This is a genomic window from Agromyces sp. Soil535, assembly GCF_001428255.1.
Classification (GTDB): domain Bacteria; phylum Actinomycetota; class Actinomycetes; order Actinomycetales; family Microbacteriaceae; genus Agromyces.
This window is the reverse complement of sequence record NZ_LMRW01000003.1, coordinates 56,859-113,373: the sequence shown is the minus strand read 5'-3', so window position 1 is coordinate 113,373 and position 56,515 is coordinate 56,859. Positions and strand designations below refer to the sequence as shown.

Annotated in this window: 56 protein-coding genes and 1 pseudogene (1 of these 57 running past the window's edge); 32 read left to right on the top strand and 25 right to left on the bottom strand. The window is 68.2% G+C overall.

The genetic code is table 11. The annotated features are described in order from the left end of the window. Positions 1-33: 33 nt before the first annotated feature. The 4 genes from ASG80_RS23385 to ASG80_RS23380 all read left to right on the top strand — a co-directional run bounded on the left by ASG80_RS23385 (position 34) and on the right by ASG80_RS23380 (position 4,132). A complete protein-coding gene (locus ASG80_RS23385) occupies positions 34-174 on the top strand; it encodes a hypothetical protein (RefSeq protein ID WP_235508170.1) in 141 nt (46 codons plus the stop codon). A 229-nt stretch (positions 175-403) separates the two neighbouring features. Continuing rightward, positions 404-754 carry a metallopeptidase family protein gene (locus ASG80_RS04755; RefSeq protein WP_056729029.1) on the top strand — a complete coding sequence of 117 codons (351 nt, stop codon included), beginning with the start codon at positions 404-406 and terminating at the stop codon, positions 752-754. 107 nt (positions 755-861) lie between these two features. Then, positions 862-3,759 carry a helix-turn-helix transcriptional regulator gene (locus tag ASG80_RS04750; protein WP_156401653.1) on the top strand — a complete coding sequence of 966 codons (2,898 nt, stop codon included), beginning with the start codon at positions 862-864 and terminating at the stop codon, positions 3,757-3,759. Positions 3,760-3,910: 151 nt separating this feature from the next. Continuing rightward, complete coding sequence (locus tag ASG80_RS23380; RefSeq protein ID WP_056729027.1) at positions 3,911-4,132, top strand: ATP-binding cassette domain-containing protein; 222 nt, start codon at positions 3,911-3,913, stop codon at positions 4,130-4,132. A gap of 93 nt (positions 4,133-4,225) precedes the next feature. Here the strand turns inward: ASG80_RS23380 and sigJ are convergent, their stop codons facing one another. Then, complete coding sequence (gene sigJ, locus ASG80_RS04740; RefSeq protein WP_056729026.1) at positions 4,226-5,101, bottom strand: RNA polymerase sigma factor SigJ; 876 nt, start codon at positions 5,099-5,101, stop codon at positions 4,226-4,228. Positions 5,102-5,319: 218 nt separating this feature from the next. Between sigJ and ASG80_RS04735 the strand changes: the two genes are divergently transcribed. The 3 genes from ASG80_RS04735 to ASG80_RS04725 all read left to right on the top strand — a co-directional run bounded on the left by ASG80_RS04735 (position 5,320) and on the right by ASG80_RS04725 (position 8,634). After that, positions 5,320-7,380, top strand: coding sequence for a S8 family serine peptidase (locus ASG80_RS04735; RefSeq protein WP_056729025.1), 2,061 nt, complete (start codon positions 5,320-5,322; stop codon positions 7,378-7,380). A 96-nt stretch (positions 7,381-7,476) separates the two neighbouring features. Beyond that, complete coding sequence (locus ASG80_RS04730) at positions 7,477-7,908, top strand: nitroreductase family deazaflavin-dependent oxidoreductase (protein WP_082589792.1); 432 nt, start codon at positions 7,477-7,479, stop codon at positions 7,906-7,908. A gap of 39 nt (positions 7,909-7,947) precedes the next feature. Continuing rightward, positions 7,948-8,634: an SGNH/GDSL hydrolase family protein gene (locus tag ASG80_RS04725; RefSeq protein ID WP_056729023.1), complete on the top strand. Its 687-nt coding sequence runs from the start codon at positions 7,948-7,950 to the stop codon at positions 8,632-8,634. A gap of 14 nt (positions 8,635-8,648) precedes the next feature. On the opposite strand, the gene ASG80_RS04720 is transcribed toward ASG80_RS04725, so the two are convergent. The 4 genes from ASG80_RS04720 to ASG80_RS04705 all read right to left on the bottom strand — a co-directional run bounded on the left by ASG80_RS04720 (position 8,649) and on the right by ASG80_RS04705 (position 13,231). Then, a complete protein-coding gene (locus tag ASG80_RS04720; protein WP_056729022.1) occupies positions 8,649-9,089 on the bottom strand; it encodes a VOC family protein in 441 nt (146 codons plus the stop codon). Between the two features lie 71 nt (positions 9,090-9,160). Next, positions 9,161-10,921 (bottom strand): AarF/ABC1/UbiB kinase family protein, encoded by a 1,761-nt coding sequence (locus ASG80_RS04715; RefSeq protein ID WP_056729021.1) that lies wholly within the window; start codon positions 10,919-10,921, stop codon positions 9,161-9,163. Between the two features lie 4 nt (positions 10,922-10,925). After that, positions 10,926-11,495: a PadR family transcriptional regulator gene (locus ASG80_RS04710; protein WP_369816214.1), complete on the bottom strand. Its 570-nt coding sequence runs from the start codon at positions 11,493-11,495 to the stop codon at positions 10,926-10,928. 410 nt (positions 11,496-11,905) lie between these two features. Continuing rightward, on the bottom strand, positions 11,906-13,231 hold the full coding sequence (locus ASG80_RS04705; RefSeq protein WP_056729020.1) for a hypothetical protein: 1,326 nt from the start codon (positions 13,229-13,231) through the stop codon (positions 11,906-11,908). An 85-nt stretch (positions 13,232-13,316) separates the two neighbouring features. On the opposite strand from ASG80_RS04705, the gene ASG80_RS04700 reads away from it, so the two are divergent. After that, positions 13,317-13,934 carry a hypothetical protein gene (locus ASG80_RS04700; protein WP_056729019.1) on the top strand — a complete coding sequence of 206 codons (618 nt, stop codon included), beginning with the start codon at positions 13,317-13,319 and terminating at the stop codon, positions 13,932-13,934. A 294-nt stretch (positions 13,935-14,228) separates the two neighbouring features. Here the strand turns inward: ASG80_RS04700 and ASG80_RS04695 are convergent, their stop codons facing one another. The 4 genes from ASG80_RS04695 to ASG80_RS04685 form a co-directional block, all read right to left on the bottom strand. Next, positions 14,229-15,206 (bottom strand): hypothetical protein, encoded by a 978-nt coding sequence (locus ASG80_RS04695; RefSeq protein ID WP_056729018.1) that lies wholly within the window; start codon positions 15,204-15,206, stop codon positions 14,229-14,231. Between the two features lie 690 nt (positions 15,207-15,896). Beyond that, complete coding sequence (locus ASG80_RS04690; RefSeq protein ID WP_156401652.1) at positions 15,897-16,370, bottom strand: hypothetical protein; 474 nt, start codon at positions 16,368-16,370, stop codon at positions 15,897-15,899. A 272-nt stretch (positions 16,371-16,642) separates the two neighbouring features. After that, positions 16,643-17,422 carry a hypothetical protein gene (locus ASG80_RS23375; protein WP_156401651.1) on the bottom strand — a complete coding sequence of 260 codons (780 nt, stop codon included), beginning with the start codon at positions 17,420-17,422 and terminating at the stop codon, positions 16,643-16,645. A gap of 10 nt (positions 17,423-17,432) precedes the next feature. Beyond that, on the bottom strand, positions 17,433-17,621 hold the full coding sequence (locus ASG80_RS04685) for a hypothetical protein (RefSeq protein WP_056729016.1): 189 nt from the start codon (positions 17,619-17,621) through the stop codon (positions 17,433-17,435). 224 nt (positions 17,622-17,845) lie between these two features. Between ASG80_RS04685 and ASG80_RS04680 the strand changes: the two genes are divergently transcribed. After that, positions 17,846-20,443: an ATP-dependent Clp protease ATP-binding subunit gene (locus ASG80_RS04680; RefSeq protein WP_056729015.1), complete on the top strand. Its 2,598-nt coding sequence runs from the start codon at positions 17,846-17,848 to the stop codon at positions 20,441-20,443. Positions 20,444-20,518: 75 nt separating this feature from the next. Here the strand turns inward: ASG80_RS04680 and ASG80_RS04675 are convergent, their stop codons facing one another. Beyond that, entirely contained in the window at positions 20,519-21,340 is an 822-nt protein-coding gene (locus ASG80_RS04675; RefSeq protein WP_156401650.1) for a hypothetical protein, read from the bottom strand. A 3-nt stretch (positions 21,341-21,343) separates the two neighbouring features. On the opposite strand from ASG80_RS04675, the gene ASG80_RS04670 reads away from it, so the two are divergent. Beyond that, the gene (locus ASG80_RS04670) at positions 21,344-21,769 is read left to right on the top strand and encodes a hypothetical protein (protein WP_369816213.1); all 426 of its coding nucleotides are present in this window, start codon (positions 21,344-21,346) and stop codon (positions 21,767-21,769) included. Positions 21,770-21,938: 169 nt separating this feature from the next. After that, positions 21,939-22,919 (top strand): hypothetical protein, encoded by a 981-nt coding sequence (locus ASG80_RS04665; RefSeq protein WP_235508169.1) that lies wholly within the window; start codon positions 21,939-21,941, stop codon positions 22,917-22,919. 36 nt (positions 22,920-22,955) lie between these two features. Here the strand turns inward: ASG80_RS04665 and ASG80_RS04660 are convergent, their stop codons facing one another. Further along, positions 22,956-23,609: a bifunctional 2-polyprenyl-6-hydroxyphenol methylase/3-demethylubiquinol 3-O-methyltransferase UbiG gene (locus tag ASG80_RS04660; RefSeq protein ID WP_056729011.1), complete on the bottom strand. Its 654-nt coding sequence runs from the start codon at positions 23,607-23,609 to the stop codon at positions 22,956-22,958. A gap of 176 nt (positions 23,610-23,785) precedes the next feature. On the opposite strand from ASG80_RS04660, the gene ASG80_RS04655 reads away from it, so the two are divergent. Together ASG80_RS04655 and ASG80_RS04650 are read left to right on the top strand one after the other, a co-directional pair. After that, positions 23,786-24,457, top strand: a complete 672-nt coding sequence (locus ASG80_RS04655) for a hypothetical protein (RefSeq protein ID WP_235508168.1) — start codon at positions 23,786-23,788, stop codon at positions 24,455-24,457. Positions 24,458-24,919: 462 nt separating this feature from the next. After that, positions 24,920-28,075 carry a glucan 1,4-alpha-glucosidase gene (locus ASG80_RS04650; RefSeq protein ID WP_200952495.1) on the top strand — a complete coding sequence of 1,052 codons (3,156 nt, stop codon included), beginning with the start codon at positions 24,920-24,922 and terminating at the stop codon, positions 28,073-28,075. Positions 28,076-28,122: 47 nt separating this feature from the next. Here ASG80_RS04650 and ASG80_RS04645 read toward each other — a convergent pair whose 3' ends face one another. Beyond that, positions 28,123-28,518, bottom strand: coding sequence for a nuclear transport factor 2 family protein (locus ASG80_RS04645; RefSeq protein ID WP_056729010.1), 396 nt, complete (start codon positions 28,516-28,518; stop codon positions 28,123-28,125). A 181-nt stretch (positions 28,519-28,699) separates the two neighbouring features. Here ASG80_RS04645 and ASG80_RS04640 point away from each other — a divergent pair, with 181 nt between their 5' ends. Together ASG80_RS04640 and ASG80_RS04635 are read left to right on the top strand one after the other, a co-directional pair. Next, complete coding sequence (locus ASG80_RS04640; RefSeq protein WP_056729009.1) at positions 28,700-29,242, top strand: DUF4240 domain-containing protein; 543 nt, start codon at positions 28,700-28,702, stop codon at positions 29,240-29,242. Between the two features lie 83 nt (positions 29,243-29,325). Beyond that, complete coding sequence (locus ASG80_RS04635) at positions 29,326-29,961, top strand: VOC family protein (RefSeq protein ID WP_056729008.1); 636 nt, start codon at positions 29,326-29,328, stop codon at positions 29,959-29,961. 172 nt (positions 29,962-30,133) lie between these two features. Here ASG80_RS04635 and ASG80_RS04630 read toward each other — a convergent pair whose 3' ends face one another. From ASG80_RS04630 to ASG80_RS04615, 4 genes are all read right to left on the bottom strand, one after another. Beyond that, the gene (locus ASG80_RS04630) at positions 30,134-30,736 is read right to left on the bottom strand and encodes a TetR/AcrR family transcriptional regulator (RefSeq protein ID WP_056729007.1); all 603 of its coding nucleotides are present in this window, start codon (positions 30,734-30,736) and stop codon (positions 30,134-30,136) included. A gap of 34 nt (positions 30,737-30,770) precedes the next feature. Next, complete coding sequence (locus ASG80_RS04625; protein ID WP_056729006.1) at positions 30,771-31,568, bottom strand: hypothetical protein; 798 nt, start codon at positions 31,566-31,568, stop codon at positions 30,771-30,773. 71 nt (positions 31,569-31,639) lie between these two features. Then, complete coding sequence (locus tag ASG80_RS04620; RefSeq protein ID WP_056729005.1) at positions 31,640-32,470, bottom strand: enoyl-CoA hydratase/isomerase family protein; 831 nt, start codon at positions 32,468-32,470, stop codon at positions 31,640-31,642. Positions 32,471-32,515: 45 nt separating this feature from the next. Then, positions 32,516-33,391 carry an alpha/beta fold hydrolase gene (locus ASG80_RS04615; protein WP_056729004.1) on the bottom strand — a complete coding sequence of 292 codons (876 nt, stop codon included), beginning with the start codon at positions 33,389-33,391 and terminating at the stop codon, positions 32,516-32,518. 224 nt (positions 33,392-33,615) lie between these two features. Between ASG80_RS04615 and ASG80_RS04610 the strand changes: the two genes are divergently transcribed. The 7 genes and pseudogenes from ASG80_RS04610 to ASG80_RS04590 all read left to right on the top strand — a co-directional run bounded on the left by ASG80_RS04610 (position 33,616) and on the right by ASG80_RS04590 (position 37,714). Further along, entirely contained in the window at positions 33,616-34,194 is a 579-nt protein-coding gene (locus ASG80_RS04610; protein WP_056729003.1) for a helix-turn-helix domain-containing protein, read from the top strand. Beyond that, positions 34,191-34,748 (top strand): DUF6036 family nucleotidyltransferase, encoded by a 558-nt coding sequence (locus tag ASG80_RS24085; protein WP_056729002.1) that lies wholly within the window; start codon positions 34,191-34,193, stop codon positions 34,746-34,748. The genes ASG80_RS04610 and ASG80_RS24085 overlap by 4 nt, the downstream gene beginning before the upstream one ends. Positions 34,749-34,836: 88 nt before the next feature. Beyond that, a complete protein-coding gene (locus ASG80_RS04600) occupies positions 34,837-35,358 on the top strand; it encodes a GNAT family N-acetyltransferase (protein ID WP_056729001.1) in 522 nt (173 codons plus the stop codon). Further along, positions 35,316-36,173: pseudogene (locus ASG80_RS24860) on the top strand (carboxylesterase family protein); the annotation flags it as partial. The gene ASG80_RS04600 and the pseudogene ASG80_RS24860, both read left to right, overlap by 43 nt. Positions 36,174-36,243: 70 nt before the next feature. Next, complete coding sequence (locus tag ASG80_RS24855) at positions 36,244-36,420, top strand: pentapeptide repeat-containing protein (RefSeq protein ID WP_369816222.1); 177 nt, start codon at positions 36,244-36,246, stop codon at positions 36,418-36,420. After that, entirely contained in the window at positions 36,414-37,169 is a 756-nt protein-coding gene (locus tag ASG80_RS24850) for a carboxylesterase family protein (RefSeq protein WP_369816221.1), read from the top strand. Before ASG80_RS24855 ends, ASG80_RS24850 begins: the two co-directional genes overlap by 7 nt. Positions 37,170-37,279: 110 nt before the next feature. Beyond that, positions 37,280-37,714, top strand: coding sequence for a hypothetical protein (locus tag ASG80_RS04590; RefSeq protein WP_235508167.1), 435 nt, complete (start codon positions 37,280-37,282; stop codon positions 37,712-37,714). Positions 37,715-38,024: 310 nt separating this feature from the next. Here the strand turns inward: ASG80_RS04590 and ASG80_RS04585 are convergent, their stop codons facing one another. From ASG80_RS04585 to ASG80_RS04565, 5 genes are all read right to left on the bottom strand, one after another. Next, positions 38,025-38,441 carry a hypothetical protein gene (locus ASG80_RS04585; RefSeq protein WP_156401648.1) on the bottom strand — a complete coding sequence of 139 codons (417 nt, stop codon included), beginning with the start codon at positions 38,439-38,441 and terminating at the stop codon, positions 38,025-38,027. 129 nt (positions 38,442-38,570) lie between these two features. Continuing rightward, positions 38,571-40,022, bottom strand: coding sequence for a S9 family peptidase (locus ASG80_RS04580; protein WP_056728994.1), 1,452 nt, complete (start codon positions 40,020-40,022; stop codon positions 38,571-38,573). 118 nt (positions 40,023-40,140) lie between these two features. Then, complete coding sequence (locus ASG80_RS04575) at positions 40,141-40,398, bottom strand: hypothetical protein (RefSeq protein ID WP_056728991.1); 258 nt, start codon at positions 40,396-40,398, stop codon at positions 40,141-40,143. Next, entirely contained in the window at positions 40,395-40,727 is a 333-nt protein-coding gene (locus ASG80_RS04570) for a metalloregulator ArsR/SmtB family transcription factor (protein ID WP_200952494.1), read from the bottom strand. The genes ASG80_RS04575 and ASG80_RS04570 overlap by 4 nt, the downstream gene beginning before the upstream one ends. Before the next feature lie 151 nt (positions 40,728-40,878). After that, positions 40,879-43,902 carry a hypothetical protein gene (locus ASG80_RS04565; RefSeq protein ID WP_200952493.1) on the bottom strand — a complete coding sequence of 1,008 codons (3,024 nt, stop codon included), beginning with the start codon at positions 43,900-43,902 and terminating at the stop codon, positions 40,879-40,881. A 373-nt stretch (positions 43,903-44,275) separates the two neighbouring features. Between ASG80_RS04565 and ASG80_RS04560 the strand changes: the two genes are divergently transcribed. From ASG80_RS04560 to ASG80_RS04535, 6 genes are all read left to right on the top strand, one after another. After that, entirely contained in the window at positions 44,276-46,411 is a 2,136-nt protein-coding gene (locus ASG80_RS04560; RefSeq protein WP_056728988.1) for an alpha-galactosidase, read from the top strand. Between the two features lie 74 nt (positions 46,412-46,485). Continuing rightward, on the top strand, positions 46,486-47,799 hold the full coding sequence (locus ASG80_RS04555) for an ABC transporter substrate-binding protein (protein WP_056728985.1): 1,314 nt from the start codon (positions 46,486-46,488) through the stop codon (positions 47,797-47,799). Between the two features lie 70 nt (positions 47,800-47,869). Then, positions 47,870-48,817: a carbohydrate ABC transporter permease gene (locus tag ASG80_RS04550; RefSeq protein ID WP_235508166.1), complete on the top strand. Its 948-nt coding sequence runs from the start codon at positions 47,870-47,872 to the stop codon at positions 48,815-48,817. Continuing rightward, complete coding sequence (locus ASG80_RS04545) at positions 48,814-49,665, top strand: carbohydrate ABC transporter permease (RefSeq protein WP_235508165.1); 852 nt, start codon at positions 48,814-48,816, stop codon at positions 49,663-49,665. The genes ASG80_RS04550 and ASG80_RS04545 overlap by 4 nt, the downstream gene beginning before the upstream one ends. Before the next feature lie 107 nt (positions 49,666-49,772). Beyond that, positions 49,773-50,792 (top strand): LacI family DNA-binding transcriptional regulator, encoded by a 1,020-nt coding sequence (locus tag ASG80_RS04540; RefSeq protein ID WP_056728981.1) that lies wholly within the window; start codon positions 49,773-49,775, stop codon positions 50,790-50,792. Between the two features lie 15 nt (positions 50,793-50,807). Continuing rightward, positions 50,808-51,308, top strand: coding sequence for a GNAT family N-acetyltransferase (locus ASG80_RS04535; RefSeq protein ID WP_235508164.1), 501 nt, complete (start codon positions 50,808-50,810; stop codon positions 51,306-51,308). A 145-nt stretch (positions 51,309-51,453) separates the two neighbouring features. Here ASG80_RS04535 and ASG80_RS04530 read toward each other — a convergent pair whose 3' ends face one another. After that, a complete protein-coding gene (locus ASG80_RS04530) occupies positions 51,454-51,765 on the bottom strand; it encodes a VOC family protein (protein ID WP_056728979.1) in 312 nt (103 codons plus the stop codon). 212 nt (positions 51,766-51,977) lie between these two features. On the opposite strand from ASG80_RS04530, the gene ASG80_RS04525 reads away from it, so the two are divergent. From ASG80_RS04525 to ASG80_RS04520, 4 genes are all read left to right on the top strand, one after another. Beyond that, complete coding sequence (locus ASG80_RS04525) at positions 51,978-52,883, top strand: hypothetical protein (protein ID WP_156401647.1); 906 nt, start codon at positions 51,978-51,980, stop codon at positions 52,881-52,883. Positions 52,884-52,959: 76 nt separating this feature from the next. Further along, on the top strand, positions 52,960-53,133 hold the full coding sequence (locus ASG80_RS23365; protein WP_156401646.1) for a hypothetical protein: 174 nt from the start codon (positions 52,960-52,962) through the stop codon (positions 53,131-53,133). A 135-nt stretch (positions 53,134-53,268) separates the two neighbouring features. Then, positions 53,269-53,436: a hypothetical protein gene (locus ASG80_RS23360; protein WP_156401645.1), complete on the top strand. Its 168-nt coding sequence runs from the start codon at positions 53,269-53,271 to the stop codon at positions 53,434-53,436. Continuing rightward, the gene (locus ASG80_RS04520) at positions 53,433-54,116 is read left to right on the top strand and encodes a CoA pyrophosphatase (RefSeq protein WP_056728974.1); all 684 of its coding nucleotides are present in this window, start codon (positions 53,433-53,435) and stop codon (positions 54,114-54,116) included. The genes ASG80_RS23360 and ASG80_RS04520 overlap by 4 nt, the downstream gene beginning before the upstream one ends. Positions 54,117-54,179: 63 nt before the next feature. On the opposite strand, the gene ASG80_RS04515 is transcribed toward ASG80_RS04520, so the two are convergent. The 3 genes from ASG80_RS04515 to ASG80_RS04505 all read right to left on the bottom strand — a co-directional run. Beyond that, entirely contained in the window at positions 54,180-55,100 is a 921-nt protein-coding gene (locus ASG80_RS04515; protein ID WP_056728972.1) for an NAD-dependent epimerase/dehydratase family protein, read from the bottom strand. After that, a complete protein-coding gene (locus tag ASG80_RS04510; RefSeq protein ID WP_056728970.1) occupies positions 55,097-55,747 on the bottom strand; it encodes a MerR family transcriptional regulator in 651 nt (216 codons plus the stop codon). The genes ASG80_RS04515 and ASG80_RS04510 overlap by 4 nt, the downstream gene beginning before the upstream one ends. Before the next feature lie 96 nt (positions 55,748-55,843). After that, positions 55,844-56,515 carry the 3' portion of an NAD(P)/FAD-dependent oxidoreductase gene (locus tag ASG80_RS04505; RefSeq protein ID WP_056728968.1) on the bottom strand. The gene runs 276 nt beyond the window's last position, so 672 of the gene's 948 nt are visible here — the last part of the coding sequence; the start codon falls outside the window, past its right edge; it ends in the stop codon at positions 55,844-55,846.

Sequence of the window (56,515 nt, the reverse complement as noted above, 5' to 3'; positions counted from 1 at the left end):
CCTAGTGACATACTCAACAACCACGTATTGACGGTGAACTGGGCGAGCGCGTACTGCGCCCACACCGGCCCGCGGCACCACGACCACGCGGCGGCCGACGACGGATGCCACGCGGCGCACGGCCTTCGACAGCAGCAGCTGCTCGGCGCCGACGAGCGCGATGGTGGTGCCTGAGCCTGTCGAAGGGCGCGGCATCCGACCGTCGACGGCCGCCTCGAGGATGTCGGTGAGGTCCTCGATCGGGATGGGCCGGTTGGGCTTCTCGTGGACCCGACGTCCGCGAACACCGGGATGGTCTGCACGGTGTGGCTGAGGTGGTCGATGAGGTGGTCGGCCTTCCGCTTCTTGCCGAGCAGTTCGAGCAGCCGGGTGCGCCCGCTCGGCGAGCGGGCACAATTGGGACATGGTCGAGATCTCCGATGACGACTTCGAGCGGATAGTTGCCGAGGAGTTCGACGCGCTCCCCGACGACATGGTCCGTGGGGTCGAGAATGTCGCCATCCTCGTCGAGAATCAGCCGCTGGGGGAGCGACCGCGGCTGTTCGGGCTGTACAGCGGGCGTCCGCTGACCACCCGCGGGGTCTACGGTTTCGGGGAGCTTCCCGATCGGATCACGCTGTACAAGAACAACCTGCAGGCGCACAGCGCAGACCTCGATGCGCTGCGTTCGCGGGTCCGCATCACGCTCGTGCACGAGATCGGTCACTACTTCGGGCTCGACGATGCTCGGCTCCGCGAACTCGGCTGGGCGTAGGGCGCCGTCTCGCACGGTCTCGACTTCGGCGGAGTGCTGTGCCGTGTCCGTGCGGAGCAGACCCCCTTAGGTGTCTCGAAAAAAGGCCTCGGTGGGAGAATGGGCCTGTGGCCGTCCGCACAGGCGTGATCGGGCCCGTCCTCGTTGGGCGAGGTCAGGAGCTGTCCGTGGTTCGAGATGCCCTCGATCGCGCAGAAGCCGGTGCGGCCGTGACGGTCTTGGTAACCGGTGATGCCGGAGTCGGAAAGACGGCACTCGTACAGCAGGCATGCGACGACCGCACGGCAGGAACCCTCGTGCTCATGGGCGGATGCCTGCCACTGACGAAGATGGCGGTGCCATTCCTCGCCCTGCGATCCGCGCTTCGCGACATCCGAGGCGGAGAGGTCGGCAGTGCACCGCGCTTCCTAGAGGCGGGGGAACCCGCGGAGAACGTCCCAGTGCTGCTTGACGGCTGGCTCGACGAGGTCTGCGCGATCAATCCCGTCGTCCTCGTCATCGACGATCTCCAGTGGGCCGACCAGAGCACGCTCGACGCTCTCATGTATCTCGTCGCCGGCCCGCGAGCACGTCGCCTCGCGCTGGTGGCGACGATACGGAGCAGCGATCTCGGCGAGGACCATCCGCTTCGGCGCTGGCTTGCGGACATCCATCGGATGCCCGGAACCGAGGAACTTCTCCTCGGGAACCTCGACCGCGTTGCAACCGGTCAGCAGATCTCGAGCATTCTCGGGCGACCCGCTCACGAATCGCTCGTCGATGACGTGTATGCTCGCACGCTCGGGAATGCATACCTGACACGCCTCTTCGTCAGTGGGTTGGCTGCGGATGCGCACCACGTCGAGTCCGACCTGAATCCCGACCTTGCGGGAGCTGTGCTGCGATCCTGGACGCGCCTCTCCGCGCCCGCCCGTCAGCTCACCCGGATCATGGCGATCGGCGGCGTTCCGGTCACAGCGGCCCTGTTGAGCGGAATCACCGGCGATTCAGAGGAGCAGATCCGAGGCCGCCTCCGCGAAGCGGCTGAGGCTGGTGCGGTCGATCCGACCGCCGACGGGCGCTACTGGTTCCATCACCCGCTGATCGCCGAGGCGCTCCATCAGTCCATGCCCGTGGATGAGCGCCGTGAACTGCATGCGGCATTCGCGGATGACCTGGAAGCCGAACTCGGCGTCGACTCCGATGTCCCGGTCGAGACGGTCGTCGCGATCGCGGATCATCGCTTCGAGGCGGCCCAGCTCGACGAGGCGCTGACGTGGGCGGTGCGCGCCGCCGACTCGGCCCGAACGGCAGGCGGGCAAAGGGAGATGCTTCGACTGCTCTCACGAGCGCTACGCCTCGAGGAACTGGCGGAGCGATCGTGGGTCACCCGGCGTGAGCTCCTCGAGCGATTGGTTTCGGCGGCTGACATCGCAGGCGAAAACGCGGAGGAGCTCGGGGCGATCAATCTGCTGCTCGATGAGGTCGAACCGACCCGCGAACCGCTTCGCGTCGCGGAGCTCCTGGTGCGACGTGCCCACCTGCGCTACTCGACTGGCGCCACCTTCTCTCCCGTGGCTGAGTTCCGCGAGGCGGTTGCTCTCGCTGCCCAGTCACCCGACAGCTGGCAGTATGCGTACGCGCTGGCGTGCCTGGCGTGGGCGGAGTATTGGAATGACGATCCTCATGTGGCCGAGTACGCGGAATTGGCCGTCGCGGCCGCGTCCCGCGCAAACGACGCGCGCGCCATGTCGTATGCGCTCTATTCGAAGGCCCTCGGGGAGTACGTCCGTGAGAACGGCGAAGCGTGCGTTGCGCTCGCTCAGCGGAGCGCAGAGGAAGCACGTGAGGCGAAGGATCCGTGGGCGTTCAGCCGTGCCAGCCTCATGGAAGCGAACGCGCTCGAGATGTGGACATCGCGTCGGTTCGCGGATCTGATACGGCGGCGGCGTGATCAAGCTTCAGAGTTCGGGGCACCACACTCGTACATCGCATTCCTCGCCGCCAGCGAAGCGCACGCCTGGGTGGCGATCGGCGAGTGGGAGGAAGGCTTGCGTAGCCTCCGCATCGCTCTCGGTGCGAGCCCAGGCGAGCTTGCCGACATACAGGCACGCCTCACGGCGGCGCGTTTGGCAGCCGCCCAAGGTCGCGTGCGAGAGGCACGGGGGCATCTGGACCGCGCTGACGAGATCGTTCAGGATGCGTCCGCATTCCGCGCCAACGAGTTCGACGCGGTTCGGGCCATCGTCTGCATGGCCGAGAACCGGCCAGCTGACGCTTTTGAATCCGCAATGACCGGCCTTCTGGCCGAGGGGGTGCCGCCGACGATGTGCGAGTGGCTTCTGCCACTGGCTGCGCGGTCATTGGCAGATCAAGCCGAGGCCGCGCGGGACAGAGCACTCGATCCAGGCGAGTTCCTCGAGGCTGCGGATTCGCTGGTACGACAGTTCCCCAACATCGTGAAGGATGTCGGCCCGCCGACTCAGGTCTGGAATCGTCAGATGGACGCCCTCGCCGAGTGGTACGCCGCTGAGATCGCGCGTGCCAGACGAGCTCCGAACGAAAGCGAATTGTGGCAACGCACCATCGCAGCGTGTCAGGGCTGCCAGCTTGCTTGGGAAGAGGCATACGCGTACTGGCGGTATGCCGAAGCCCTGTTGGTCGACGGATCAGGTGAGCGTGCCGCAGCCGCCGAAGCCCTCCGCAGGGGAATCCAACGAGCTGAACAGCTCGGGGCCGTTCCCGAGCTGGATGCCATGAGGGCCCTAGCGGCGACAGCGCGCATAACGCTGTTGGAAGTCACGGAACCGGTCCTGTCGGTATCGGACGGCGTGACTGGATTGCTGACTCCCCGGGAGCGGACAGTCCTCCAGTACATCGTGGCCGGCCGCACGTACAGGGAGATCGCTCGCGAACTGTTCATCGGCGAGAAGACCGTCAGCACTCATGTGTCGAGCCTGCTGCGGAAGACTGGGGCACGGAACAGAGTCGAGCTCGCGCTACTCGTATCGCGCTCCATCGACTGAACGGACGACGCGACGGGCCTGCCCCGGGCGCCGTCGCCAGGATCGCCGGATAGAGTGGCCAACGGCTGAGCGCGGCATCGCCCAGTGCCGTTCGGCCGCGGCATCCGCTCGCCTTCGCCGTCATCACGACGCCCCCAACGCAAGGACACCCGTGAGCCCGATCCGCCTGAACGACGTGAGCATTGAGTTCGACGGGCGTCCGGTGCTGCGCGAGGCGTACCTCAAGCTGCGGCGGGGCGACCGCATCGGACTCATCGGCAAGAACGGCACGGGCAAGACGACGTTCCTCGAGCTCGTGCTCGGGCGGCGCGAGCCGAACGCCAGCAAGACTGCGGCAACCGGGGCTTTTCAGTCGTTGCCCCGTGTGGGTTGACGGCGTAATCGACGACGGATGCCGCTGCGTAGTCCTCGCGCCCGAGCGCACGATTTCGGCTCTGCACGAGGGCCGACCGCCGGCCGGAAGCACTCACCGCACGTGCGCGAGCTTCTTCGGATTCCCGATGCCGTGGATGACCGAGATCCGTTCTTCGGCGAACTCGAGCGCGAGCACGGAGATCACCCGCCCCCGGCGGCGGATGACGACCCCGGGTTCGGCATTCACTTCCGCGACCTCGAAGTCGAGGCCCAGCCCGCCGACCCCTGCGAGGAACTGCCGGGCGATCGTCTCGGCCCCGGTGACAACGTCGGTCGGCGCGTCCGGGAAGACGCCGCCGGTGTCGAAGTGGCCCGTGGCATCCGTCGCGAGCACTGCGACCAGCCCCTCGAGGTCGCCCTCGGACGCGGCGGCGGCGAACCGCTCCGAGAGTCGGCGGGCGGCGGCGGGATCGACGGAGAACCGGGCTTCGCCCTGCGCGGCGATCCGCTTCCGCGCGCGTGACGCGGACTGCCGCGCGCTCGCCGGACTTACGCCGAGGACGTCGGCGACGCGGTCGAAGCCGAGGTCGAACACGTCGTGGAGGAGGAACGCCGTGCGTTCCGCGGGCGTGAGCTGTTCGAGCACGACGAGCAGCGCCATCCGCACCGAGTCATCGAGGGTGACGCGGTCTTCGGGAAGCGTCCGCTCGTCGGTGACGATCGGTTCCGGCAGCCAAGGCCCGACGTAGGCGCGACGGGAATGCTCGTGCGAGCGCAGCCGGTCGATCGCAAGGCGGGACGCGACCGTGACCAGCCACGCGCGCGGCTCGTCGAGCGGCTCCGCGTCGGGCTCGTCGCCGCGGGCGAGCAGCCGGAGGTACGTCTCCTGGGTGACATCCTCGGCCTCGGCGACGGATCCGAGCACCCGGTAGGCGACGTCGCGGACGACATGTCGGTGCGCGGTCCACAGGTCGGAGAAATCGGTCATGACAGAAAGACGATCCACCCACGGCGAATGTGACGCAAGCACGGATGTCGTGCCCGCCGTGGCCGTCGGGCGGCGCAGACCTGTCGCCCCGCATACGCGCAGTGTCCGTTGCCGCCCCCACCGTGCGGGGCTAGACTCGCGCCGCCGTTATTCAGGTGCCGTCGGGATCGTCGCCCTCGCTGGACCCGGTCCCATGACTGAAGGTGCGAGGGCGCGCTATGCCGAAGATCACGATCAACGGAATCACCGTCGACACGACCACGCAGGCGCGCGATCTTGAGGCCTTCGGGATGGATGCCGGGTCGGTGGCGACCTCCGACCACATCCTCATCCATACGACGGAGCCGATGACGGCCGACCAACGTGAGGCGGTAGCCGAGGCCGGCGCGGACGTGGAGGAGTACGTCTCCGACAACACCTACCTCGCGACCTACCGGCCGAAGGACATCGCACCGGTGTCCGACCTGCCATTCGTCGACTGGGCGGGCCCGTATGCGAAGGCGTTCAAGATCCCTCCGACACTGCTGGGCCCGAACGTCGACCCGGCCAGGCCGCGCGACCTCGCGTTCGAGACGCCGCACCCGTCCCGCGCCTTCCGCTCCGTCGACCTGCTGCTGCACCCGGACGTCGCGCCATCCGACGACCTCGTCTCGCGGGTCGCCCGGGCCGCCAGGGTGAACCCGGATCAGGTCGAGGTGACCTCCGGCAAGCTTCGCGTCACGACCGAACAGGGACAGCTGCCCACGCTCGCGACCATCGACGAGGTCCGCGAGATCCAGCCCGTCCCCGAGCGACGCCTATTCAACAACGTCGCGCGTGGCATCCTGAACGCCGACGTCGACGTCAACGGAACGACGTACCGGGGCGACGGCGAGCTCGTCGCCGTCGCCGATACCGGGTTCGACACCGGCGATCCGGTCAACCCGCATCCGGCCTTCACCGGACGAGTCGCGCAGCTGCTCGCCCTGGGGCGAACGTCTCCGGCTCAGGCCGACGATCCCCACGGGCACGGCACGCACGTCGCCGGGTCGGTGCTGGGTCGCGGCAACTCACCGAGCATGGGAGGCGCGATCGAGGGCACCGCGCCGGAGGCGCAGCTCATCCTGCAGAGCCTGCTCGACACCGCAGGCGGGCTCGGCGGAATCCCCGTCGACTTGGCAGACCTCTTCCAGCCCACGTACGACAGCGGCGCGCGCGTCCACACGAACTCGTGGGGCGCGACGACCCCGGGACTGCCGTACAGCCCTGCGTCGCGCGAGATCGACAACTTCGTCTGGAACCACCCCGACCAGGTTGTCTGCTTCGCCGCCGGGAACGACGGCATCGACGGCGACCGCGACGGCGCGATCGACCCCAGCCAGATCGGCTCCGAGGCCGCGGCCAAGAACTGCATCACCGTCGGCGCGTGCGAGAGCGTCCGGGACTTCGGTCCCACGTACCGCGACTACTGGCCGTCCGACTATCCCAGCGACCCGGTCGGGAGCGATCCGCAGGCGGACTCCTCCGACGGCATGGCAGCATTCTCGAGCCGTGGGCCGACGCGGGAAGGGCGAATCAAGCCCGACGTCATCGCTCCCGGCACGTGCATCCTGTCGACCCTCTCGCGCAATGCGCCAGGAGGCGATGACTTCGGTGTGTCGAGCGACCCGCTGTTCTTCTTCGACACGGGAACCTCGATGGCCACGCCGCTGGTCGCGGGCTGCGCCGCCGTAATCCGCGAGACGCTGGTGAAGAATGGGATGCCGACGCCGAGCGCGGCCCTGGTCAAGGCCCTGCTCGTCAACGGGGCCGATGAGCTGCCCGGGCAGTACAACCCGTCCGAGGCGGGTGCGTCCCCCAACTCGAATTCGGGGTGGGGCCGGGTCAACCTCGCAGGCTCCGTCATCCTGCCGGGGCCGGCCGTCGATGCCGGCTTCGGCGAGGGCGGGCCGCTGGAGCAGGGAGAGGAGGACTCCTTCACTGTCGAGGTCCCCGAGGAGCCACGCCACGACGAGGAACGCGGGATCCGTGCGGCCGGCGGCGCGACGTTCAAGGTGTCGCTCGTCTGGTCGGACCCGGCCGGTGCCCTGCTGCAGAACGACCTGGACCTGGTGGTGATCGCCGCCGACGGGTCCGAGCGGCGCGGCAACGTGGGCACGGCCGACGACTTCGACCGCGTCAACAACGTCGAGCAGGTGCTGTGGGTGGGGATGCCTCCCGGCACGTCCACGGTGGTCGTGCGCGCATTCCGCATCACCCAGTTCGCCCAGCCGTACGCGTACGCCTGGCGGATCTCATGAGGCGGTGACGATCGCTTCCGCCGACCGGGGCCCGACGCAAGCACGGATGTTGCCGTCGGGATGTCACATCTGCGTCGGCTCATCCGTTCTCTCTGCATGAACGACACCTCCTATCTGCCCCGACCCCACGAGCCACGCGTCGGCGGTGGGCCGCCGCGCCGGCTCGTGAACGCGACCGCGCCGGTCGCGCGCGCCCTGGCGGGTCGTCGCTGGGTACCGCTCTGGGCGCTCATCCGCCATCGCGGCCGCCGGAGCGGCACCGCCTACGAGACACCGATCGCGGTGGTGCCGACGACCGACTCGTCCATCGTGATGATTGGCCTGCCTTTTGGCGCGACGACCAACTGGGCGCGCAACGTCGTGGCGGCGGGTGGGGCGTCGCTTCGGTGGAAGGGGCGTGACGTCGAGCTCGGGCATCCGCGAATCGTCGACGGTGCGGAGGCGGAGCGGCTCGCGAGGGCACCGTTCAGGCCGGTGCTCAAGCGGTTCCCCGCGGCGATCGTGTTCGAGCGCAGGGTGATCGAGTAGACGCTGCGCGCCTCCTCGACCGATTCCTAGACTGGCCCCATGCTCGGGCAAGCGGCAGTGGGCGCGGTCGCGCGTCGCGTCTGTGCAGCGCTCGCCGTCGCGGCGTGCGCGAGCATGATCGTCGGATGCTCCGCACCGGGTCCTGCGGACGGTACCGGTTCGCCCGAGGCATCCGCTGTCGCCGCTCACGGCAGGTTCGCTGCGGTCGGCGACTCGATCACCGACGGCGACAGCCCCGACTTCGCCGCTGGCGACCTCGGCGCCGCGTCGTGGGCGACGTACGTCGTGGACGACGGCTTCGCGTTCGCCGGCGGCTGGGCGGAGTGGGGTGCGACGACGGCGATGATGGCTGACTCGGTCGGGCCGATCGAAGCGGACGTCCTGGTGGTGCTCGCCGGCACCAACGACGTCGCGTTCGGCATCCCGTTCGATGAGTCGGCGGCGAACCTCGACCGGATCGTCGCCGCCGTCGGCATCGAGGACGTCGTCATCGTGTCGATACCGCCGATGGCTGCGTTCCCCGATGGCGTGAAGTCGTACAACGAACGCCTCGATGACCTGGCGGGCGATCGGGGATGGCGGTTCGTCGACGCATCCGCGGGCCTGCGCACCGCCGACGGGCGTTATCGCGACGGGATGAGCTCCGATGGGCTGCACCCGTCGGCGGATGGCGCGCGGGTGCTCGGCGAAGCGGTCGCGGCGGAGTTGCGGCGAGAGCTTGCGTGACGGGTGAGCAGCCCTCAGCCGACCTTCTCGGCCAGCGCGACGATGATCCCCGCCGGCCCGCGGAGGTAGCAGAGCCGGTACACGTCCTCGTAGTTCGCGACCTGGCGCAGCAGCTCGGCACCATGCGGGCGCAAGCGGGCGATGGTGTCGTCGAGGTCGTCGACGGCGAACATCACCCGGTGCAGCCCCAGCGTGTTGGGCGGCGGCACTGCCGGTGATGGGGCGGATGCCTCGGGGTAGTGGTACTTCGTGAGTTCGAGCCTGCCGTGGCCGTCGGGCGTGCGCATCATCGCGATCTCGCTGCGGACGCCGTCGAGCCCGACGGTCTGGTCGGCGAAGGCCCCCTCGATGTGCGCGCGGCCCTCGAGGTCCAGGCCGAGCTCTGCGAAGAACGCGATGGCCGCATCCAAGTCGTCGACGACGATGGCGACGTTGTCCATGCGCTGGATGGTCATGGGTCGAGGGTAATGCGCTGCGGATCCGCTCGGTCGTGAACCTTCGCCGCGGTCGCAGTATGAAGCTCCGATCACCCCCGCCCGCGCCGGCGGAACACCCCGGCGAACAGGGCGTGCAGGAGCGGGATCACCGACACCGCGATCAGCGCGCCGCCCCACACCGGCTCGTCGACGCGAAGCAGGATTCCGCCGATGAACAGGCCCACGAACAGGACCGCCGAGGTGATCCGCCGGGCCGTGCGCTCGAGCCTCGCCACCCGCTGCTCGAGCCGGGGCGAGTTCGCGACGAGGCGCCCCTCCTCGATGCGGTCCGCGAGCGCATCGAGGCGCTGCGGCAGCCGCATGACCGTGCCTGCGACGGTCAGCGCCTCCTGCCCGAGCGCCTGCACGATGTTGCTGCTCTCGTCGCGCAGGAGTTGCGCGGCGTAGGGCTCGACGGCGTCCCACATGTTGAATTCAGGGTCGAGCGAGCTGCACATGCCCGAGGTCAGCGACATCGCCCGGATGATGAGCAGAAAGTTCTCGGGCAGTTGGAACGGCAGCGCCCGCATCACCTCGCCGAACTCGATCGCGAAGCTGCGCAGCTCGCGCTCGTCGACCTGCCGTACCTCGGCGAGGCCCATGCCTCCGAAGCGCGCGAACAGCTCGGACATCGCTCGCTCGAGCTCTGCCGTATCGGCCGACGGCAGCAGGATGCCGACACCACGGATGCTGTCGACCAGCCGCTTCCCGTCACGCGCGGCGACTGCGAGGATGACCTGCTGCAGGCCGCGGCGCAGTCCGTCAGGCACCTCGCCCATCATGCCGAAGTCGATGAAGGTGAGCCGCCAGGCCGGCGACGCAGCATCCGACACGCTCGAGGCCGGCGACGCGGCATCCGTCACTTGGTCGACCGGCGTGACGAAGATGTTGCCGGGGTGCGGGTCGGCGTGGAAGAAGCCGTCGCGGAAGAGCTGGTCGAACATGACGGTCGCGAATTGCTTCGCGACCGCCTTCGGGTCGATGCCCGCCGCCATCAGGGACTCGCGGTCGTTGATCTTGATCGCCGTCACGTCGGCGAGCGTCAGCACGCGGCGCGTCGTGCGCTCCCAGACGACTTCGGGTGCGGCGACCCGCGGGTCGCCGGCGAAGCTCGCGGCGAACCGCTCGGCGTTGCGCGCTTCCTGCAGGTAGTCGATCTCTTGGAGGCTCGTGACGGCGAACTCCTCGACGAGCGAGGGGAGGTCCACGCGGCTCGAGACGAACCTCACGCGGCTGAGCCATCCGGCGACGCGGCGCAGCGCCGCCAGGTCGACGTCGACGATCGTCTCGATGCCCGGTCGCTGCACCTTGACGACGGCCTCGTCGAGCCCCATGTCGGCGGCGTCGATCGGCGAGAGCCGCGCGCGGTGCGCTTGACCGAGGGATGCCGCGGCCAGCGGTGTCGGGTCGAACCACGCGTACGCGCGGTCGAGCGGAACGCCCAGCTCGGCCTCGCCGAGGCGTCGGATCGCGTCGAACCGCACGGGCGGCACTTCGTCTTGGAGCCCGGCGAGCTCGTGCGTGATCTCGGGCGGCAGCACGTCGAGTCGCGACGAAAGGTATTGGCCGACCTTGATCATGAGGCCGCCGAGGTCGACCGCGAGCACGTGGAAGCGCCGGGCGATGCGGGTCAGCCGCGCTGCGCGCCCGCGCGCCACGTACTTCGCGAGGCCGAAGCGAGGCAGGACGAGCTCGAACCACCAGGTCTGCACGATGTGTCGCACGGCGAACCGCAGGATCCGCCGGTAGCGGGCGCGCGTGTTGCCGACATCGGGCGTCGAGTCTCCTGGAGCCCGGCGTGCCGAGGGCACCGAGTCAGTCCTGAGCGAGGATCGAGTAGAGACGACGACGTGCGTCGTCGAGCACGTCGACCGCCTGCTTGACCTGCTCGGGAGTGCCCGTTCGCTGGACCTGCGCCGCCGCCTGTGCGAGCTCGATGCCGGCCTTCGGGAGCGCCCCGACGGTGCCGGAGTCGCGCGCGCTCGAGGTCTCCCAGGGCGCGGGGCGATCAGCGGATGCCTCGGCCTCTGCCCGCCCGGCTTCCGTCAGCGAGTAGGTCTTGCGGCCGTCCGCCTCCTCTGCGCTGATGAGCCCCTCGTCGGCGAGCAGCTGCAGCGTCGGATAGACCGAGCCCGCGCTCGGCTTCCATGTGCCGCCGCTGCGCTCGGCGATCTCGCTGATGATCTGGTAGCCATGCATCGGCCGCTCGGCGAGCAGCGCGAGCACCGCCGCGCGGACGTCGCCGCGGCCCATCCGCGGCGCGACCTTCTGCTCGAACATGCCCCGAAGTTGCTCCACGGCCTCCCACAGTCCCTGCGGGGGGCGGCCTTGCCCCCACCCGCCCGTGGGACCGGTGAAGCCGTCGCCCATGTACGAACCGTTCATGATGTCCTCCCTGAACCGGGCGCTCGCCCGGGTCTCGACGATATATAACGATATATCGTTCGCCTGCTCCGGGGTAGACCTGAATCCGCGTCGACCTGAGCGTGTCAGGCGTGTCTGCTGACGCGCACGTCGCGCCATCCGAACCCGCCGGGTTCGGGCAGGGTGCTGCGGATCTGCTCGGCCGTGAACATGCGGCGGGGGGAGCAGGTTGTCGGGCACGGATGCCGCGGGCGGCACGGCATCCGTCACGCCCCGGCAAGCATGGCGCCTGTCTGACAGCCGAACATGGGTCCGCGTACCGCGGGCACCCAGACAGCCGCACGTCGCCGCAATCGCCATATGTCCGCTCGGATGGCTCCACCGACGTCGCCACAAACAGCGGCTTTCCGGGCGGCTCAGCGGCTCACGCTCTATTTCACGGGCGAGTCGTCCTGCTCCCAATCGGCCGGCAGTTGCAGAGGGACTGCGGTATCGGCCCAATCGGGGGCGCCCGGCCAGGTCGTTGGAGGTTCCGCGCCGGAGTACAGGAACTCGCGGCGCGACCCGTCCCTTCCTCCGACGCCGAGAACCCAGCCGCTCGGGAGGCGGCGCCACGCGCGCCATTTCTGGTGATCGGCGGTCACCTCGACGAGGATGCCGTGGGAGTCCGGCAACCCATATCGGAAGGCGGGCTGGATTACCTTCTCGGTGAGGTCATCCCAGTAGCGGTTGCCGAGACGCTCGTATCTCATCTCCTGAGCCGTGTGGATCATGTACCGGAGAGCCCGCTTCGTGCCTTCGAACTCGCGTCGGTCGAGTTGTGCTCCGTCGCCGTCCGTGCCGGGCTCCCCGGCCATGACCGTCAATCGCGCCTGCCGCTCTTGTTCGCGAGCCTCGCGGTCAAGCACTTCCTGCCGGAACGCACGCATGGCAGCTAACGCCTCCCGAAAGGTAGGCGAGCGGCTCACCCTGTTCTGGAAGGGGCCGGTGAACGCGGCAGCCCATCGCACACGCAAGTGAAGGCCGAGCACAACGGCGACCATGACTCGCTTGCGTGCGGGCGGCTGAAAGATCCGTCGCATGCGCAAATTCGCCGTCTCGACATACGCGAAGAAGGCGACGCCGTAGAAGTAGCCGAACATCGACAGGGGCAGCCAGATCGAGAGCGCGAGCTCCATCCAAGTCGTGCTCCAGTCGCGCTCATTGGCGGTGACAACGAGGCGAACCGTGGTCCACACACCGATAGCACAAACAATGAAGATCAGCAGCAGGCCAAGACGTCCAGCAAGCTTCGTTCGGCCGGGATCGAGTCCGGCCCAAGCGATCATGACAATGAGCACGAAAAGCGCAAGTTGCAGTATCACTTCGACGAGGAGGCTGAACGGTTCGAGGTTGAGATAGAAGGCAAGCAGAGTCGACAACGCCACCGTCTCGCCAATGATCTTGCGCAGAATTGCTCCGCCGGACTTCGCTTTCACCACCGTAAGCAGGACAGGGAAACCAACCGTCAGCACGATGAGGACTGAGTCCTTCAGGAGATCGACATTCCAGAGACCGATGCGCCATGCGATGACGATCGATGCGGTGCACCACGCAAGGAACAGACCAAAGACAGCGAGAACCTTTGGTGAGGACGCAGTACGCATGACGTCGGCCCCGGCGCCCAGCACGGCCCGCCGGACTGTCGGAATCGCGAGTACCAGGACTATGCCTGCTCCGATGAGAATGAGAGTCGCGATCTCGCGATTGTTCAGCACAGGGACCTCCGCGTCGGACGGTAGCAGGCGTGAGCACGATGTCATCGCATTCAACTCACCGCGGGCGGATGGATAACGTACTCTCATGGCGGACAAGCAGGCGATTCGAGAACGGCTGTACGTGTGGTGCGAGGTCGCGCTACTCAGCGCGGATCGGCTGGGGCGCACATACGAGGAGTTCTTGACCTCGGCAGCCGACCACTCGTTGTATCTCGAGTGGATCAGGCTGGGTAGTCCACCGGAATGGGCCGAGACTGTGGAACATTCGCCCAAGCGTCTCACCTTCGGCAAGCAGTGGGCGATGAACGCGGACGTCGAATCGTTCGTGAACTCGGCGGCGCACGTGGAGAAGTGCGTGAAGATCCTCGGCGCCGACCAATACCCGAAGCAGCCGGATGGGCCTTCGATCAGGGAGGTGCGGAACTTCGAGGAGCACTGGGAGGACCCGTTCCCCGGTACCAAGCGGGCGGTTCAAGCCAATGGCGGCGAGGACTTCACACCCGGCGTGATCGCAGCGGTCTCGAAGAACCTGCACGTCGGGAACCTCTCGATGCCAGCCGTCGAGGACTGGGTGCGCGAGGTGAGGGATGTCGTCGCTCAGGAGTTGCGTGACGCTGGCAAGCGACCTCCTACTGCCGACGACTTCGTCATGTCTCCTCCAGCGGGCGCAGACCGAACTGATGGGGTTCCGCCGCAGGCGTAAGGCGCAGCCGGTCCGGAGTCCACCCTGCTTGGCCGCTCCGGGGTCGCCCTCTTGAGCTGCGCTACCGACCAGCCTGGACGGCTAGCACGAGCGCAAGATGCACGTTCTCAACGGCTTGCCGGCAAGGTGGCGTCCAACGAACGCGGTGCCGCCGGTGATCGCTGCGGGGGTGGCGGGTCACCTGGGGACCATACGACTGTATGCGAGCGCTCAGCATGCATTCGTACGAATTTGCATGGTGGTTCGGATTGCCGAGGCAGTGCCGGTCGCTCGACTATCGTGCGTCGTCGTTGGTCACCTCCAGTACATGTATCCGCCGCCATCGGCGTCCCACGACCGAGCAACACCAGTCATAACGAAGAATTGCTCAAGGATTGGCATCATCTCGCGGGTGACTTCCCGCAGGAGTTCGGCGTCGGCGGCGGCCAGTCCGATGGGCAACTCGCCTAAAGCCGCCTGCCAGCGTTCCCACAGTGGTGCAGCGTATTTCTGCCAACCGGCTGAAGTGAGGATTGGGCGGGGTATGTCCGTGCCCGCCGCGCGAAGTCGCGCTGCGACGAGCGATAGCGCCTTCCAGTAGTTGGTTGCCGCCGCGAGGTGGAGGCGCGCCGCGCGGGAGACGTCCGTGGTCGACAATGCACGAGCGTCGTCAATGGAGCCCGCCAGGCTCGCGAGGTCATCCTGGAACGACAGAATAGTGGATGCTGGGTTCGCGTGCATCTGCTCGGCCACGAGTTCAGCCCGATACTCTTCGATCACCGTTCCGGCCTCCGTGGCATAGTACGCGTCGCTGGGGGAGGTGATCATCATGGAGTTGAAGGTGGCTTCGGAGTCTTCTCCACGAGAGTGATGCAGAGCGTGAACCGCTTCATGAGCGGCGAGGTGCAGTAGCAGGATTACGTGATTATGGGCCTCGTCTTGATCGATGTCGGCGGGTAGGAACAGCATCTCGGCGTTTACCACAATGTCGACGCCCCCCGATGCAGATCGCATTGTCTTGGCCACAGCGAAGTTTGCGCCGCGCACTGCACCGTACTCGACGCTAAGGTCCCGTGCGTCGAACCGATCTTGAACTGATTGAACGAAATCTCCGGAGAAGCAGATCCTTGCCGATGGAGCGATGCCGGCGATCTGTGCCGAGATGCCAGACAACAACTGATGGGGCGAGAGAGCTTCATCCGCGAGCAATGCGACCGCCTCGGGCGGCATGTACTCAAGCTGAACGTTGAGTGCCAAGGTTTCGGCAGGTGATTCTTCGGGCTGTTCGCTCATCAGGGTTGCTCCAGAGTCGCTCTTAGCGCGTCATCATCGCGGATTCGCAGCACTTGGGCGGACAGCGCCCCGGGTCGAGTCTCAGCCTGTCATAGATGGCAACTGCTCGGCCCCGACGCCGCGGCGATGAGCGGCCGCGTCGCCCTCGCAAGTGTGACCTCTACCCGCCACAAGAAGGCCGTCTGGTTCCTCGCAGGAACTCATTACGCTCGGGTCAATTGGGTGCAACGCGGATTGATTACCCTGAATTGGAAGTGCCTCAAGCTCCTATGCGGGTGTAGCCGCGTTACCCGCAGACACCGCGACGAGTCCTGGTTCGCAGTGACGTGTTGCCGGTTATTCGATCACGCAGTCGACGGAGTCGACCCCTGGCTGCAGAGCGCGAGGAGGTTTCACTGAGAGTGTTCGAAAATGCCATAGTCCTGACTTCAACGCTCCACGTGGTCGCCGCCGCACCAGTGATAACCGGTCAGGAATGTAGTTCCCACTTCGATCTCGATCGATTGAGGCGCCCGCCGTTTCCGATTCCAAGGCGTGACCGTGCGCGCACTTCCATGCCGTTCGCTGTCACGCATAGCCGAGGAGAAGCACGAGCCAACTTGATCTCGGCCAGTTCTAATCGACGGTCAGCCTCCGAGTGGGTGCGGATGACCGGGGCGCGGAGGAAGGCGGTCGTTCTTCCCGCGTAGGTCATGCATTGCGGTTCAACCGTGCGACAAGCTTCTCAACACACAGGGCAACGTCCTCCCAGTGTTCCTCGGCCCAGTCTCTTGCCCCATTCGCCGCGCGGTGGCGTACCTCCTTGCGCAGGTCCTTCAGTGCGAGCACTAGATCTCGTTCAGAGTCCTGAAGGTGACCAGCGTCGGTCGCCGCACCCACAAGCTGGGCGAACGAGAGGCGTTTGGAGCGCCGGTTCACGAGCTCCTCGAGTACGAGTTCAACCGCGGTGTGAAGTTCCTCAAGAAGGGTCTCGGCGGCAACCTCCTCGAAGGCCCAGGCCACCAGAACTTCCTCAGTGATGAGAAGTCGCGCGTGGAGCTGGCTGAAGGACGGGCACTCATATTCATACGGCGGAAAGTAGAGGGTTGTATCCGTAATGCTGTGGAGCTTGCGAACCCGTGGCGGCGCGCTCATGTTGCGACCCCGAAGCATGAGGTCGGCCAACCCCCGTCCGACACCTTGCCGACGCACGCGACGCAGCCCTGGTGCGTCTGTACCCTCAGCTATGAATGGCAGGTCCCGCTCCAACCGATAGCCCAACAAATCGATCCGACGCGAGTTCCCATCCACCACGACCAGACAATGCCGGAGCGCGGTGTGTTTCCACTGCCAGCGGATGCCGAGTCGTTTGGCGCGGACTTGTGCTGTTGGCAGGCATGCCAAGACCACTGGCTGCTGCACGTTGGAGTATGTGAACTCGAAGTCAAATCCCGCCATCAAGAGCCGTTGTCTTCGTCCGCGGTGGCCGCCTGCCAATCCCGGAATTGGGCGAGCTTCTTGGCGTCCCATGCATCGCCGTCGCGGACTAGCACTGAAAGCGGCCCGCCTGTCGCTTCCGTCCATTTCTTCATCAGTGCCTTCATCTCACGGAGCGCGACGGCGGCATCATGTACGCCACGAACTTCCACCCAACGGCGTGATGCGTAGAGGGACCAATCCAGAACAACTTCTGACTGAAGGGACTCTCCTTCTATCCCCGTGAACGTCACCATTCCACTGTGGAGGTCTGGCAGGCCCGACTCCCTCCGCCAGACAGTCGAATCCCACATCGTCCGCCATTCCTGGCCCGGCGCGAGTGTTGGAATCTCAGCGGGCAGCATCAGGTTCTCGATCCCGCTAGATCCGTCGGGATTTGGGGAACGTTGCGGTAACGGCTCGAGGTGCAGGACTACATCTCGGGCAGCCGTCTGGCCGAAGTTCTTGACCACCAAATCGATAATGAACGGCGTTGCCGCACTCGCCTCGGTGTACAGCACAACATACGGCTGAGCGCGCTCAACTTCTAGACGGCGAGCCTGGTCTCTTGCTGCCTTCGCCTCTCGCACCTGGATCGATGCGTAGGTGAGGGCGGCGATCGCGACGACGGCTGTCACTACTCCGGTAATGGCACCGATAATGTCGGTGACCGAAGGGCTGCTAGGAAGCGTGTTTTGGATCTGATCCAATTGCTCGCCAAGGGCATCCAGCGGAATCGCCAGTCGCCGACTCGTCAACATTAGGTGGATTTCAGCTTGCCCGGTGGGAAGCTCGTGCGAGCTGAGCTATGGCTTTCGAGAGGGCAAACACAGCGAATCCGAACTCCTCGAAGGCCCTGTCCCGGGGGTCGTTGCGGTGTGGCTCGTTCATCAGCCGGACGGCTGAATCGGCGTGGCTCGCCGCATCGTCCGCGTGCTTCGCGGCCTCAAGGTACGTCATGCTCGCCCCTTCTCGTAGTCTGATAGTTGATCCACTATCCCAGCGACCTCCGTCATGGTCGCTAACTCGCGTGAAACAGCGTCGCCCTCAACTGCACCATCGCACCTCCAATGGAAGGGCGGGCGCGATAGCGGCTCTGCGATCGCTCTCGCAGCGCGCGGGAATACCCGCGCCCCCTCCGCGTTGAACTTGAGCGTACCCAACTCAAGTTCCCAGGAGGATTGGTGCCAGAAGACTTCAACCCCGAAGCCGGCGCGAGCTCGTTCGACGAGTTCCTGTCCCGGTATCTCGCTGGTGAGCAGGCGCGTCAGGCTCGGTCGATCGACCTCAGCCGGTTCCTGACCGCCCGCACGCAAGGCATCCTGCAGCAGGCAGGACGCTTCGCGCTCGAGCGCGGCCAGACCGAGCTCGACGCCCTGCACATCCTGCGCGTGATCGCGGAGGACGACAGCGTGAAGCAGGCCGTCGAGCGCATCGGCGTCGCCCCAGAGCGCATCATCACGGCGACCGAGGCGCGCCTGCCCGCGGCATCCGCTGGTTTCGACGAGCTCAACCAGCAGGAGCGGGCCAACGCGGCCACGATCACGCCGAGCGCCAGCCGCGCGCTGTTCCACGCGTACCAGGTCGCACGCTCGGCGGGCTCGACGTACATCGACCCCGAGCACCTCTTCTTCGCGCTCGTGCTAGGGCAGGATGCCCCAGCCGGCCAGGTGCTGGCGCGCGCGGGGGTTACGGCTGAGGCGCTGACGCAGGGCATGCGCGAGACCGTCGACCCTGAGGGGCTTCGAGACGGCGCTGGCGCGCCTCCTCAGCCCGCACAGAGCGAGACCCCGATGCTCGACAAGTTCGGCACCGACCTCACCACCCTCGCCGAGAACGGCGAGCTCGACCCGGTGATCGGACGCGTCGACGAGATCGAGCAGACCATCGAGATCCTCAGCCGCCGCACCAAGAACAACCCCGTGCTGATCGGTGAGGCCGGCGTCGGCAAGACGGCGATCGTCGAGGGCCTCGCCCGCGCGATCGTCGAGGAGTCGGTGCCCGAGGCCCTGCTCGGCAAGCGAGTGATCTCGCTCGACCTGCCCGGCATACTCGCCGGCACCCGCTACCGCGGCGACTTCGAGGAGCGCCTCACCAAGACCATGGAGGAGATCGCCGCGCACAAGGGCGAGCTCATCATCTTCATCGATGAGATCCACACCGTGGTCGGTGCGGGCGGCTCGGGCGACGGTGGCACCGACGCGGGCAACATCCTGAAGCCGCGTCTCGCGCGCGGCGAGCTGCACCTCGTGGGTGCGACCACGCTCAAGGAGTACCGCACCATCGAGAAGGACCCCGCGCTCGAGCGCCGGTTCCAGCCGGTGCGCGTCGGCGAGCCCTCGATCGAGGACGCCGTGCTCATCCTGCACGGCCTGCGCCCCGCCTACGAGGAGCACCACGGCGTCGAGTACACGGATGCCGCGCTGCGGGCGTCCGTCGAGCTCTCGGCCAGGTACCTCACCGACCGGGTGCTGCCCGACAAGGCCATCGACCTCATCGACCAGGCCGGGGCGCGGCTGCGCCTGCGGCTCGGCGTGAAGACGGATGTCTCCGCGCTCATCGCGCGGCTGGCTGACCTCGAGGCGGACAAGAACGCCGCCGTCGGGGCCGAGCACTACGAGGAGGCGTCGCGCATCCGCGACGAGATCTCGAAGGTGCAGGCGAAGCTCGACGAGGCGACCGCGAAGGGTCGCGTCGCGGCATCCGCTGACGCCCCTTCGACGACCATCGACGAGGCCGAGATCGCCGCCGTGATCTCGCGGGCCACCGGGATTCCGGTGAACCGCCTCACCGAGAGCGAGCGGGAGCGCCTCGGCGACCTCGAGGGCGAGCTGCACGCGCGCGTCATCGGCCAGGACGACGCGGTCACCGCGGTCGCGAAGGCCGTGCGACGCAACCGCACCGGCATGGGCGACGCCAAGCGTCCGGTCGGGTCGTTCCTGTTCCTCGGCCCGACGGGTGTCGGCAAGACCGAGCTGGCGCGTGCGCTGGCGTCGTCGCTCTTCGACGACGAGCAGGCGATCGTGCGCTTCGACATGAGCGAGTTCGGCGAGCGGCACACCGTGTCGCGGCTCGTCGGCGCCCCTCCCGGCTATGTCGGTTACGACGAGGCCGGGCAGCTCACCGAGCGCGTGCGGCGCAACCCGTACTCGATCGTGCTGTTCGACGAGATCGAGAAGGCGCACCCCGACGTGTTCAACCTGCTGCTGCAGGTGCTCGACGACGGACGCCTGACCGACGGCCAGGGTCGCACGGTCGACTTCCGCAACACGGTGATCGTGATGACCTCGAACCTCGGTTCGGAGTTCCTCGCGTCGCGCTCGGGTGCGCTCGGGTTCGTCGCGGGCACGGATGCCTCGGGGTTCTCGTCTTCGGACGACATCCGCAACCGCGTGATGGGCAAGGTGCGCGAGGCCATGCGGCCCGAGTTCCTGAACCGCATCGACGAGATCGTGCTGTTCCAGAAGCTCGACCAGCCGCAGCTCGAGCAGATCGTGCGGCTCATGCTCGGCGCCACCGCGTTGCGGCTCGCCGCTCGTGAGGTCGAGTTCGAGGTGACGGATGCCGCGGTGGCGCTCCTCGCGGAGCGCGGTTACGAGCCCGAGTACGGTGCCCGTCCGCTGCGTCGCGTGATCCAGCGCGAGATCGACGACCGCATCAGCGACCTGTTCGTCAGCGGTGCGCTCGGCGACGGCGAGGGCGTGAAGGTGGATGCCTCGGGCGGCGAGTTCGTCGTCACCCCGGTGCCGCGCGCGATCGTGGAGGTGCCGCAGGCGGCGTAACCCCCGCTCGGTGAGTCGAGGAGGCGCGCCAGGGCCGTCTTCAGGCCCTGATGCCGCGCCGACCTGCGCTCGGCCTCAGTGCGGCGCTTGCAGGTCTTCCGGCGGACGCAGCGCAGTGTCCGGCCGGCAGCCGAGCTCACCGGGCTCCAGCAGGATCGACGGGGCGTGCACGACCTCGACGCCGGCGTCGGTGCGTTTCACGAGCAGGCAGTCGCCACCCTGACCGATCGCGAAGCCGATGTCGCCGTCGACGACGATCGCCGCGGGCACGTACGCCACTTGGTACGGGCCCGTCGGTTGCGGCATCCGCTCGGTGACCTCAGCGACGATGTCGTTGGCCGTCACGTCCGCTGGAGCGGCGCTGAGCACGTCGATCACCACAGCCTCGGTGCCCTCGGGCACCACGAACACCGGACTGGTGTCGACTGGCGGTTCGATGTTCTGCGCGTCGGGCGGGCAGGGGAAGTCGTGAGCGACGGCGGCGTCCACGCTGATGGGGGAGGCGGCGACGCCCATTCCGTCGAACTCCGACCAGAAGCAGGCCACATAGTCGTCGTAGACCGAGCGCGGCATGATCGCGCGGAACTGCAGCCGACCGATGGCGCCGTCGTCTCGCGAGTTGGCGTACGCTTCGTAGCCGATGAGGTGCACGTAGGCGTTGCGAGCCAGCGCCTCGTCGGCATCCCGGGCGTAGTCCTCGATCGTGGTCGCGGTGCCGGCGCCGTACAGGCTGCGAGCCACGTCGGCCACCTCGCTGCGGGCGTCTTCGTGCGCGCCTGCGTCGAGCACCGGCGGAATGAACACGCACCCCGACAGGCCCGCGGCACATGCCGCGAGGGCGAGCACGAACGCCGTGGCCCGGCGACGATCGGGCCGTGAAGCCCCGAGAGAACGCATCTCTTGAGTATTCGCCCGAGTCCGGCGACCGGCAAGGGCGCCGCGCGTACGGCGCGCGAGGCCATGCGGCCCGAGTTCCTGAACCGCATCGACGAGATCGTGCTGTTCCAGAAGCTCGGCGCTTCGGAGCTGTCGCAGATCGTGCGCCTTATGCTCGGCGCGACCGCGACGCGGCTCGCCGCTCGCGAGGTCACTTTCGAGGTGACGGATGCCGCGGTGGTGCTCCTCGCGGAGCTCGGCTACGAGCCCGAGTACGGTGCCCGCCCGCTGCGCCGCGTCATCCAGCGCGAGATCGACGACCGCATCAGCGACCTGTTCGTGAGCGGTGCGCTCGGCGACGGCGAGGGCGTGAAGGTGGATGCCGCCGACGGCGCGTTCGTCGTGGTGCCCGTGCCGCGGGCGACCGTGGAGCTGGCCGCCGCGGCCTAACCCCGCTGTGCGTGTCGAGGAGCGACGCCGAAGGCGGCGCGTCTCGAGACCCCGTAGGCCCGGCCCTCCCACTCGGAGGGCCGGGCCTTCATCGTGCGCGAATCTCAGTGCTGACCCCGTGGCGATCCCCACTCCACCCGGGCACGCTCGTCCCGGCAGGCTCGAGATGATGTATTCGAACGCGGGATCGGCACGACAGCGACGGGCGCTTGGGACGGCGGTCGGCGTCGCTGCTGCTGCCATGGTGCTCGGCGGCTGCGCCCCCGTCGACTCTAACGATGGTCGCCGGCTCAGCGACTGGACGACGAACATCGGCATCGGATGGGACACGTTCGTGACGGAGGTCCTCGCTCCGGTGGGGAACGCCTTGTTCGCCATCCTCGTCGCGTGGCTTTCGATCGCAGTCGCGGCACGACTCGTCGCGCTGCTCCCGGGTGTCCGCGATATTAGGGCGACGCGCCGAACGGGGCAGACCTTGCGAGTCGTCGGATGGACGCTCCTCGCCGTGACTCCGATCGTGACCGTCATCGTGACCGCGGCCGCCGCCGACAGCCTCATCGTGTGGCTCGCGGTGTCGACACCCCTCGCGTACGGTGCGGTCGGGACGCTGGGCCCGGGCCTTGCCACGCGTCCGCGAGTCGATGCGAAGGCGATCGCACCGGACGGTGCTCGGAACGAGGCGTGGGCCATCGACACCTTGGTGCAGGTGCGCAAGCTGAACCTCACGCACTCGCGTATTCGGCTCGAGGGCATCAACGCGTCCGACCTCGGCGACTTCATCACCATCGCCGACCGCACCGGAAGCGGGCTCGCCTCCGCCGTCGCATGGCTGTTCCAGGCGCTCTTCAACGCTGCTCCCTGGCTCCTGCAGGTCACCGTGCTCGACGGGCGGTCGGCGATCGCCAGCATTCGGCGGAACGGTCACCTGCTCGACGAAGTGGAACTCGAGCTCGACGAAGGAGATGTCGAGGACGACCATCACCGGGAACTGCTCGCGCTCGCCGCCGACTTCGCCGTGAGGAAGGTGGCGGAGCGCTATCCCGACGTGCACGAATCCCGACGCTCGAGAACGGAGCCGCCGCGCACGGACATGCTGAGGCCGGCATCATCGGGCTCGGATCGAGAAGTGGACGCCCCCAGCGTCGAGTAGGACGGGGTCCCCGGAGGACCGGGTCATCCCCTTTGTTCACTGCGCCCGGCGGGCGAGCAGCGTGGAGTCGTGCACATCGACCACCGCGCCGTCGCGGACCATCGTTCGCGGCCGCTGCTCGACCACGAGCGCCTCGAAGTCGTCGGGCAGGGCGGGCAGCAGCTCTTCGGCGAGGAACATCGCGTTGCGATGACTCGTCGGGAGGTGCGTGAACACCCCCGAAGGCGCATGCCCTACCACCAGGAGGTGCCCGCCGAGGGCTACGGCCTGCGCCAGCCGGCGAGTCACCTCGACCATCCCTCCGTCGGGCGGATGCAGGAAGTGCGTGGTGACGAGATCGTACGACCGGCCGTGGGCATCGAAGGTGCGGGCGTCGACCTGCCACCAGTTTGTACGGTCGGCGACCCTGGCCTCCTCGGCATGCCGCGCAGCGCGGGCGAGCCCGTTGGCCGAGAAGTCGGCACCGGTCACCGTCCATCCCCGTTGGGCCAGCCAGATCACGTCGCCGCCCTCACCGCAGCCGACGTCGAGCGCAGTGCCCGGGGTCAGCGCCGAAACCTCGGCGACGAGCTGCGGATTCGGATTCCCGCTCCACACCTGCTGCTCGCCGGAGTACCGCTCCTCCCAGCTCGCCGGCTCGAACATCGCTGCCGCCTCGGCTTCGGTGGGCTCGTGTTCGTGTCGACTCATCAGGGTGCATCCTTCCGCTGCTCCATGAGCGTACGGACCCGATCCACGAATCGCACGCGCGATTGCCGTTTCGGCAATGCGGCGACGGTTGGGCGTGTGCGGCCGACGGTGGCAGGGATGTGGCGGGCTGTGCCATGGTGTTCAAACCGTGTCGACTCGCGACGAGGGGGGTACTCATGAGTGAGGAGTCGCCCGACTCGACCCGTGCCGCGCCGACAGCCGAGGCGCCCGCGCCGGTGTCCCGTTGGCGGCACCGGCCGTTCATCGAGATCGTCGCGGTGGCGATGCTCTCGGTAACCGCCATCCTCACCGCCTGGTGCGGCTTCCAGGCCTCCAAGTGGAGCGGTGAGCGGGCGATCGCGTTCGCCGAGGCATCCGCTGCCCGGGTCGAGGCGAGCGATGCGGACAACCAGGCACGTGAGGCCCGTGTGGTCGACCTGATCATCTATGCCGAATGGGTGACCGCCAACGCTCAAGGCGAAAGCGCGCTCGCCGACGAGATCGAGGATCGCTTCACGCCGCACTTCACCCTCGCCTTCGACGCCTGGCAGGCCGACGGGGAGGCCGAGCCCGGCCCGTTCGCGATGGCCGAGTACGTGCCGCCGGGCACCGAGGAGAGCGCGGAACGCGCGGCCTACGCCGAGGCGCGCTTCGCGGAGGCGCTCGAGGACACCGAGCGGGGCGACAACTACTCGCTGCTGACGGTGCTGTTCGCGCTCGTGCTCTTCCTGACCGCGATGGCCCAGCGCGACATCCATCACCTCGCGGCGTGGATCATGCTCGGCCTGGCCGCCCTCATCGCCGTGGGCGGGTTCATCGTGCTGCTCACCTTCCCTGCCCGGTTCTGACTCGCACGCGCTCGAAGCCGACGAGGATGCCGGCATGACACCGCTACCATCACGGCTGCCCGCCGCGGCATCGTTCCGCCGCATCCGTTGGTACCGAAGTACCGAAGTACCGAAGTACCGGACCCGTCACAACAGAACAGTCGAACGCCCGCCCATCACGAGAGGCCGGGCGTTCGTTCGCGGCCGTGCGGGCTTCCAGTACGAAACCGGCGACCGGCCCGGGCAGCTGTAGCCCGCCGCATTCGGTCGCCGTGGCGCCAGTGCCTTGAGCCCCGAGGACGCCGATGCTCTGGCGGTCGCCTCCGGCACGCGCCTATGCTGACGGAGTCAAAGCGGACTCGATGAGGAGTGGCGATGCGTTCGACAGGGTGGTCGGCAGTTCCGGGATCAGGACCGACGGGTCGGGGGAGTGGTCGGGGGCGCAGGCGCCGAGCGGCGGCATCCGTCGCCGTGACGGCGCTCGTGAGCGCCGCGCTCTTCGGTGGAGCCGCAGCCGCGAGCGCCGCGCCGGAGCCGTCGCAGGCTCCGGGGGCACCTGGCGCCCAGGCGACGTGGACCACGGGAGCCAAGCAGGGGGTCGGCACCTCCACGACCACGGACTCCAAGGTGTGGTACACCCTCTCGGAGGGCACGCTGGCCGAGGTCTACTACCCGCGGGTCGACGTGGCGAACAGCCGCAGCCTCGAGTTCATCGTCACCGATGGCTCCACGTTCACCGACCTCGAGTCGCGCGACACGACCCACGAGGTGAGCCTCGCCGACCCGCGGGCACTCGTGTACACCCAGGTGAACACCGACAAGGACGGCCGGTACCAGGTCGTCAAGACCACGTTCACCGATCCCGCCCGCTCGAGCGTGATCATCGACGTCTCGGTCCGCTCGCTCGACGGCGGCACGTACCGGGTGTTCGCCCAGTACGACCCATCGCTGGCGAACAGCGGCCGGCACGATTCGGCCCGGTTCTGGCGCGGCGCGCTCGTCGCAGAGGACCTCGCCGGCGACCCGGGCACCGGCGCCGAGCCCATCGCCAGCGCCCTCGTCGCTGACAAGGACTTCGTGGCGACCTCCAACGGGTTCGCCGGCGTCAGCGACGGTTGGACCGACCTCGCCGGCGATCATCGCCTCGACCACCACTACGCGCAGGCGCTCGACGGCAACGTGGTGCAGACCGCCGAGCTGAAGCTCACCGGCCCGGCGAAGGACGCCTCGGCGACCCTCGTGCTCGGGTTCGGGGCATCCGCCGACGCCGCAGGCAAGACCGCGACCGCGAGCCTCGGCACGGCCGGGCACGGCGCGGACGCGGCCGCCGAGGCGTACGCCGACGGCTGGCACGACTACATCGACAGCGTGAGCGCGGCCCCGGCGAGCGTGGCGGGCGATGATGCACTCACCACCCAGTACCAGGTCGCTGCGATGACGCTGAAGGCGCACGAGGACAAGACCTACCGGGGCGCGAACATCGCGTCGCTCACGATCCCGTGGGGCCAGGCGCAGAACGCGAACGAAGCCGGCGTCGGCGGTTACCACCTCGTGTGGGCGCGCGACCTCTACCAGGTCTCGACCGCGCAGATCGCCCTCGGCGATTCGGATGCCGCGAACCGCTCCCTCGACTACCTCTTCGACGTGCAGCAGAAGAGCGACGGGTCGTTCCCGCAGAACTCGCTGCTCGACGGCACGCCGTACTGGGGCGGCCTGCAGCTCGACGAGGTCGCGTTCCCGATCGTGCTGGCCTGGGCGCTCGGGCGAACGGATGCCACGACCTACGCCGAGCACGTGAAGACGGCCGCCGACTTCCTCGTCGGCCACGGCCCGTCGACCCCGCAGGAGCGCTGGGAGGAGGAGGGCGGCTACTCGCCCAGCACCATCGCCGCCGAGATCGCCGGACTCACGGCCGCCGCGTCGATCGCCGCGTCGAACGGCGACACGGCGTCGGCCGCGATCTACACGGGCGTCGCAGACGACTGGCAGCGCAAGGTGCAGGACTGGACGTTCACCACCACCGGCCCGCTCGGCGACGGGCAGTACTACGAGCGCATCGACGACAACGGCGATCCGAACGACGGGCACACGCTCGACATCAACAACGGCGGCGGCGCCTACGACGAGCGCTCGATCGTGGATGCCGGGTTCATCGACCTGGTGCGCCTCGGCGTCAAGCCGGCCGCGGATGCGGCGATCATCGAATCGCTCCCCGAGGTCGATGCGACGATCAAGGTCGACACGCCGAACGGTGCGCTCTGGTACCGCTACAACCACGACGGCTACGGCGAGAAGGCCGACGGGTCGCCCTACGACGGCACGGGCGTCGGCCGCCTCTGGCCGCTCCTGTCAGGTGAGCGGGGCGAGTACGAGCTCGCGAACGGCCGCCCTGCCACCACGTTCCTCGACACGCTCGCGGCCACCGCCAATGCCGGGTACATGATCCCCGAGCAGGTATGGGACCAGCCGGATGCCGCGGGCTTCGTGCTGGGCGAGGGCACCGGCTCGGCGACGCCGCTGGCCTGGTCGATGGCCGCGTTCGTGCGGCTCGCGCACTCGATCGACGCGGGCCGGCCGGTCGCGACGCCCTCCATCGTCGCGGACCGGTATGCGGACGGCGCGCTTCCCGCAGGGCCGAGCCTCACGGTCACGGAGCCGGTCGCCGGCGCCGTCACCACGGAGCCGACCGTCACGGTTGCGGGCTCGACCGACGCGGCATCCGTCTGGGTGGCGGCCGGAGGGCACGCCGTCGAGGCATCCGTCATCGGGGGCGCCTTCGCCGCCGAGGTGCCGGTCGTGCTGGGCGCCAACACCATCACCGTGGTGGCGGTGGGCGCCGACGGCGGCACGACGGCTGTTCAGGTGCCGGTCACGTCGACGAACTTCGGCACGGCGGTCGGCACGGTGGACGACCCGTCGGGCGACGACAACGGCCCAGGCGACTACGTGTACCCGACGAACAGCGTCTTCAACCCGGGAGCGTTCGACCTCACGCAGCTGGGCGTCTACGACGACGGCGTCTCGATCAACTTCGTGACGACGCTCGCGGGCGAGATCGGCAACCCCTGGGGCGGCAACCAGATGTCGGTGCAGCGGGTGGACATCTACGTGAGCACGGATGCTGCAGGCGCCGCCGTCGCGGCCCGGCCCGGCACCAACGCGAACCTCGCGCACCCGTACGCGTTCGTCGTCGGCGGATCCGGCTTCATCCAGCCGACCGTGCGCGATGGGACGGACGCCGTGCTCGCGAACGCCACCCTGCTCGTGCTGCCGGCCACGCACCAGATCGCGATGTCCGTGCCGAAGGCCGTGTTCGACGGGGTCGACCTCGCGGGCGCGACGTACCAGGTCGCCCTGATGTCGCACGCGGATCCGAACGGCGAGGGCACCGGCGGCATCCGGCCCGTGTACGACTTCGACTTCTGGAACACGAGCCCGGACATCGGCATGGGCTGGATCAAGGAGTACCGCTTCGGCGGCGGCGCGGGCGTCTGGACCGACCAGAACGACGCTCGCGACACCGACACCCGCGACCCGAACACCATCGACGTGCTCGTGCCCGACGGCGCGACGCAGTCGACGGTGCTCGACTGGCGCGCCGGGTCACCGGTGGTGCTGCCGTACGTGCCACTGGGGTAGCCCTTCGACTGGCGTACCGGCCGAACCGGAGACGGCGTTGAGGTCGCCTACCCGATCGCGTCGGCGTGCCGATGGACGACCCGCCACTCGCCGCCCTCGCGACGGTAGACCTGGGTGGCGCGCAGCGTGAAGGTGCGCGGCTTGCCGTCCATCGAGGCCGAGATCCGCTCATAGCCTACGGTGTACGCCATGTCGCCGTTCACGTCGAACGAGATCAGCTCGAACGAGTAGCCGGTGCAGTCCGAGAAGCTCGAGGCGAGCACCTCGAACGCCTCCACGAGTTCGTCGCGGCTCGTCGCGTTACGCCACGCGCCGAGCACGCTCACGGGCTCCTCGCGCGACCAGATCGCCCGTCTCGGGCCGTCGTCGCCGTCGAATTGGGCTCGTTCGGCCTCCACGAGCGAGGTGTACACCCAGGTCAGGAATTCCTCACGCTCATTCATGGGTTCAGCATGCCCGCACTAGCGCGGCAGCGCGAGAGGATCGCGGCATGCGCGAGGCATCCGCTCCGCCCGGTGCGGCCGCGACCACGCTCAGGATCTCGTTCGACGGCCGGGCCGAATCGACCGATTGAGACGGGATCGTGACACCGAAACTTCACTAGAGGTCCGTACGCTCGAACAGGTGACCGAGACCGACTTCTACGCCCTAATCGATGCAGCGCGTCCCAGCACCTCACCCGAATCGCCGAGCGCCGACGCAGACGACCTGCGCGAAGTTCTGGCCGAACTGCCCGACGATCAGGTCGCGGCATTCTCAACCGAGTTCCGCCGCCAACTCGTGCGGCTCAACCAGTGGTCGCTCTGGGATGCCGGGTACGCGGCGTCCGGCGGAATGGGCGACGACGCCTTCCACTACTTCCGCTGCTGGCTTATCGGCAAGGGTGCGGCGATCGTCGACCTCGCCCTCGCGGATCCTGAGAAGCTGGTTCCGTATCTCGACACCGATGAGCTCGAGAACGAACTGCTCGAGTATGCCGCAGACGATGTGCTCGAGGATCGTGGCATCGACGTCAATGCCGACGACGATGTCCAACTCACCGATGCGGAGCCGGCCGGCGAACCGTTCGACGAGGACACGTCGGAGCTGAGACATCCGAAGCTCGCGGTCTGGTGGAGCGAAGTGAGTGGCGGGTTTCGCGCGGACGACACAGCGCTCGACGGTTAGGGCCGCGAAGACGGCCCAGCCTGGTTCGAGATCGAGCAGGATTCGAGAAGCACGCGCCGACGGGCGTGAATAGCGTCGTAGACATGAACTCCACCGACTCCATCACTCTCACTTCCATCGCCTCCATCACGCTCGAGGTTGCCGATCCCGAGGCCGCCGCACGTTTCTACGCCGACGCCTTCGGGCTGGGCACCTTGGTTCGCACGCGGGCAGCGGATGCCCCGACCAGCGGCTTCCGCGGGTTCACCGTGTCACTCATCGTGTCGCAGCCGTCCACCGTCAGCGCGCTCTTCGACTCCGCCGTCGCCGCCGGGGCAACGGTGCTGAAGCCGGTCGAGAAATCCCTCTGGGGTGTCGGCTGCGTCGTCCAGGCCCCCGACGGGGCGATCTGGAAGGTCGCCACGTCGGCGAAGAAGGACACCGGTCCGGCCACCCGGGAGATCGACCGGATCGTCGTTCTGCTCGGTGCGGAGGACGTGTCCGCGAGCAAGCGGTTCTATGTCGACCGCGGACTCGCCGTCGACAAGAGCTTCGGCAGCTACGTCGACTTCGCCACGCCGTCGAGCCCAGTGGGCTTGGGGCTCTACAAGCACCGCGCACTCGCCAAAGACGCCGGCGTCGCTCCCGAGGGCACTGGGTCGCATCGGATCCAGATCAACGGCAACGCGGGGTCGTTCATCGATCCCGACGGGTTCGCGTGGGGACCCGCGTCGGAATGAACCAGGCCACACGGCCGGGATCAGGCTGACTCCATTCCCGGCCCTGCCGTCCGCCCGCCGCATCCGGTGCCGAAGTGCCGAAGTACCGAAATGCCGCAGACTCCGGACACCGAACGTCCGGCCCTCATCACGAGGACCGGGCGTTCGTGCTGTCGAGTGGACAGTGCGGCGATCAGCGTGGCAGGAGAACGCGGACCTGGTCCCTGATCTCCCGCAGGATGTCCTCGACGGTGCGGGCGATGTTCGCCGTGGCCGCCATGCTGAGGAACATGATCGCGGAGACGATGTGCGCGAGCGCGGCGGCGTCAGGGGGGCCGGTGCGGTCGTCGCGTCGCAACACGGCGGCGATCGCTTCCTCGGTCTGGATGGTCAGCGTGAGGGCGTCGTGGTGGTGCGGCTCTTCGGGGTCGCCGAAGACGAGCTCTCGCAGGTAGGTGCGGCCGTTGTCGATCTGGATGCGGTTGCACTCCACGACCGGACGGATGATCGCCATCACCGCGTCGAGCGCGTCGGGGATGCTCTCGGCGGCCGCCTTTCCCTCCTCGAGGGCGTCGGCGTAGCCGGAGTTCTGCACGAGCAGGAGCAGTTCGCCCTTGGTCTTGGCGTACAGGAACAGGGTACCGGTGCCGATGTCGGCCTTCTCAGCGATCTGCTGCGTGGTGACGTCGTCGACGCCGTGCTCGGTGAAGAGTTCTCGTGCGGCGGCGGTGATGCGTTCGAGCTTGACCTGCTTGTTCCGCTCGCGCCGTCCGACCGGTGGGGTGGCCAGTGGCATGACGGTGTCCTCCTGGTATCGGATCTGACTGTGCTCAGTTATGAGCATAGTGCGGGAGGACTTCGCCTTCCTTCACATAGGTCAATGCTTCGGACACCTCGTATGCGTGGACTGCGGAAGCGAACACTGACAACCGCTCCGATAGCGTCGTGATCTCCTCGCTCTCGAAGAACGCCGCTCGCGCGGATGCGTCTGCGAAGCCGAGGATCAACGAGGCGTGGAGCCGCTGGCCGGTGGGGTTGTCGTGCGCGACATCAGGCGTGTCCCAGAGCTTCTCGTTCCAGGGCATGAACACCTGGGTTCGCAGCTCTGTCATCACGCCCGTGTTCGCGAGAGCGGGCACGAGCTCGTCGGTGACGTACTTCCGGAACGGTCGGGTGCCGACGCCTTCTCGTCTCCTGAGGTAGATCAGGGCTCGAGCCCTCGTTCTCTCGCCGGGCCGGGCGACGTCGTACCAGCGGGCCGAGCTCGGCGGCCCGGCGTAGAGCAGGGTGCGCCGGAACACGTTCACTTCGTCTCTGTACGCGAGCCTGGTCTGTTTCCGGCCTCGCAACGGCGAGAGCGCGGAGGCGAACGTGACCTCGGCGACCCCGTCGATCTTGCGATCTACGGGAATGGCCGTCTCGACACCGTGGATGGCGGGCCACAGCCCGGGATTGGTTGCGGCGAGGTGGATCTGCCGGTACTCGTCGAACCCCGGGGTTGCCGAGATGATCTTCGAGTGGGGGCCCTTCCAGTGGTTCATTCCTTGCTGGCGCGGCTGATCGGTGCGCATCCACAGCAGGATCGATGACGCGAAAGCCTTCTTCGCGTGCGGATTCGTGTTCGTCATTGCTTGTCCTTCAGGTGATTTCGGATGCCGGGGCCGCAGCATTGCGCGGCCCCAGCCCTTGGTGGCTGGTGTCAGCGTTGCTGGTTGGCCATGCCGATGTACTCCCCGAGGCGGTACTCCAGGTCGATGCCGGCCTGCTCTGCGAGGGTCTGGGTGCCTGCGGCGCGAGTGAGGAATCCGGGGAGGGTGAGGGAGTGCGCGAACTCACCGTAGGCGGCGACGAGGTCCGCGTCCGGCGGCAGCGTGGCCCGGTTGATCATCGCCTTGGCCGACGCCAGGGAGGTGCCATCGAAGGACGCCAGCCGAGCGACGATGGAGTCTACGAACGCGTCCAGCTCGGCGTCGGGCAGGGCGCGGGTGACCCAGCCCCAGCGTTCGGCGGTGGATGCGTCGTAATCGGCGCTGGTGAGGATGACCTCCAGTGCCCGGTCACGACCGATGGTGCGCGGAAGCCGCTCGGTGCCGCCACCACCGGGCAGCAGACCACCGCCGACCTCGGGCTGCCCGAAGATCGCCTTCTCACTGCTGGCGTAGCGCAAGTCGAACGCGAGCGCGAGCTCGTTCCCGCCCCCACGCGTGCGACCCCGAATCGCGGCGATGGTGATGTAGGGGGCCTTGGAGAGCTTCAGGACCAGATCGGTCCACACCGGCACTGCTCCTTCGCCTTCGGGGGCGGGGAATTCGGCGGCTGCGGCGAGGTCGAAATGGTTGTAGAAGAAGTCCGGCACGCCGCTGTCGAACACGACGACCTGGATGTCGGGATCGGTCGCCAACTCGTCGACGATCTCGGTGAGACGGAGGACGGTCTCGCCGACGATGAGGTTCACGGGCGGGTTGGCGAAGGTGATCTTCGCGACCTGTGGTGAGGTGCGTTCGTAGTGGATGGTGCTCTGCTCGGTCATGGTCTGTTGCTCCAGTGGGTAGATCGGTGTCGGATGGGTGGGGTGTCACGCCTGCGGGCGGGCGAGGAACTCGACGGCGACGGGGGCGAACTCGTCGTGGAACTGGAAGATGCCGCCGTGGCCGGAGTTGGGGTAGATGGTCAGCTCGGACCCCTTGATGCGGCGGTGGAGGTCTTCGGAGAGGACCGAGGGCACCATGCGGTCGTTGTCGCCGTTGGCGATCAGGGTGGGCTGGGTGATCTTCGACAGGTCTGCGGGCGTCGAGCGTCCCCACTTCTTGATCGCCTTCAGCTGCGTCTGGAACGCCTTCACCTTGATCGGCGCGTCACGGTCGACGGTGCGCTCCTCGAGTCGCTCGACGAACGCCTTCCCGGCGCGCTTGCCGGTGGTGTCGCGGTTGAAGAACAGGAACTCCTTCGGGTCCGACCGGGTCAGGGTCGCCCGCAGCATGTCGTAGTAGGTGGTTCCGGCGACCTTGTCGATGTCCTTGCCGCCGGCGGGGCCGGTCCCGGTGAGGACGAGCTTGCGCACGAGGTCGGGGTGCTTGACCACGAGGGCCTGCGCGACCATGCCGCCCAGCGAGAACGAGAAGATGTCGACCTTGTCGTACCCGAGGGCCTTGATGAAGGTGACGGCGTGGTCGGCCATCGCCTCGACGCTGTCGGGAACCTCACCGGTGGAGGCGCCGACGCCGCGGTTGTCGAAGGTGATGACGTGGTGGTCCTTGGCGATGGGGTCGACGATGCGGGGGTCCCAGTTGTCCAGGGTGGCGGCGAGGTGGACGAAGAAGACGACGGGGATGCCGCCCTTCGGTCCCAGCTCGCGGTAGGCGTAGGTGACGCCGCCGGCATTGATCGTGCGGGCAGGCGCCTTCGCATACGACGTGATGACGGGCTCGTTCGAGGTTTCGGTGATGCTCATGATGGTTCTCCTTGTGGTGTCAGTTGGTGACGATCTGTCTCGTCCTACTCGATAACCCGAGTGCACTCAATTATGAGTTAACTCAGTAATATTGTCAAGGAGGTCGTCATAGACGTGCCGAAGGCCGAAGTGCCGAAGTACCTCATCACGAGGGGCCGGCTTTGTCGTGCCTCCATGGGTGCGCGCGCACTTGCGTTGAATATAGGTAGAGCTATAATTGACGCATGTCCGACCTGATCCGCACAGCCCGAGACGAACTCGGGCTGACCGGCGCCGACCTCGCTGAGCGACTCGGCGTCACGATCGGTGCGATCTCGCAGATGGAGCGGTCGGAACGAGAGGGGCGCATAAAGCTCGAGACACTCGAGCGTGCGCTCGATGCGATGGGGCGGCGGCTCAGCATCGGCGCGAGCCCCGACTCTCCGTACGCCGACTACACACCGGCGGCGGTGACCGACAAGGTCAACCAGGCACTCGACGAGCGTGACGGAAGCTACGCACTGCGGCTGATCAGCCACGCCGCCTCGGTGCTGAAGGAGGAGCCTGACAAGCTCACCGACGCAGACCTGCGTACGCGGCCGTCGCAGATCAAGGACGCTCGTTGGGAGCAGCTGTTCCGAGCGGTCTACGGCGAGGCCATCCCCCACGAGCGCCGGCCGGAGTGGGCGAGGCCGGCCAAGCTGAACCGGAGGTGGTATGTCTCCCGATTCCCTCCTCTCCGCGAGAAGGCCAAGACGTCCACCCCTGAGCGGCTGCGTGAGTTGAACATCTACCTCGACGCGAACTCGCTCTCGACCAGATGAGACGCGATCTCGACGCCCAGTCAGTCCGTGAACTCCTCGATGAGCTCGCTCGACGACTCAACGAGCGAGGAGTCCGCGGTACCATCCGGGTCGCCGGTGGTGCGGCCATGTTATTGCGGTTTCCCGACGACCCGGATGTGCGCGTGACCCGAGACATCGACGCACTCATCGAGCCGCGCGCCGAAGTGGAGGATGTCGTCGCCGAGATGGCTGCGGACCTCGGACTTCCGTCGACCTGGCTGAATGCCGCCGGCCGGAGCTGGCTTCGAGTAGACGCGGCACCGTCCGACGACCACGTCGCCGTCGCAATCGCGACCCCACGCGAGCTCGTCGCGATGAAGTTGTCAGCAGCGAGGGACAAGGACTTCGCCGACCTCGGCATTCTCGTCAGACATCTCGGCATCACGGAACCCGACGATCTCGTCCACATCGCCTACGAGGTCTACGGCGACGACTCTGTCGAATTGCCCGACGGGCGTGACTCATATCGCTGGTATGCCGAAAGCGTCATCAAGGAGGCATACCGGCCGAGGAAACGGCGCCGGAGGGACTGAAGCGGCGCAGCGTGTCGCGGCTGGCCTCGCGTCATCCCTCCGGGAGACAGCCCTGAACGAACGACCCGGCATATGCGAAGCTGGGTCGATGCCCGCCAGCATTCGACTCATCCGGCTCGATGACGCACCACGGCTCGCGCGCCTGAAGGGGAACAACCAGGGGTTCTTCGCGCCGTTCGAACCCGAGCGGCCCTCCTCGTACTTCACCCGAGAGGGACAGCTCGAGGCCATCCGGCTGGCGCTCGAGCGCCACGAGCGAGGCGAGGCGCTTCCACAGGTGATCCTCGATGAGGCAGGCGACGTCGTCGGCGGGATCACGCTGCAGAGCATCGTGCGTGGGTCGCTCCAATCGTGCAGCACCGGGTACTGGGTCGCCCCGGAGGCGAATGGCCGCGGCTATGCGACCGCTGCGCTCCGGTCTGTCACCGCGCTCGCGTTCGATGAGCTGGGCCTCCGCCGAGTGCAGGCCGCGACATTGCGGCACAACCTGCGGTCGCAGCGCGTGCTCGCTCGGGCCGGGTTCGTCCGCTTCGGCATGGCGCCGAGGTACCTGAAGATCGCCGGCGAATGGCAGGACCACGACCTGTTCCATTTCCTCGCCGACGCCTGACATCGGAGGCGTCGGGCGGATGCCGCGGCGCAGGCCCGCGGCATCCGACGCCGGCACCCGCTCATGTCGCGCCCTCTGGCGCCGCGGACGCCGCAGGGATTGAATGGGGCAATGGGCTGCGTGCAGGTATGACCGCACACCCTGGAACGGACGACCGACTCGAGGTCCGCATCACGGGGGGCGTCGTGCGCGGGCTGCGCGAGGGCGGGATGCTCGCGTGGCGGGGCATGCCGTACGCGGCCCCGCCCATCGGAGAGCGGCGGTTCAGGGCGCCGGCGCCGGTGCTGCCGTGGCGGGGAGTCCGTGACGCGTCGGTGTTCGGCGCGATCGCACCGCAGGCGTACTCCAATCGTCTGGTGCGGCCGGCAACGAGTGTCGTCACCGCCGACGAGGACTGCCTGAGCGTGAACGTGCATGCTCCCGCCCGCGACGCGGGTGGGTCGCCCTTACCGGTGATGGTGTTCATTCACGGCGGGGGATACAGCGCGGGCTCGTCGAGTGACTTCTCGGGTCAGGGCGAGGGGTTCGTGCGCAGCGGGCGCATCGTGTACGTGAGCTTCAACTACCGCCTCGGCGCGCTCGGCTACCTCGACTTCACGCGGTACAGTTCCGGCCCGCGCCGGTTCGAGAGCAACCTCGGGCTGCGTGACCAGGTCGCGTTGCTCGGATGGGTGCGGGCGAACATCGCCGCTTTCGGCGGCGATGCCGAGCGCGTCACGGTGTTCGGCGAGTCGGCGGGCGGCAACGCGGTCACGACCCTCATGGCGACGCCGTCCGCGCGCGGGCTCTTCGCCGGGGCCATCGCTCAGAGCCCGCCGCCCGACGCGGTCTACTCGCCCTACCTGACGGCGAGGTGGGCGGCGGAGTACGTCGCGATCCTGCGAGATGTCGTGCGCGAGCGGGCGGAGCGGAACGCGGCGCGCGAGGCTCCGGCGCGCGAGGCTCCGGCGCGCGAGGATGCGGCGCGCGAGGCTCCGGCGCGCGAGGATGCGGCGCGCGAGGATGCAGCGCACGATGTTGCGCCACGCGTCACCGCCCCGCCGACGCCGCAGCAGTTGCTGACCGACGCAAGCGCGGACGACCTCGTCATCGCGTCCGTCGCACTCCAGGTGCGTACGCCCGACGCCTACGCCGGAGCGTTCTGCTTCGCGCCCGTCGTCGACGGCGACCTCGTGCCCGAGCGACCGTTCGTGGCCTTCCGCGAAGGTCGCGCGCACCGCGTGCCGCTCATCATCGGCACGAACGATCGGGAGGGCACGATCTTCCGCGGTCGCGTCGACATCCTGCCGCGGAGCGCGAAACGCATCGACGACCTCTTCGCTGAGGCACCCGGCGACTCGCGGCGGGCCATGCGCGCCGCGTACCCCGAGCTGCCGGCAAGACGGCCCGCCGCGGACTTCGGCGGTGACTACGGCTTCTGGTATCCGAGTACGCGCGTGGCCGACACCTGTTCGCGGTACGCGCCGGTCTGGTCGTACCGGTTCGATTTCGCAACACGCCTGCTCAAGCTGGTCGGCCTCGACGCGACGCACGGCGTGGAGATGTTCGCACTGTTCGACCGGACCGATCTGCCGATGGCCCGCGTCATCATCTCCCTGGGCGGCTATGAGCTGTATGCGGCGGCGGGCGAGCGGATGCGGCAGCACTGGCTGCGCTTCGCGGAGACCGGAGCTCCGAGCCCGGCGTGGCCGCGGTACGACGAGCCGACGCGATCGACACTCGTGATCGACTCCTCGGATCGCGTCGAGGAGGACCCGCGAAGTGAACGACGCCGGGCGTGGCATGCGTTCGCACCGTCACTCGCCGGGTGACGTAAGTCCGCGGCATCCGCTGGTGCCGAAGTGCCGAAGTCCCGAGGTGCCGGACGTCCGGTCCTCTTCACGAGGGCCGAGTGTTCGGCGTGTCTGGCTACGCTGGGCCGATGGATGACGCGCGGATGCCGGGCGACGGGTCATCGGGTGCGCCGGTGATCGTCGTGGTCGACGTGGCCAACGTGATGGGCTCACGCCCGGATGGTTGGTGGAAGGACTGCGCAGCTGCGGCGACCAAGCTCCTCGCGCTCATGCCCGGGCTTGTGAGCCGGACCGTCCGAGCTCCCGACGCTGAGAACGTCGTCGTCGAGCAGGTCGTGGCCGTCGTGGAAGGCGCGGCGAAGGCGATCACCGCGCCGGCCGGCGTGGTCGTGGTCCGTGCGCCGAAGGATGGCGACAGCGCCATCGTGTCCGCTGCGCAGCGCTATGGCGACGCGGGGGCGCGCGTGCTGGTGGTCACCGCGGACCGGGGCCTGCGCGCGCGACTCGCAGACGGAGTGGTCGTCGCCGGGCCGGACTGGTTGAACTCAATTCTCGGTCGATAGCCAGCGTGACGCTCTTACCGCTGCCGCCGCCGGCGGCACAATCACGCGGCATTCGCTGGTGCCGGAGTGCCGGAGTGCCGGAGTGCCGGAGTGCCGGAGTGCCGGAGTGCCGGAGTGCCGGAGTGCCGGAGTGCCGGAGTGCCGGAGTGTCGGGCGCCCGGTCGACGACAACATCGCCGCTCCTGTTCGTCACCGGCGCGCTCGGTGACCACCTGGTGCCGCGTACGACCGTGGAGTCGGCGCAGGCGGTGTAACCGGTCTTGCCGGAACTACAGAAATGCCCGGTCCTTTCACGAGGGCCGGGCATTCGTCACTCGTCGATCGCTTTGCTCCCGTCGGATGGGTCTCCGGCCGGATGATCCATCGCCCTGAGCACGGCGGCGACCCCGATCCAGATGGTGATCGGGCTTGCGAAGACCGCCAGGGAGATCCCGGGAAGCCCGACGAGGTACCCGAGGAAGACGCTGAGACCCGGAAACGCGATGAGAACGGCGGCCCACACGCGGCCGCCGAGCACCACGGCGGATACGCCTGCGCCGAGGCTCATCGCGACGCCGAGGAACGCCAGCCCGATGAACGGCTGCGGGTCGTCACCGCCGAAGGAGCGCAGCGTCCCTCCGATGCCACCGATGACGATGGCGACGGGCGCGACCGCAGCGACGATGATCCAGATGGTCAGCTTGACGGCGTCGCCGCTCCTGTGGCTGCTGCTCTGCGAGGCATGCACGGCCCGAGCGTATGGGTCGGCGAAGCGCAGCGACATCCGGGCCTGCCCCGATGCGCCGCAGGGTCGCAGGACCGTTCCGACTCCGCGTCAACGTGGGCACCCGGGTGGCGGCCGCGAGGTCGTCATCGTTCAGGCCGTGAACAGACCCCACCACGCCGCCCACGGCACGAAGACGATCGCGCCGGCGAGGACGATGCCCAACCGGATTCGCGCGGTCACGGTGACCCGATCGCGAGTTCGCCGCCACGCGATCGTCGTCCACACCGCAGCGCCCACGACGACCAGCGAGAGCAGCTGGAGAAGCAGCCAGACCGCGGGTCGGTCGAGGAGCACCGGCCCGATCGGATCGGTTGCGCCGGTCGCCATCAGGTAGCCGAGCAGGCACACCGTTCCGAGCACCGTGACGAGACCCGCGGCCGAGAGGAGACGCGCGGGCCAGGCTGCCGGACCCGATCGCCGTGACCCTCGCATCCGTCGCACCAGGGCCGTAACCGGATAAGAGAGAAACGCCCCGAGCAGCACGAACCCGGCCACGGCATGCACGGCAAGGGATTCGAACCAATCAAGCGGGCTGAGCCGAGTGGGCACGCCCACCTGCTGTGCGGTGGCGGCGGATGGGCAGTCGAAGGAGGCACCACCGGCACCATCAAGAGCTCCCACCCATGTCGACGCGAGCTGGAGGTAGCCGTCCGCGTAGTGTTCCCCGGCCTCGAAGCCGTTCGGGCTGGCGTGGAACTCGTGGTCGGCCCCAGGCACCACGCACACCGACGCATGTGGCGATCCGCTGAGCGTCTCGGCGAACAGGTGCCCGCTCGTGACGGGGGCCGTCGACTGATCGAACTCGGCGAGCAGCACGAGCGTGGGGACGCGCAGTTGCGCCAAGGCCGGAAGCGGGTCGAACGCGGCCTCCGGGAACAGGCCGCCGGCGACCATCAGGCGCGTCAGGTTGCCTCCGACCGGCGCACACAGTCGCTCGGGGAAACCGGAGTTCACGAGATATCGGCACGTGCTCCAGGTCTGCACCTCTGCCGGTGGGCGGGCACTGGCTCCGGCGAGGATGACGAATCCGACCTCGGGATGCGATGCCGCGGCCGTCGGCACGACCCAGCCGCCCTCGCTGTGACCCCACAATCCGACGCGCGCCGGGTCGACATCGGGGCGATCCCGCAACAGCCGAAGCGCCGCGATCGCGTCCTCGCCCAGCTGTTCGTATGAGCGTTCCGTGAGCGAGTAGCCGACCGTGCGCTTGTCGTAGATGAGGGTGACGACGCCGGATGCCGCGAATGCGCGGGCCTCGGCGAGGTAGTCGGAACGCACACGAGCTCCCGATCCGGCCACGATCACGACAGCGGGATGACGCGTCTCAGCCGAAGGCGGCTTCGCCGTCGGGGTAGAACCCGGCGGCGACGGAACGAGCACGGTGCCGTGCAGGGCGAGACCGTCGTTCTCGAACGACACGTCTTCGGTGGTGTAGGCGGAGTCGCTGTGGTCCTCAGCGGCGACCGCGTTCGATGGGGCGGCGATGCCGAGTGCGACGATCAACGTCGACACTACGAGGCGGGCCGTGGTTGCAGGCAGCACGATGCGCCTATCCTTTCGATGGAGATCATGTCGTGTTCAGAGCACGCCTTGCGGCGTGTAGCGGCGATCTTCACCCGGAGTTGTCGAGTGTCCGCTCGGCAACCCCGGGGCCTCACCGTCAGTCGATGACGGTGAGGGTCTTCTCGATGGCGATCAGCTGCGCGCGAGCCTCCGCGAGCTGGGACGCGATGCCGTCGAGCCGGCGTTGCGTCTCCTCGTGGGTGGCGACCGCGCGTTCCGAGAGTTGGCGATACTCGCCCTCCCGGACGAGCGCTGCCTTGGCGCGCCAGGTGACAGCGAGCTGCCAGATCACCACCACGAAGATGATGCTCAGCAAGCCGGCGGTGGCGAGGAAGACCAGCAGTCCGTCGTTCATCGCTCGCTCCCTTCCTCTGTGTCGGGCAACGAGAGGGAGCTCGCGCCGCGTGCGATCGACTCCGGGCTCAGTTGCAGAGCGAACGGTTCGATGGAATAGAACTTCATTGCCTTACCCTCTTCCGAGATTCGCAGCTGTGAGGTGACCAGCCCTGCCGCCTCGAGGCGGCGGAGGTGAACCTGCAGCAGCGGCCTGCTGATCTCCAACTCGCGAGCGAGCTGGCTGACGTAGGTGGCGCCCCGCACGAGCGTGGCGACCACGCGCATCCGGTGCGGGTTGGACAGTGCGGCCATGATGCGCACCATCTCGTCCCCGGTGTACTCATTCACAAGGTCTCCTTGCATGTGCAAAAGAAGTATTGCATGTGCAAAGCATCATCGTCAACGTCCAGCGCCGGCGAGAGCGCAGCAAGCGGCATCCGCCCGCTCCTGCCGAACGCCCGGCCCTCGCTGTGAGGACCGGGCGTTCGTGCGAGCAGGCTCAGCCGCGTCCCGGGCGCCTGGCCGGCGTCACGGTGAGGTCGTCCCAGCCGATCAGCGCACCTTCGGCCGTGTAGACCGCGAGCTGATGGTCGCCCACCACGCCGGTCGGAAGCGTGACGGTGAGCTTGCCGCTCTTCGCCACCGTTCCGGCTCCGATCCGCGTGACACCGGGCAGCAGGTAGGCCGCGGCATCCGTGCCCGCGAATTCCACGGGGAGCGCGATCTTCAGCTGCGACCCCTCGGCCGCGCTCGTGGCGACCGTGACTCCGCCGCGGCTCTCCTCGGTCAGCGTCTCGTCGGACGGCGGGGTCGCGATCGTGCTCGGCGTTCCGAGCAGCACGGGCGCGATCGTGATCTTGTCCACGTCGGGCGCGTACGCGTCGGGGTTGCCGAACGTGAGCGCGCCGTCGGCGGTCGTGAGCGTCATCGGGATGGTGCGCTCCCAGAAGCTGTCCCACGAGTACGTGTAGCGGAAGTACTTCACCGCGGCCGTCTCGGGTGAACCGGTCTCGGTCACGACCAGCCTGCGGTCGACGACCTGCGGGTTGTAGTCGTGACGTCCCGACAGCTCGGCGTTGGCGTAGTGCACCACGATGTCATACTCGCCGGGCGCGGCGAACGCCGCTTGGCGATCCACTCGCAGCGTGTTGGCCGCGCCGTTGCCGAGGTACCCGACCTTGGCCGAGCCCGACGCGTTCGAGCCGCTTGCCGCACTCAGTTGGAAGACGGCGGCGGCGCCCGCGAGCGTCGCGTTCTCTGCCTCGATCGTCGTGGCCGACGCGTCGCCGTCCGCGGCGCGGATCGTCGTGACCTGCTTCAACAGCACGCCATCCGGGGAGCGCAGCTCGATCTCGTTGATGCCCTGCGAGAGGTGCAGGCGTGCCGTCGAGCGCCAGGTTCCGGATGCCTCCGCTGCGAGCTCGGCGACCGAGCGCCCGTTCACCGACAGCTCGATCGTGGCGGCGCCCTCGGTCGCGTAGTCGATCACGACATCGTGGTAGCCCGACTCCCACGCGTTCGCGTAGACGTCGGCGCGCTGGTCGCCGGAGAGCGACGCGAAGCCCCTCGTCGCCGGAGCGTCGTAGCGCACGCCTGCCCCGCCGACATACCGCAGCGTGCTGGCGGGATAGACCGTCGGCTCTCCGTCGGTCACGTCGGTGAGCACGAACTTGTCGAGCGTGATGTCGGAGTTGGGCAGCCGGTTGACGCCGTCCTCGCTCGCCCGCAGCGAGAGCACGTGCTGGCCGGCGGTGAGCTCGACGATGACCTCGGCGCTGCCGCGGTACTGCCACCGGCTCGTGGCGTTGAGTGCGAGATCCGCCGTGTAGTGCACCGTCTGGTCGTGCGCGCCATCGACGAACAGGGCGTGCCGGCCAGGCGTGCCCGGAGCGCCCCCGATCACCTGGAAGCGGTAGCGGCCGTCGCGCGGCACGTCGACCGTCCAGTCCGCCTTCGAGCTCGGCTGGTTGAACGATCCGACATCGCGGCCGCCCGACGCGAGGAACTTCCAACCGCCGTTCGCGGTCGGGCTCTGGTCGTAGGCGATGGCCGCCGTCAACGCGGTGTCCTCCGCCTCGATGCTGGTGCTCCACACGGCGTCGGCAGCGACCACGCGGTGCTGCTCGGGCGTGATGATCACCTGGTAGGCGGCATAGCGGTCGTACGTCGGCACGGTGAGTTCGAGCGTGCCGGCGTCGAGCGCGACCCCGTCGAGCGCGGTGATCACCCGCGGAGTACCGGCGAGGCCCTCCGCGCCGGTGAGCGTGATCTCACGCACCTCCACGTCGACGCGCTCGCCGAACGTCTCGGTGTCGAGCCCGCTCATGTCGAGGCGGACGTCGTCGTCGGTGCCGCCGTACAGCACGGTCGCACGCGAGTTCTCCACGTCGATCGCCCCGATGCCCTGCAGGGTGTCGGCGACGTCGAGCGCAGGCGGAGTGACGGCGACGGTCTCGCTGCCGGCGAGGTCGCCGTACCACTTGAACATCCACCATCCGCCGTTCGCGGCATTGGTCCGCGCGCTGTTGTCGGAGAAGTTGCCCGCGTAGTTCCAGTACGCCGTCTGGGCGTCGACCTTGGCGTCCTCGAACATCGAGAACCACTGGATGAGCTGGCCGGGCACTCCCATGTCGCGGAGCATCCCGTACTCGGTGATGTTGATCGGCAGCGGCTCGATGCCGCGTTCTGCCTCCAGTGCGCGGTACTCCCCGAGGTGCGAGCGGAAGGTCGCCAGGTTGTCGATGCCGAGCTCGTGCCAGATGAAGATGTCGGGGAGCACGTCGTGCGCGAGCGCATAGTCGAGGTAGTCGGCCGACCGCTGCGGCTGCCAGCGCGAGTCGCCGGGTCCGCCGATCACCGGAGCATCCAGGCCATTGCGGGCATAGACGTCGCGGATCGTGTCGACCGTCGCCTTCCAGTCGCCGAGGAACGTGTCCTTCAGTGCGCCCCAGTCCCAGTACCAGTTGCCGCCATCCGCCTCGTTGAACGGGATGAAGACGTAGTCCTGGGGATGCGACGACTGCGTGGCCACCGCCTCGGTGACGAATTCGACGACCTCGAGGTAGTCCCACACGCCATTGGGCACCGACGTGTACGAGCCGTCGGCCTGGTTGTACGTGCGGGCGTCACCCGGGCGCTGTCCGCCGTTGTACGCCCAGTCGGGGTAGTAGTCCTGGATGTAGATGTACAACTGCTCGCCGTGCTTGTCGAAGAACCCGTCCTCGATCTTGAGCGCGTCGCCGCTGGGATGCTGCGTGCCGTACGGCGCCTTCTGCGACGAGTTCGTGATGTGGGCCCCATTGATGAGGGCGCGTGTCGGGGCGTCGTCATCGCCGAACCCGTAGAGGGTTCCGGTGGCGCCGCCGCGGAACTCGCCCGTGCGTTGCGCGAAATCGACGCCCAGCACCTGTGTTCCTTCCTCTGCGACTGCAGCGGTGGCGGCCAGCGGGGCGAGGCCCCCAGCCACCAGCGCTGTGGCGGCTGCGGCTGCCGCGGCAGTCAGCCTTCTGCGGGAATTCTTCATTGAATCGCTCTCCTGTCGTCATTGCCGGAGCGGCGTGCCCGACCGCGGCGCGGCCGAGCTCGGAACGATCGACCGAGTGCCGCGCCGGCACCACCGAGAGAGGTCGGGCGGTCGCCGAACCTCGCATCGTCGTGGGAAGGGCACAGGACCCGTGCAGATCGGTGATCATGATACCGATTTCAGGTCGAGTCGCAATAGGTGGTGGTCCGTGCGTTCCGACCGCTTCACAAGCCCGTGATTACAGCAGTCAGGACGTTTGATAGCGATTTCAGACTTCGGCTTGCGGATCCGTGAAATCGATATCATACTGATCGAACCGCCGCTCGATCGGCGAGAAACCCGACCACCTCCGCGACGATGGGGAACTGCTTCGATGAAGACACTGCACTGGGGAGACGACTCCCTCGCGATCGAGATCGCTTGGGACGATTCCTCCGCCGTGGGTCTCCGTGGCATCTCCTCCCGGGGAGCCCGCGTGGCCATGGCCGACGTGGTGCCGCTCGTGGAGATCGTGGCCGTCGGCGCGGGTCACGAGCCCGCATCCGACCGACTCGACCACAGCCAGATCGGTCGCGCCCTCCGATACGCGGCGCATGTCGAGGAACGCGACAGCGAGGCGTCCCACCTCCGGGTCACGCAGCTCGATGCGGTGCGCGGTATCGAGGCGACGATCACGCTCGAGTCGCCGAACGGCTCCGGCTGCATCCGGGCGTCGGTCGACGTCGTGAACGTCGGCGACTCGACGGTGGTACTGCGGTCGGTCACGAGCTGGAGCTCGGCATTCGGTGGCACCCCCGACGAGGGTGCCGCGACATCCGCCGATGCGAAGCCACGCGTCGACCGTGATGGATTCGAATCGTGGGAGCTCGTGAGCGGCACCGGCGAATGGCTCGGCGAGGGCCGTTGGACTCGGCGCGGCATCCGCGAGGCCGGGCTGGTCGGCATCCGCGAGGACCTCACCGGACACGATCGGCGCAGCAGCATCGGGGCGTCGTCGTACGGCACCTGGTCGACGGGCGGCGCCCTGCCCGTGGCCGGCATCGAGTCGACGTCGATCGGCGCCGCCTGGCTCTGGCAGATCGAGCACAATGGCGGCTGGCGCTGGGAGATCGGCGAGAACCTGAGCGGCGGCGTGTTCTCGCTCTCGGGCCCCACCGATCGCGACCACGCCTTCACCCTCGCACTCGCGCCGGGGGAGCGGTTCACCACCGTCCCGGTCACGGTCGCCTTCGCCGGCACATTCGCCGCGGCGCTCGACCAGCTCACGGCCTACCGGCGCGCCGCCCGGCGTCCACACGTCGACAACGAGCGGATGCCGGTGGTGTTCAACGACTACATGAACACGCTGAACGGCGATCCGACGACGCAGCGACTCCTGCCGCTCATCGACGCGGCGGCCGAGGTGGGAGCCGAGGTCTTCTGCATCGACGCCGGCTGGTACGACGACAGCGGGTCGTGGTGGGGGAGCGTCGGAGAGTGGCTGCCGTCCACGGTGCGCTTCCCCGCGGGGCTCGCCGAGGTCATCGAGCACATCCGCCGCCGCGGCATGACGCCCGGCCTGTGGCTCGAGCCCGAGGTGGTCGGCGTGCGGAGTCCGCTGGTCGACCAGCTCCCCGACGATGCATTCCTGCAGCGCGCCGGTCAACGCGTCGAGGAGCACGAGCGGTTCCACCTCGACCTGCGGCACCCGAAGGTGATTCAGCACCTGAATGACGTGGTCGATCGGCTCGTCGACGAGTTCGGGATCGGATTCCTCAAGCTCGACTACAACGTGAACCCCGGCTCGGGAACCGACGTCGACGCGCACAGCCCGGGCCATGGCCTGCTCCAGCACAACCGCGCCCATCTCGCGTGGCTCGACTCGGTGCACGAGCGCCATCCCGAACTCATCCTCGAGAACTGCGCCTCGGGTGCCATGCGGATGGACTTCGCGATGCTCTCGCGGCTGCAGATGCAATCGACCTCCGACCAGCAGGACTTCCGGCTGTACCCGCCGATCGCGGCGACCGCGCCGATCTCGATGCTCCCCGAGCAGGCGGCGAGCTGGGCGTACCCGCAGCCGGAGATGACCGACGAGGAGGTCGCGTTCTGCCTCGTCACCGGCCTGCTCGGCCGCTACTACCTGTCGGGCTACCTCAACCGGATGACCTCCGGCCAGCGCGAGCTCGTACGAGAAGCGGTCGACGCCGCGAAGCGACTCCGCGGCGCAATCGCCCGTTCGACCCCCTTCTGGCCGACCGGGCTGCCTGACGGCGGCCAGGTCGTGTCGATGGGGCTCGCGGACCAGGGGGCCGCATACGTCTCGGTCTGGAACCGAGGTGGCCCCGGGCCGGTCCGGCTCGACCTTCCCGACTTCCGCGGCCTCGAGGTCGTGGTCGAGACGGTCTTCCCCCGCACGCTCCAGCAATGGGAAACCGAGTGGAACGGAGAGGAGGCAGTGCTCACCGTTCGCGCGGGCGATGCCGAGACATCGGCCCGCACCTTCCGGATCTCACCCCGCATCGAGTGACCATCCGGCACCTGCATCGCAACACCGTCGGCATCACCCGAGGCCGAGGTATCGTTCACAGAAAGAGAAGTTCAATGAAGAAAACTCTGATCGGCTTCGCCGCGGTCGCCGCGGCAGCCGCACTCGTCCTCTCCGGATGCAGCGACCCCACCGCGGGCGGCGGCGACTCCGCCCCAGCCGACTGGCCCGCCCAGGACACGAAGCTCGATGGCGTCTCGCTCACGATCTGGGCGGCGCAGAACTCGAACACCGTTCCCGAGAGCGTCGTCGCCGGCTTCGAGGAGCTCACCGGCGCGAGCATCGACGTGGTCACCATCCCCGACCCCTACGAGCAGGGCATCCAGACGAAGGTCGCCACGGGTGACAAGCCCGATCTGGCCTTCTGGCAGCCGACGGCATCCCAGCTCACCGCGCTCAACGCCACGACGAACCTGCAGCCGCTCGATGACGCGCCGTGGCTCGACGCCACCGCCGCCGACCTGCGCGACATCACCGGCATCCTCGACGACACCCGTTACGCCGCACTGATCACGACACCGGCTGTCGAGGGGGTCTACTACAACAAGAAGGTCCTCGCCGACGCAGGGGTCACCGACCTGCCGACCGACTGGGACTCCTTCGTCCAGCTCGGCCGCGACCTCAAGGCCGCCGGCGTCACGCCCTTCTACGAGATGGCGGGCGACCGCTGGGCCACGCAGTGGTGGGTGCAGGTGCAGCTTGCGGATGCCGCGGCCGACGGACTCTGGGATCGCGTCAATGCGAACGAGGAGAAGTTCACCGACCCGACCATCCTCGGCACCATCGAGACCTACAAGGGCCTCATCGACGAGGGGCTGTTCAACGAGGACATCAAGACGGCCACGTTCGAGGACCAGGGCGACGCCCTGCTCGCCGGCGATGCCGCGATGGTCGTGCAGGTGAACTCCTTCTTCAACCAGCTCCAGTCCAAGGCGTCGGCCGAGGAGCTCGACGAGACCATCGGCTTCTTCCCGATCTCCCCGTCGGGCAACGTCGGCACCTTCATCCCCGACCAGAGCAACGCCCTCGTCGCTTTCAAGACCGGCGACGCGGCGAAGGAGGCAGCAGCACGCCAGCTCCTCTCCTACTGGCTGGGCGACGGCTACGCCGACTTCGTCGAGACGCGCGAGACCGTGTCGCTGCAGGACGACGTGGCGACGCCCGACACGGTACCGAGCGCCCTCCTCGCCGTCAGCGACTCGCTGGGCAGCTCGGTGGGGTCGATGCAGGCTCTCGCCATCGCGAACCCCGACCTGTACATCTTCCTCGCGGATATGATCCAGGGCACGAAGACGCCTGAAGAGGTCGCGCAGGCCACGCAGGACCAGTTCGCGCAACTCGCCAAGGCGCAGGGAGCCGAAGGCTTCTGACCCCGATCCGTGCACCGGGCGGACCTCCCGCCCGGTGCACGGACACTCCATGAAAGGCGGAACGAACCCCGTGTCCACCACCACAACCCGCGCGATCGTCGCCCCAGGCGCCGCCCCGTCGCTCGCGTCGCCGATCTCGGCCCGGCCGAGGGGGCGACGGCAGGATCACCCGCTGTGGTTCCTGCTGCCCGCGCTCGCGGTGCTCGTGGTCTTCTTCTTCGTGCCGACGCTCTTCAACTTCATCTACGCGTTCACCGACTGGTCGAGCTTCAAGTCCGGCATCAGCTTCGTCGGCTTCGACAACTTCGTGGCGCTCTTCGCCAACGGAACCCTCCTCAACTCGTTGCGGGTCACGCTCGTCTACGCAGTGCTCGTCGCGATCTTCCAGAACGTGTTCGGACTCGCCCTCGCGCTGCTCCTCGAGAAGGACACGCCGCTCAACCGTGCCGCGCGCGTGGCGTTCTTCGTCCCCGTGATCATGTCCGCGCTCGCCGTCGGCTACATCTTCCAGGCCCTCCTGAAGCCCGAGGGCGCCCTCAACGACATCCTCGGATTCATCACCGGCACCGACATCAGCATCGCCTGGCTCGGCGACACGACCTGGACGATCGTCGTGGTCGCGCTCGTGCACGCCTGGAAGTGGATGGGCCTGTCGATGCTCATCTACCTCGCCGGACTCAAGACGATCAACCCCGACGTGCTCGAGGCGAGCCGCCTCGACGGCGCGGGATGGTGGCAGACCCTCGTCTACATCCGCATCCCACTCCTCGCGCCGGCGATCACCTTCAACGTGGCGACCGCGCTGCTCGGCTCGATGAACGGCTTCGACATCGTGCAAGCCACCACCGAGGGCGGTCCGGGCGGAACCACCGAGCTGCTGAACATCTTCATCTTCCGCACCTTCGGCCAAGGGCTCTTCGCGCAGGCGACGACGATGAGCCTGGTGCTCTTCCTGATGGTCATGATCCTGGCCTTCCCGGTCATCCGGTTCCTTCGCAAGAGAGAGGACGTGCTGTGAGCGCGACCGCTTCGAGGATGCGCCGACGTCGTTCCCTCGCCGACATCGCCCAGCCCATCGTCACCGTGCTGGCGCTGGTCCTGCTGCTCGGGGTGCCGTTCTGGCTGGTCATCAGCACCGCCGGCAAGAGCCAGGCGGAGGCGCTCAACCCGAACCTCGCGCCGCCGTCGCAGTGGCAGCTCTTCGAGAACCTCGCCCAGGTCTTCACCGAAGGACGCATGGCGCTCGCCTTCGGCGGCAGCCTGCTGGTGATGATTCCTGCGGTGTTCGGCGTGCTCATCCTGGGCTCGATGGCAGCGTGGGTTCTCGCGCGGCGCAGCAGCCGCGGGCTCGCGGTGGTCTACGCCCTGGCCATCAGCGGTATCGTGCTGCCGCCGGCGGTCGTGACGATCGTGTTGCTCCTGCGCCAGCTCGGGCTCGCGGGAACGCCGGTCGGCATGATCGGGGTGTACATGGGCATGTACCTATCGACCGTGATCTTCTTCGTCACCGGCTTCGTGCGGACCATCCCGCAGGAACTCGAGGAAGCCGCGCGTGTCGACGGAGCGGGGCCGGTCAAGGTGTTCGTCCGCATCATCCTGCCGCTGCTGATGCCGGTGCTCGCAACGGCGACCATCCTCATCTGCCTCTACATCTGGAACGACGTCTTCTACGCGCTCTTCGCGGTCGGCGGACGGCTGGACACCCTGCCCCTGAACCTCTTCCAGGTGGCGAGCGCCGGACTCTACCTGCAGAACTGGCACCTGATCTTCGCGTACATCATCCTCATGAGCCTGCCCCTGCTGCTCGTCTTCGCGTTCGCGCAGCGGAAGATCATCTCCGGCGTCACCAGCGGAGCGGTCAAATAGACGCGCCAGTGCCGTCGGTCGCGCAGCAGGCCGATGGACAGCCAGAATGGGAGCCGCAGGGACCGAGATCGGGCGTACGCCGCCCGATCCGAGCGGCGAGGAGCGCGATGGCGGGCAAGAACACTCCGCGCCCGGCGGTGATCGCGGATGTCGCGAAGCTGGCCGGCGTATCCGTGCCGACCGTGTCGCGCGTGCTCACCGGCGCCGCGCGCGTGCGCCCGGAGAAGGAGCGGCTCGTCCTCGACGCGATCGCGAAGCTCAACTATCGACCGAGCGCGACGGCGCGAGCGCTCGCGTCCCGGCAGTCGCACACGATCGCGATCGTGGCGGGCAACACCTCCCAGTACGGCTACGCCGAGACGATCCGCGGGGTGGAGGAGGAGGCGAGGGCCGACGGCTACACCGTGACGATCACGGTGGTCGAGACCACCGAACCCGACGAGGTCGAGCGTGCCGTGGCGCTGGTGCTCGACCAGAGCCCCGCCGGGTTGGTCGTGCTCAAGTTCGACCCCCCGGGTGTCGCCGTGCTCGAGCGCCTGCCGCGCGACATCCCGATCGTCGCCGTCTCCGGCGTGCGTTCCCGCGATGTCGCACAGGCCGTGCTCGACGAGAGTCGTGCCGCGGAGGCGCTGACCGAGCACCTGCTCGCCCTCGGTCACCGCACGGTCCACCACGTTCGCGTTCCGCCGTCCCGACGTGAGGACGGCCGCACCACGGGGTGGCGACGCGCGCTCAAGAAAGCCGGCGTGGAGCCGCCCGCGCTGTTCGAGGCGACGTGGTCGCCCGAGTCCGGACGGACGATCGGCCAGGAGATCGGGCGCGACCGGGAGATCACCGCGGTGTTCTGCGGGAACGACGAGATCGCGATGGGCGTGATCAAGGGGCTCAGCGACGTCGGCGTGCGGGTGCCCGACGACGTCAGCGTCGTCGGGTTCGACGACCATCCGCTGGCCGCGATGTGGTCACCTGCCCTCACGACGGTTCGGCAGGATTTCGGCGGCCTCGGCGCGCGCGCATTCGAACTGCTTCGGGGCGCGATGAGCGGCGATGCCGTGCGCCGCAGCTCGTCCGAGCTCCCGGAGCTCGTCGTCCGCGAGAGCGCCGGTCCACCCGCCGCCGGTCGCTGACGAGAGAATGGACGGGTGACGACCACCACCTCCATCGACCTCGGCGACCTCGCGGACGAGCGCGTCATCCGCCTGCTCACCGACCATCTCACCGACATGTTCGCTACGTCTCCTGCCGAGAGCGTCCACGCGCTCGACGTCTCGGGCCTCGCGGTGTCCGACGTTACCTTCTGGACGATCGCCGAGGGCGACGACCTGCTCGGTTGCGTCGCGCTGAAGGAGCTCGATCCGGCGCACGGTGAGCTCAAGTCGATGCGCACGGATGCTGCGGCGCGGGGCCGTGGGCTCGGAGCACGCCTGCTCGAGCACGTGCTCGCCGAGTCGGCGCAGCGGGGCTACCGGTGGGTCAGCCTCGAGACGGGGTCGCAGGAGTTCTTCCGTCCCGCTCGCACGCTGTATGCGAAGTACGGGTTCCGGGAGTGCGGGCCGTTCGCCGAGTACCGGCTCGACCCGAACAGCGTCTTCATGACCCTCGAGCTCGAGCTCGAGCTCGAGCCGTCGAGCGCCGCCGAGTAGCAGTGCAGGAAGAACGGGCGTGCTGATGGCGTGTCGGGCCCCCGACACGCCGCAGCCGGCCCGATTCTTCCTGCGGAATCGAGGGTTGGGCCTACGGCGTGCTCGACGCGGAAACGCCCGGCCCAGCACGACGCCGGGCGTTCGGTCACTTCGCGAAGAACGCGCGGGTGTTGCCGTCGGGGTCGTCGAGTCGGAACTCTCGCGGTCCACCCGTACGCTGCTTTCGCGGCTCAGTCGACGGCAGGTGTCCCTGTGCGACGACGGATCCGTAGGCGTCGTCGATGTCGTCGACCTTCATGTACAGTGCAGGCTGCTCGGGCGCAGGCCCCGCCTCCTCGGCGGCGATGAACCGGATCCAGAACCAGTTGACATGACAGGTCGCCGCGTGGTCCTCGCGCTTGCCGATGCGGAAGCCCAGCGACTCGTAGAACTGCACGGTCGTGTCGAGGTCCTTCACCCGGTACTCGAGTCCGGAGATGCGCCGATCTTCATGGTGGATCCTTCCTCTCGCTCTGAGTTGCCGCTGGCCGCGGCGAATGCCTCACTCTGTCGACGTGCCGGGTCGCCGAAATGTGACCACCAGTAGTCGTATGGGCGGGCCGGATGGCACGACGCTCCCTCGAATCGGTCGGTTGTGGCGGACACCCGGCGTGCCAATAGACTCGCACGGTGATGACGCTGCGAGAGTTCACCCGCCGGTTCCGTCAGGAGCGTCGCGTACTCATCGCCGTCATCGCGGCATCCGCCCTCGTGCTCGGCGGGACGAGCGTAGTCTGGGCCGCGAGTGCCGAGGCAGGAACGCGAACAAGGCTCAACACCGAGATCGATGGGATCGTCCGAACGATAACCACGAGGGTCGAGGTGGGGCGTGCGGTCGTGTCGGCGCACCTGGCCTCGTCGGTGTGCGTGGCGGACGTGTCCTCGCGGCTCAGCCCCTTTGCCGGAAGCGGCACGCGCTTCACGCCGTCCGCATTGGGGCAAGCAACGACCACGGTGCAACGCGCAGCGGATGCCTCCCCGGTACCGGCGTACGACCCGGCTCCGCCGCCCCGACCACCTGGCGACGCGGGCCTCGACGAACTCGACTCGTCGCTCGTGGTGCTCCGCGATGCGCTCGTCACGACGGAGGCGGAGGTCGCCGCACTCGCATCGACGGCGCGGGCGACGGAGGAGGCCTGCACCTCGGCACGCCGTGCGGAGGCGGCGATCGTACGCGAGATCACCCGGCGCAGCGACGAGCTCATCGCAGCCAACCCGAAGGCTGCCGCGGACCTGCGGTCGACCCTCGTGGTCGCGCGCGACGCGGTGGTCGCGGCCGAGTCGGGTGGCGTCGAACAATGGATCGCAGCCGCCGGCGCCTTGGAGTCGTCGCAGGCATCGGCGGTGCTGGCGGAGCAGGAGGCGGCCGCGGAGGCGGCGCGCCGAGCGGAGCTCGACGTCGAGGAGTCGGCAAGCTCAAGCGGGACGCTCCACTTCCCACCGCCGAACCTGGAATTCCCGACGATCACGATCTGCGAAGCGTTCCCGGACGCCTGCGCCGATCCGACACCAGCGCCAGAGCCGCCGGCGTACTGAGCGGCGGCTCCGGGCCCGCGGCTATTTCAACGTCTCCTCGCGGACGAACCTCCGAGTCGGACACTGTGAACGGCCGGTGCAGGTCACGGATGAGCTCAGCGATGAGAGCGTCATCCGTGACCTGCACCGGCAATTCGCGGACCTCGGCGAGCTCGAGCACCACGTGGTGGACACCACCGCCATGGATCTCGGCGCGACCGTCGACCTCGTGCGCGAACTGGTCGAGCGCGGCACGGCGCGGTTGGCGTAGGCACGTCGTGAACGAGCACGTCTGACCGGGCCCTATGGCTCGTCGGCCGGGGCTGGCAGGATGGCTTTCATGCGGGCTCGAAGTACGCGGCCGTCGGTCGTCGGCACGCCCGCACCCGGGGTGGAGGGTGGAGCAATGGACGACCTGACGGGATCGCCGACGGAGCGGCTCGCGCAATTGCGGGCCGCCGATGCAGGGCAGGATGCCGCCTGGCTCGAGCGCCAGCTGACGTCGGCGCTCGAGGAGTGGCAAGCTGCTGAGGACGCGTTGAGTGAACTCCGCGAGGCGCGAGAGGACTTCTGATCGCGTCCACTGATCCCCGCGCCGAGCTCATCGCCCTGTGCGAGCGCGGCCTCGAGTGGCACGCCGACACGCCCCAGGGGCTGTGGGATGACACGAACCCGCGACCGGCGGCCGTGCTCGTGCTGTTCGGCGTGCTCGATTCAGTGCCGTCCCGTGCGAGCGGTCCCGTCGCGCGCGACCTCGATGTGCTGTTGCTCCGTCGCGCGGCGACGCTCGGGAGCCACGCCGGCCAGATCGCCTTCCCGGGCGGCCGGCTCGAGGCATCCGACGATGGACCGATCGCGGCGGCGCTGCGGGAGGCCGCCGAGGAGACGGGCCTCGACCCCGACGGAATCGAGCCGCTCGGCACGCTCCCCGTGATGTCCGTGCCCGTGAGCAACCACATCGTCACACCGGTACCGGCGTGGTGGACACGCCCATCCGACGTGGCGGCTGTCGACCACGACGAATCCGTCGAGGTGTTCCGGGTGCCCGTCGCGGATCTGCTCGACCCGGCGAACCGAGCGAACACGGAGTTCAGGCTCGGCACGCGCGCCTACCGGTCGCCGGCCTTCACGGTCGACGGCCGGCTCGTCTGGGGCTTCACCGCCCTGGTGCTCTCGCGCATGTTCGACGAGCTCGGCTGGGCGGAGGCGTGGGACCCCGCCCGGATCGTCGAGCGCGACGATCTGCGGCGGTGACCCGAGGGCATGGCACCTGCACCACTCGCGCCTGATGAGCGAGGGGCCGGCGAGTTCGTGCATTCAGGTGCGGGCCGTGGCGCGCCCCAACGATGCCGCGATGCCCTCGACGTACGGCGTCGGCGCGACTCCGAATGTGCGCTCGAACGCGGTCGAGTCGAACTCGTACGGCCCGGTGTACTGGTAGGCCATCTCGAGGGTCTCGCGGGCGGCGCTCGAGAAGAGTGAGCCGAACCGCATCGTGCCCATCGACATCGTGCGGTGGCGAAGCCGGTCGCCGGTCGTGAGGGCGAGGTACTGCTCGCCGGTCAGGGCGGGGGCCGTCGGCAGGTGCCAGACGCGCCCGCGGGCGCGGTCGTCGGTGCCGAGCACCGCCAGGGCGGCGCCGATGTCGGGTGTATAGGTCATGGAGTGCGGCTGGCTCGCGTCGAACAGCCAGGTCGGCGGCTTGCCGGCGGTGACCCGGTCGATCGCGAACATGTTGAACGCGCTCGTCGATGCGCCGGGTCCGTAGAAGTCGGCACTGCGACCGACCGTGACGTCGAGCCCGTGCTCGTCGCGTGCCGCGTCGAGCATCCGGAGCAGCCCGGCGCGAACCTCGCCTTTGCGGCTCGTCGGCCGGATCGGGGTCGACTCCGTCATCGGCGCGTCGGTGCGCCCGTACGCATAGACGTTGTCGAAGTACACGAGGTGGGTGCCGTTGGCGAGGCATCCGTCGATGGCGTTGCGCAGCAGCACCGGCCAGTCTCGCCGCCACGCCCGGGTGGAGTACGGCAGGCCCACGGTCAGGTAGGCGACGTCGGCACCCTGCATTGCGCGGGAAGCGGATGCGGCGTCCCGCAGGTCGGCGGCGATATGCGTGACCTCGGAGTCCGAGGACGTGGTACGCGAGACCGCCGTCACGGAGTGGCCGCCTGCGCGAAGCGCCGCGATCGTCTCGCGGCCGACGACGCCGTTGCTTCCGAGGATGAGGTGAGTGGTCATGACGAATCCTTTCGGTGGTTGGGGTCGGGCGTGGGGAAGAGCTCGGCGGTCGCTTCCTGGTGCGCGAGGCGCCGGAGGCCCGCGGTGAGGGCGTCGCCCACCACCGTGCCGACGACCATGAGCTCGGCGATGAGCGCGGGGTCCTCGCGCTCCAGCAGCGCCGAGAGGTCAGCCCGGGCGATGAGATCTGCAGCCGCCGCATACGCGCCGAGATACTCGTCTGACGGCTCGAAGCCGATCGCCGAGAAGTCGTCGAGCACGCGTGCGGCGAGGTCGAATCCCGGGTTGTCGGGGGAGATCCGCCAGCCCCGGGCGGACGCGACGTCGGCGATCCGCCGTCGCGATGCCTCGGACGGATCGCTCGACGCCCGGCCCACGGCCATCGCGTGTTGCGCCGCCTCGAAGGTCGTCGCGATCGTGTCGGGCTCGGCTTCGAGCGTCGACAGCACGCGCTTCGCCGCAGCGATCGACAGCCCACCGGTGTCGAGCAGGGCGCGAACGAGTCGCACCCGCTGCACGTGGGACTCGTCGTAGTCGGTCTGGTTGCCGCTCAGGCGTTCGCCCTCGTGGAGGAGCCCCTCCCTCAGGTAGTACTTCAACGTCGAGACCGGCACCCCGCTCTGCTGGCTGAGCCGCGAGATCCGCATGCACTGATAGTAGCACTATCGATACTAAAACTATCAGTGTGAAGGCGGGTACCGAGGGCGTACGCCGCGGTCCATCGGGGCCCGCGGGGTGAGCAGTCAGACCCCTGACGCGCCGGATGCCGCGACCGCCTGCCGGATCTCCTCTTCGACGAGGTCGGCGTTGATCGAGGCGCCGGCGAGGTTCCCCGCGCCTGACGCGATGGGCACCGACGTGCGGGGGGACACGACGTTGCCCGCCGCCCAGAGTCCGGGCACGCTCGTGCGACCGTCGCCGTCGACGGCGACCCAGTCGACGCCCATGTGCTCGGTGGTCGCCGCCCCGAGGTCGCGGAGTACGGCGTCGTTCGGCAGCGGAAGCGGGTGCAGGAAGACGGAGTCCACCGCCACGTCGGTGCAGTCGGCGAGCCGGATGCCGCTGAGACCGCCGTGTTCGTCGGCGACGACGCGCACCACCTCGCGGGACTCGACCGCGACGCCGCGGGCGACGAGGGCGGTATAGGCCTCCGCGGGGAGCTCCGATCCGTTGACGAAGTACGTGACGTCGCTCGACCATTGGCGGAGCAGCTGTGCCTGGTGCCCGCTCATGGCCCCGGTCGCGAGCACGGCGATGCGCCGGTCGCGCACCTCCCAGCCGTCGCAGTACGGGCACACGACGGCGCCCGTACCCCACAACTCGGCGAGGCCGGGGATGTCGGGCAACTCATCGCGGAGGCCCGTGGCGACGAGCATCCGGCGCCCGACGTGCTGGTCGCCGCCGTCGAGCACGAC

What these genes read in the sequence shown, in the direction of transcription:
- ASG80_RS04755 (WP_056729029.1), top strand. Translation starts at nt 404, where the DNA reads ATGGTCGAGATCTCCGATGACGACTTCGAGCGGATAGTTGCCGAGGAG.
- sigJ (WP_056729026.1), bottom strand. Translation starts at nt 5,101, where the DNA reads ATGACCGATTTCTCCGACCTGTGGACCGCGCACCGACATGTCGTCCGC.
- ASG80_RS04735 (WP_056729025.1), top strand. Translation starts at nt 5,320, where the DNA reads ATGCCGAAGATCACGATCAACGGAATCACCGTCGACACGACCACGCAG.
- ASG80_RS04730 (WP_082589792.1), top strand. Translation starts at nt 7,477, where the DNA reads ATGAACGACACCTCCTATCTGCCCCGACCCCACGAGCCACGCGTCGGC.
- ASG80_RS04725 (WP_056729023.1), top strand. Translation starts at nt 7,948, where the DNA reads ATGCTCGGGCAAGCGGCAGTGGGCGCGGTCGCGCGTCGCGTCTGTGCA.
- ASG80_RS04720 (WP_056729022.1), bottom strand. Translation starts at nt 9,089, where the DNA reads ATGACCATCCAGCGCATGGACAACGTCGCCATCGTCGTCGACGACTTG.
- ASG80_RS04710 (WP_369816214.1), bottom strand. Translation starts at nt 11,495, where the DNA reads ATGAACGGTTCGTACATGGGCGACGGCTTCACCGGTCCCACGGGCGGG.
- ASG80_RS04700 (WP_056729019.1), top strand. Translation starts at nt 13,317, where the DNA reads ATGGCGGACAAGCAGGCGATTCGAGAACGGCTGTACGTGTGGTGCGAG.
- ASG80_RS04695 (WP_056729018.1), bottom strand. Translation starts at nt 15,206, where the DNA reads ATGAGCGAACAGCCCGAAGAATCACCTGCCGAAACCTTGGCACTCAAC.
- ASG80_RS23375 (WP_156401651.1), bottom strand. Translation starts at nt 17,422, where the DNA reads ATGTTGACGAGTCGGCGACTGGCGATTCCGCTGGATGCCCTTGGCGAG.
- ASG80_RS04685 (WP_056729016.1), bottom strand. Translation starts at nt 17,621, where the DNA reads ATGACGTACCTTGAGGCCGCGAAGCACGCGGACGATGCGGCGAGCCAC.
- ASG80_RS04675 (WP_156401650.1), bottom strand. Translation starts at nt 21,340, where the DNA reads ATGCGTTCTCTCGGGGCTTCACGGCCCGATCGTCGCCGGGCCACGGCG.
- ASG80_RS04665 (WP_235508169.1), top strand. Translation starts at nt 21,939, where the DNA reads ATGTATTCGAACGCGGGATCGGCACGACAGCGACGGGCGCTTGGGACG.
- ASG80_RS04660 (WP_056729011.1), bottom strand. Translation starts at nt 23,609, where the DNA reads ATGAGTCGACACGAACACGAGCCCACCGAAGCCGAGGCGGCAGCGATG.
- ASG80_RS04655 (WP_235508168.1), top strand. Translation starts at nt 23,786, where the DNA reads ATGAGTGAGGAGTCGCCCGACTCGACCCGTGCCGCGCCGACAGCCGAG.
- ASG80_RS04645 (WP_056729010.1), bottom strand. Translation starts at nt 28,518, where the DNA reads ATGAATGAGCGTGAGGAATTCCTGACCTGGGTGTACACCTCGCTCGTG.
- ASG80_RS04635 (WP_056729008.1), top strand. Translation starts at nt 29,326, where the DNA reads ATGAACTCCACCGACTCCATCACTCTCACTTCCATCGCCTCCATCACG.
- ASG80_RS04630 (WP_056729007.1), bottom strand. Translation starts at nt 30,736, where the DNA reads ATGCCACTGGCCACCCCACCGGTCGGACGGCGCGAGCGGAACAAGCAG.
- ASG80_RS04625 (WP_056729006.1), bottom strand. Translation starts at nt 31,568, where the DNA reads ATGACGAACACGAATCCGCACGCGAAGAAGGCTTTCGCGTCATCGATC.
- ASG80_RS04620 (WP_056729005.1), bottom strand. Translation starts at nt 32,470, where the DNA reads ATGACCGAGCAGAGCACCATCCACTACGAACGCACCTCACCACAGGTC.
- ASG80_RS04615 (WP_056729004.1), bottom strand. Translation starts at nt 33,391, where the DNA reads ATGAGCATCACCGAAACCTCGAACGAGCCCGTCATCACGTCGTATGCG.
- ASG80_RS04610 (WP_056729003.1), top strand. Translation starts at nt 33,616, where the DNA reads ATGTCCGACCTGATCCGCACAGCCCGAGACGAACTCGGGCTGACCGGC.
- ASG80_RS24085 (WP_056729002.1), top strand. Translation starts at nt 34,191, where the DNA reads ATGAGACGCGATCTCGACGCCCAGTCAGTCCGTGAACTCCTCGATGAG.
- ASG80_RS04600 (WP_056729001.1), top strand. Translation starts at nt 34,837, where the DNA reads ATGCCCGCCAGCATTCGACTCATCCGGCTCGATGACGCACCACGGCTC.
- ASG80_RS24855 (WP_369816222.1), top strand. Translation starts at nt 36,244, where the DNA reads ATGTCGTGCGCGAGCGGGCGGAGCGGAACGCGGCGCGCGAGGCTCCGG.
- ASG80_RS04590 (WP_235508167.1), top strand. Translation starts at nt 37,280, where the DNA reads ATGGATGACGCGCGGATGCCGGGCGACGGGTCATCGGGTGCGCCGGTG.
- ASG80_RS04575 (WP_056728991.1), bottom strand. Translation starts at nt 40,398, where the DNA reads ATGAACGACGGACTGCTGGTCTTCCTCGCCACCGCCGGCTTGCTGAGC.
- ASG80_RS04565 (WP_200952493.1), bottom strand. Translation starts at nt 43,902, where the DNA reads ATGAAGAATTCCCGCAGAAGGCTGACTGCCGCGGCAGCCGCAGCCGCC.
- ASG80_RS04560 (WP_056728988.1), top strand. Translation starts at nt 44,276, where the DNA reads ATGAAGACACTGCACTGGGGAGACGACTCCCTCGCGATCGAGATCGCT.
- ASG80_RS04555 (WP_056728985.1), top strand. Translation starts at nt 46,486, where the DNA reads ATGAAGAAAACTCTGATCGGCTTCGCCGCGGTCGCCGCGGCAGCCGCA.
- ASG80_RS04540 (WP_056728981.1), top strand. Translation starts at nt 49,773, where the DNA reads ATGGCGGGCAAGAACACTCCGCGCCCGGCGGTGATCGCGGATGTCGCG.
- ASG80_RS23360 (WP_156401645.1), top strand. Translation starts at nt 53,269, where the DNA reads ATGGACGACCTGACGGGATCGCCGACGGAGCGGCTCGCGCAATTGCGG.
- ASG80_RS04515 (WP_056728972.1), bottom strand. Translation starts at nt 55,100, where the DNA reads ATGACCACTCACCTCATCCTCGGAAGCAACGGCGTCGTCGGCCGCGAG.
- ASG80_RS04510 (WP_056728970.1), bottom strand. Translation starts at nt 55,747, where the DNA reads ATGCGGATCTCGCGGCTCAGCCAGCAGAGCGGGGTGCCGGTCTCGACG.